The organism is Deltaproteobacteria bacterium HGW-Deltaproteobacteria-6 (assembly GCA_002840435.1).
In the GTDB taxonomy this organism is placed as follows: Bacteria; Desulfobacterota; Syntrophia; order Syntrophales; family Smithellaceae; genus UBA8904.
Window position 1 is genome coordinate 1 of the sequence record PHAT01000009.1, and the last position, 57,671, is coordinate 57,671.

The window sequence follows — 57,671 nt, forward strand, 5'->3', positions numbered from 1 at the left end:
CGGTGATTGATGCAGTGAAAAATATTGTAAGCTGATAGAAAGTTGTAAGGAAGACACAGAAAGAAATTTAAGAAGGGAGGACACGACCATGATCACAACGCACAAGTTTCATTACCGGGCGTATCAGAAATTCAGTGGAATTCTGATGCTGTCGGCCTGGGGTTTCATTCTGGTGATCGCTTCTTTCCTGTTCCTCTGGCTGGGGTACAAACTCGACTCGTATCTGGGCACCGCGCCAAACTTCATGTTCGGTTTGTTCTTTCTGGCGATCTTCCTCTGTGTCATGAGACTCTACAACGAAGCAAAGAAAAAAATGAAAGAGTTATAGCCGCTGCAGAAAAACATGATCTGTCTATATAACGCCCCCTCAGGTTCATTGGACTGAGGGGGTTTTTATTATTGGGGAAAATATTTTTATCAAACCGGATTCGGCAGTTAGCGGGCAGGTCCGGCGCCAGCTTCTTATGCCGGTTATAAACATGATTGACTAACGACTGGGGCGCTAGTAAGATAACGAATTATACACAGCTGTATCACAGCCTGCCAAAGGAGGATCTCATGGATTTGCTTATTGAATGTGCCATCAAGCTAGTCACCTATACGATTGCGGCAATGATTGTTGCCGGCATTCTCAGATTTTTTCTCGGAAAAACATTGACCGTCAAATTGTTCGTATGGCTTGCGCCCGGTTTGGTAATGGTTATTCTGGCGGGTTTCATCGGCGGCCGAATGGCCGGAAGCGATGCTTTATGGCCGAAGTTTATCGTCCTTTTCGGAATGCTGATTATGATTGCCAACTTCATTATCGTCGGCAAAAAGCTGATCGTGCAAATCCTGCAGATCGCCGGCGAGTTGAATGAATCGACGGGTGAAATGAATTCCGCGGCAACCCTTGTATCCAATGCCACCGGGGTACTGGCGGAAGGGACGTCCTCTCAGGCGGCGGCCATCGAACAGTCATCTTCGTCCCTGGAAGAAATGTCCGCCATGACGACCGGCAACGCGGAAAACGCCACTCAGGCAAAAAACCTCATGGCTGAAACCCGGGCTATCGTAACCAAAGTAAACGAACACATGAGCAACATGGCAGAAGCAATCCAGAAGGTGACTAAGACCAGCGAGGAGACCGGTAAAATCATCAAGACCATCGACGAAATCGCCTTTCAGACAAACCTCCTGGCTTTGAATGCGGCGGTGGAAGCCGCCCGTGCAGGGGAAGCAGGCGCGGGATTTGCCGTGGTCGCTGACGAAGTCAGGAATCTGGCCCAGCGTTCGGCGGATGCAGCTAAAAACACGCAGACCCTTATTGAAAACACCATTGCCGTGGTCAAGGAAAGCAGTGATCTGACCCGGCTGACGCAAAATGCCTTTGCGGAAAACGTGGAAATTGCCGGTAAGGTTGAGGAACTGGTCAAGGAAATCGCCGCCGCATCGGTCGAACAGGCCCAGGGAATCAGTCAAATCAACAAGGCAGTTGCCGCTCTTGACCGGGTAACCCAGGAGAATGCCTCTACGGCTGAAGAATCCGCCAGTGCCGCGGAGGAGATGAGCGCCCAGTCGGAGCAAATCAAGCGAATTGTTAAACGGCTGGTTGCTGTTGTCGAAGGAAAGGCCGACGGGGTAAAGAATATCTCATCATCTCCCGGAACCCGTATGCAGCGGGCGCGGAAAACCGGCGCGACTCAAGGGGCGTCCCGCAAGGCTCCCGTTAAAGCACTGCCGGCCGCTGCCGGAAAAGCGGCAGCCGGTCGCACTCAGACGCATCAAGTAAAACCGGAAGAGATCATTCCCTTTGGAAAAGATGAGTTCAGGGATTTCTAGTCCGGCTATGGGAGAAATAAATGATTTCGCGCATTGACCATGTATCCATTGCGGTAAAAGATCAGGAAAAGGCCGCGCATTTCTTTCAAGACATTCTGGGAGCCGTCGCGGGAACTTGTGCGGCCGATCCCGTAACCCGGTATTTCTGGCAGCTGTTTTCGCTGGGCGATTTGTCCCGTCTGGAAATTATTTCACCCACAGGCCCCGGAAGTTTTCTGGACGGTTTCCTGAAATCCAGAGAAGCAGGCGTCCATCACATCACCCTTCAGACACCGGATATCAAAAAGGCCATGGCCCATCTTGAAGCGCACGGCGTTCCCTTCTTCGGTTACAATGAATATCCGGAAGGCGTCTGGACGGAAATATTCATCCACCCCCGCGACGCCTTCGGCGTCCTCATTCAGATCGCCCAATTCGAATCCGACGACTGGCTTTCCGAACATGTGAAATTCCCCGCGGGAACCAGATGGCAGGTTGAGAAGACCCAAACCGGCGCAACTCTGACATTTGCTCATCCCGGCGGCGGCAAGGTTGCCCTGGAGATGGACCGTAAAGCGCTTCAGCAATTGAAGGAATCACTGGAAAACGCGCTGGCATAAGATCCGGTTTTTTTGAATTGCTGTAATAAGCGGATCTCACAAGGTGAGCCTTAATTTATTTTGCCCCTCTTCCCAAGAGTAGTCGTGGCTTACCGCCAGCTTCCCGACAATCATCATGGGGAGATCGTCATCGCCTGCACCCTCGAATGGATTAAAGGGTTCACCTCTGTAATAAATCACAATCTCAATTGCGCCGTCCTGTTCGGAATAACCGACCGTGACCGTCAAATCAACAGACTCCCCGGGTCTTTTAATCAGCTTATTGACGATCAACTCTTCCAGCACAAGCTGGATATTGAATATCTGTTTTTCAGAAAGGAACTGTTTGCGCCCGAATGTTTCAATTTCCGCATGAAGATTGTATAGATCAAAAGACCGGGACCGGATTTTATAGGTAAAGATTTTGACATGATGAATAAAGGCGCGCGTCTTGTCCTTTTGAGGATGGTTAAAGACCTGATCGGGTGTTCCTTCCTCAAAGATAATCCCTTCATCCATGTATAAAACACGTGTGGAGACATCTTTCGCGAATTTCATTTCATGGGTGACAATCATCATGGTCATCCCGTCTGCCGCCAGCTTGCGGATAACCGCCAGCACCTCGCTGATCATGGTCGGGTCAAGCGCGGAAGTCGGCTCGTCAAACAGCACGATCTCCGGCTTCATGGCCAGCGTTCTGGCAATGGCCACCCGCTGCTTCTGACCGCCCGACAACTCGTCGGGATAGGCATACGCTTTTTCCGCGAGCCCCACCATGGCCAATAGCTTCATGCCCTCATCAAAAGCATCCTGACGGTTCATCTTTAGCAAATCAACCGGCCCGAGCATGATGTTTTCAATCACCATCAAATGCGAAAAAAGATTAAAGGACTGGAAAACCATGCCCATCTTCTGACGAAGTTTGAAGACATTGGTTTTTTTATCAAGAAGGTTGACGTCGTCAATGATAATTTCGCCGCCTTCCGGCTCCTCCAGAAGGTTGAGACAGCGCAACAAGGTGCTCTTGCCGGTGCCGGACGGGCCGATGACGGCAATCACCTCACCTTTTTTAATTTCAACATTGACATCTTTCAGGACGGCCAGATCGCCAAAGTGTTTGGATAAATTTTTCACGCTGATCATCGGATCACCACGCCTTTCACCACCCTCTTCCGCCACTTCGGATCAATCCGCATTTCCACCCGTGACAACAGAAAAGCCATCACATAGGCGATGGTAAAATAAATCAGGGCGGTGGCGATAAGGGGAAAGAAAGCCTCATAAGTGCGGCTGCGGATAATATCGCTGATTTTGGTCAGATCCTGAATGGCAATGTAACCGACCACCGATGTCATCTTGAGCATGGAGATAAACTCGCCTTTGAACACCGGCAGGACGTGCTTTGCCGCCTGCGGCAGAGTGATTCTGGCAAAGACCTGAATCCTGTTAAAGCCAATGGCATAAGCGGCTTCATGCTGCCCCTTATCCACCGCGTCAATGCCTGTTCTCATCATCTCCGATACGTAAGCGGCAAAGTTTATGGAAAAACCGATAATGGCCACCACAATCGCATTAATATCCATACTGCCGAAAACGATGTAGTATAAAATCATCAGCAGCACGACAATGGGAGTTCCCTGAATCGCACGGATAAAGACTCTGGCCGGAATATTCGCCACCCTTGTTTTCGCCCGGCGCATCATGCAGACGATAAATCCAAGAACAGTGCCCAAAACAGCCGAGAGAATGGATATCAGGATAGTGACCCACAGGCCCTGCAAGACGAGCTTGTAGCGATCTTCAACCATGAAGGTCCGCTGGAAGCTCTTCCCCAGGCCCGCCCAGATACTTTTGCCTCCGGCGTTTTCCCGGGCATCGGCGCCTGCCGCCACCATAACAACGATGCCGCCCGTGTAATTGGGAACACTGAAAAGGACCGACCTGGCCCGTTCTTTGGTGACTGTGAAACCACCAACGGCCATATCACTTTTCCCGGACATCAGCGACGGAATGACTGCAGCAACATCCATATCAGCAATTTCGAGTGTCCGGCCGAGTTTCGAGGCAATGATCATGGCAATCTCAATATCATACCCCACGATTTTTCCATGCTTCACGTAGGCAAATGGCGCCAGGTTGCTGTTCGTGGCCAGATGGATCACCCCGTTTTTGCCGTCGAACCTGAGATCCGGAAGAACCTTCGCCGAGTCATCCTTGCCGAACCACCTGGCCTCTATCTTTTTCAGCGTTCCGTTGCCCTGCATCTCTTTCAACACGGCATTAACCTGCTTTTGCAGATCAACTTGATTCTTCGGAAAAACGAATGCATAGCTGTCCGAACTCAATGCCTTCGTTAAACTGATTACACCGGATGAGTGGTTGATAATATCCCGTGCGATCGGTTCATCCACCAGAAAGGCTGCGATCTTTCCGGTCTTGAGCGCTTCCGTTTCATCGGAAAAGCTGTTGAAATACTCGGGAACAGCTCCGGGGACATATTTTTTCAACATGCCATCGTAGACGGAGCCAGTGATAATTCCGACTTTCTTCCCGGCAAGCTGAGAAGGATCCGTAATGATTTGTGAGGCGGGAGCGGCGGCAAGTTCAGCAACCACAGCAACCGTGCCACCCGAGTAATTGGGAATACTGAAAAGAACCGACTGGGCACGTTCTTCCGTAATGGCGATAAAAGCGCCGGCCATATCGCTTTTGCCAGCCGAAAGCGACGGGATGATCGCCGCAAAGTCCATATCCATGATTTCCAGCTTGCGTCCAAGCTTCGAGGCGATGATCATCGCCACCTCGATGTCGTAACCAACCAGCGTCCCGTTCTTCATATAGACAAACGGCGCACAGTCGCTGTTCGTGGCAAACCGGATCACCCTTTTTTTGCCTTCAAGTGGGAGAGCCGGGAGAACTTTGAGTGTATCATCCGTGCCGAACCATTTAGTTTCAAGCTTCTTAAGCGTCCCGTCGTTTTTGATCTCTTGCAATGCGGCATTGACCTCTCGATGCAGCAGAGACTGGTTCTTCGAAAACGCAAACGCATACTCATTCAGACGCAGCCATTTGGGAATGTAGGTAATGCCGGATGTCTGACGGATCATGCCGCGCGCCACCACTTCATCCACAAGGAAGCCCGCAATTTTTCCCGCCTTGACTGCCGCGATCTGATCCGTAAACGTCGTAAAATACACGGGGGTGGCATCAGGAAGCTTATCTTTTAACACCGTCTCGTAAGTCGTGCCGGTTTGAACCCCGACTTTTCCCCCGGCAAGCTGCGACACATCCGTTATCTGCTGAACCGCCGCACTCCGGGAAAGCCTGTCCTTCCGGACAAGAAAGGCAACTTCCGAATCCATATAGGCATCGGAAAATAACATTTTCTTCCGGCGCTCCGGCGTGGCATTCAAGTCCGCTATCAGCAAGTCGACCTTTCCGGCCTGCGCGGCGATAACCAGTGCGGAAAATTCCATGGTCTGATACGTGACTTTTGCATTGAGAAAATAAGCGAGCCTTTTGACAAATTCAATATCGAATCCCGTCAGTTCACCACCGGCGTAAAAGTTCATCGGTTCGTTCAAACCGTCGGTAGCGATTTTCAGCGTCATCGCTGGATTTTCCGGCTCCGCTATCCGGGGCATTACGGCGTTTGCTTGCAGGATCCATCGATTATACATTTCCTGATACGTTCCATCCGCCTTGTATTGCCGGATAAAGGCGTTGACTTTCGTAATCAAGTCCTTCCGGTCCAGCGCGGCGCCGGCAACAATGCGTTCATCCGCAATCTTGTCATCCATCAGCGCCAGATCAGGATTTTTCATGGCCACATACTGAAGCGTATGCCGGTCAAAAGCAAAGGCATCGATCTTTCCCTGCTTGACCGCCAGATAACCGTCATTGACACCTGAATAATACTCGATTTTGCATTTGGGGAATTTTTGTTCAACAACCGTCATGGCGGCGGAGCCCTGCGGCACACCGATGGAATATCCGGGGGCGTTCATCTGAGCCGGACCGGGCAGGATACGGTTGCTTTCCGGATTGCTGGAGCAGCCCGGAAGCATTACAAGAAAAAAAACAAATAAGGTAAAAAGAGCGATGCTCCTCTTCTCATTTTTTTTACACCGGTGTTTCAATATTTTTACATCCCTTCCGAAGGGCTTTGTCTCTTCAATTCCGCAGCGGGCTTCTCCATACCGGAAAGCCGCAGAATGAGATTGCCTGATACAGTCCGGCGATAATCCGCCGCGGCCCGGACATCATCAATCGGCAAAACAAAGCGGACAATTTTCTCGGCGGCAGCGGAGAGCGTCTCTTGCGACAGTTTTTTACCGGTCAGAAAGTCTTCAATTCCGGCATCCGTCATAACGGCGGGACCGACACTGCCCCAGGCCAGACGGCACGCTTCAATCATTCCGGAAGGCGTGATCCTGAGAAGAGCGGCCATGCTGGCAACCGCGCAGGACATTGACTTGCGCTGTCCGACTTTTTCAAAATGATGAAAGTTGAATTCCGCAGGCTTTTTTACGCGAACGCCTGTGATGATTTCGCCCGGCGCAAGCCGTGTCTTTCCGGGACCGGCGATGAAGTCCGGGACAGACACGGATCGACTGCCTTTCTGTGAAGCAATCTCTACGTCCGCCCGCAGCACATACAAAGGCGGCAGAGTGTCCCCCGCCGGTGAGGCCGTACAGATATTGCCGCCAATGGTTCCCATTGTTCGGATCGGAGGAGACCCCAGCGTCCTGAGAGCCTGGACAAGAACAGGCAGGTGCGCCGCAATCAGAGGATGGCGCAGAATATTTTCATGCGTGGCACAAGCGCCTATCCAAATTTCACCATCATCTTCCCCGATACCGCTTAGTTCTGCAATCCTTTCCAGTCCGATCAGGACGGTTGCATCCGTCCTGGCGGCGCGCATTTTGACAAACAGGTCCGTGCCGCCCGCAAATATCAGGGCATCAGGGTTTGCATTGAGACAGGACCACAGATCGGCAAGAGTTTGAGGAAGGTAAACCTGTCTCATGGTTTTTCCTCCTCACGGCGCGTAGCCGCTGCGACGGCGTCCACGATCTTCTGGTATCCCGTGCAGCGGCAGAGATTTCCGGCAAGTCCCGCGCGGATCTCTTCCCGTAAGGGCCGTGGATTGTGTTTCAGGAGCGCCGCCGCCCCGATAATCATGCCCGGCGTACAAAACCCGCATTGCACCGCTCCATGGCGAATGAAAGATTCCTGAAGCGGATGCAAACGGTCCTTTTCAGACAGCCCTTCGATGGTCACAATATCCCGGCCTGAAAGTTGCGCCGCGATCATCAGGCAGGACAAACGGTGTTCGCCGTTCACAAGGATAGAACAGGTCCCGCATTCACCGGCGCCGCATCCTTCCTTGGTGCCTGTCAACCCGAGGTCTTCCCGCAGAAGATCCACCACGCGCCGATCCGCGGCGGTTTCCATGTCTATTGCCTTCCCGTTGAGCGTAAACCGGATATTCATGACCGGCCTCCTTCCCGACGGGACCGAGACAAAGCCTCAAGCACCCGTTCCTGTTTCAGGGGAGAACAGGTCAAACGGATGCCGCAGGCGTCGGCCAGAGCATTGGCAATGGCAGGTAGCGGGCCGTTGGAGCCGACTTCACCGACGCCCTTCATGCCATAGGGACCAGACGGCTCCCAGGTTTCCACAATCTGCGAGTTGATTTCCGGAATATCCATCGCGCCGGGAATATGATAGGTGGTGAAATTCGGCGTCAGCAGACGCCCCTGCTCCATCATGATTTCTTCATAGAGCGCGTAACCGATGCCCTGGGCAATCGCGCCCTGCACCTGCTGCGTAAAGGTCTGCGGGTTGAGGACGCGTCCCGCCTCGGTTGCGGCGGCATAAGCCTTGACATCGACGGCGCCGGTCAGTGTGTCCACTTCAATGCAAGCCAAATGGGCGGCATAGGAAAAAATAAGATGGGGAAAGCCGATGATAAATTCCTTCCCCGTATCCAGTTTGTCGCGGACAACAGGCATGAGAAACTGGCTGATGCAGACCCGGTCTTCCGCCGCCATCATCGAACCGATCATCTCCAGCGGAATTTCGCGGCCGGATTGCAGGTCGCGGACACGCCCCGACAAAAGCTCCAGATGCTCCAGAGTGTCGGCCAGAAGAACCAGCGCCGCGCGGCCGATAATTTTACGCCGGAGCGCTTCACTGGCTTTAATCAGGGCGTTGCCATAGGTATAAGTCGTGCGTCCTGCCGAGGACGATCCGGAAGGAAGCGTCCGGTCCGTGTCCGGCTGGACAAGCTCAATGCGCGTATTTTCCTGACACAAAATCTGTCCGGCAATCTGGACAAAGGCGGTGGCGTTGCCCTGCCCCATATCGGTTACTCCGTTATAGACCCGGATTCGTCCCTCCGTTGTCAGCTCAATTTTGGCAATGGCTGAATCGGGCAGGCCGCGTCCATAGCCCATCGCGTTAAACACGGCGGATACGCCCACGCCTCTTTTTTTAAAGGGTCCGGCGTTTTGCTTCCAGTCGTTGCGATTGAGCCAGAGCGGATTTTCTGCAAGCGCCGTAAGGCAGTCGAGAATGCCTGTGGACTGAGTCATGGTGACGCCGGAAGTGTTCCGGTCTCCACGGCGCAGCGCATTTTTCCTGCGCAGCGCCAGAGGGTTGATGTTCAGTTTTGCAGCCAGCAGATCCATCATCTGCTCGATGGCAAAACTGACCTGCGCGACACCGAAGCCGCGCATGGCGCCGGCAACAGGGTTGTTCGTATAAACGCACCAGCCTTCGATAAGCGTGTGAGGAATGCGGTATGGTCCCCCGGCATGTTCCATGCCCAGGGCCATGACCTCTCCGCCCAGATGCGCGTAGGCTCCCGTATTATAGTAGAGGCGGCAATGCAGCGCCTGAAGTGTTCCGTCGGATTTGGCCCCGAGCCGATAATGCATATGGACGGCATGGCGCTTGTAGCCGGCCGCAAAATTTTCTTCCCTGTTCCACCACATCTTGACCGGCCTGCCTTGCGCATGAAGGGCGGCCAGCATCAGAAAGCACTGCACCGTGGCGCCGTCCTTGCCTCCGAAAGCGCCGCCCAGATAGGGGCTGATGACACGCATCTTATCCATGGCCAATCCCAGCGCATGGCTGATTTCCCACTTGTCGCGAAAGGGCGCCTGCGTCGAGGCAATCAGGACAACACGACCGTCCGCCTCCTGCCAGGCAATGCCGTTTTCCGTTTCGAGGAAGGCATGAGCCTGCATGGGAACATCGAAAGTTTCTTCAATCAGAATATCGCAACCCGCAATCGCGCTTTCGCCGTCGCCGGCCTTGATTTCGGCTTTCAGCAGAACATTGCCGCCGGGATAATCCTCGTGAAGCACAGGCGCGCCCGGTTTCAGAGCTTCTTCAACGGTAAAAACCCCCGGCAGGGGTTCAATGTCAACTTCGATAAGATCGATGGCTTGTTTCAGAGTTTCCCGATTTTCCGCCAGAACCAGCGCAACGGCGTCACCCGAATAGCGGACCTTATCCGTGGCAAGGACCGGCTGATCCTTGTGGACAATTCCCTGACGATTGGCGCCGGTGACGTCACGGCCTGTCAACACAGCCACCACACCGGGAAGGTGCGCGGCGGCCGACGTGTCCAAATTGCGGATACGGCCATGGGCAACACCTGCGCGGCGCACACCGGCCCAGAGCAGATTGTCCCCGTAATAATCCACGGCGTATTTTTCGGCTCCGGTCACTTTGGCCGCCGCATCAGGCCGCGCAAAGGATTTGCCGATTTCCGGAATTTGTATGTCCAACGTGGCTATTTCCTTTCAAGAAACAACTGTTTAATGACTTCCAGGCACCTTTGTGCTATATGCCTTCACAATTAAATTCTTAGCACAGGATGACGAGTGTTTCAATGGAGAAAGGATTTTACCGTTTTATTGCCGACAGTTTTTCGAGTCCGCGGCCAATCGTTCTGGCAACGATTATCTTCCGTTCGGGATCGGCTCCCCGCGAAGCAGGAACCACCATGGCCATTTTCGAAAATAATGAAAGCGTGGGAACCATCGGGGGCGGCGCCCTGGAGGCACAGGTTTTGAAAGCTGCGGCAAAGGTTATCGCCTGCCGGCAATCCGTCTGTCTGAAATTCTCGTTCAACGATCAGCAAAACGTCAAAGGCGGCATGATCTGCGGCGGACAGGTAGAAGTCCTTGTCGATTTCCTGGAAGGCAATGATGCTTTATCGGCCGGCCTGTTCATGAAGATCGCCTGCGCTTGCGAGGCAGGAAAGCCCGCCTGGCTTATCTGGTCCGTTCACCCGGATCATAGTAACGAAACGTTTGTGAAGACCGGCCTGGGTGTCATGTCCGGAGATGATATCGATGCCGGTTCTCTGGATCTGACGGGGTTTGACCTCAACAGTTTGAAACAGGCGTGCCATCCGGACGAGGCAAGACTTGTAACGGGCAGCGGCGGCATCCGATATCTGATTCAACCCGTTTTTCCGCGGGAGCGGGTTATCATCGCGGGAGCCGGCCACATTGGCCGGAAACTGGCCGCTCTGTGCGACATAACCGGTTTCGCCACCGTCATCATTGACGACCGTCCGGATTTTGCCGGTCGCGACCGTTTTCCCGAATCAGAGATTGTGATTCCGGAGGCATCCTTTGAAAACTGCTTCGCCGGCCTGTCCATAGGCCTCAACGACCGGATTGTCATTGTTACACGGGGGCACGAGCACGACCGGACTGTTCTTTTTCAGGCCATGGAGAGCGGCGCAGGCTATATCGGCATGATCGGAAGCCGCAGAAAGCGCGACGCCATCTACGAAAGCCTCCGGCAAGACGGCGTAAGCGCGGAAGACCTGGCGCGCGTCCACTGCCCGATCGGCCTCGATATCGGCGCGCAAACGCCCGCGGAAATAGCCGTGAGCATCGTCGCTGAACTGATTGCGCTGCGCACCGGAACAGGATCAAAATGAGAGTCAAAAGTTACAAAAATGGTTTTTCCTGCATTACTCATTTTTCAAATCAGTGATCTTATGATACATTGCAATCAGTAATTGTTAAAAATCTTTCTTTAATCAACCGCCTCGCAACAAACTGTCGGGGCATGAAATGAACATTTTCATATCGCAGCAATCTGAGGCTAATTAACGTTCGTCCCGCGTGAGCGGGATTAAAAGCATGATCAGACGTTTCATTACAGAACTAAGGGGGTGTGTGATGCGAAAATGGATCGTTGGGATATTGGCAGTGCTGGTGGCGGCAGGCGGCATATTCTGGGTAACGGCTGACAAGGATATGCGCGGGTTGATCCTTAACATACCGACCAACAAGGATGTACTTTTCTGGTCAATCCAACAGCGCGATGCCGCTTTTCGCGCGATGGACCGGATGCCCATCCTTACCAAATCACGAGTCATTTCCGCTGACGGATACGTCTATCCCCTGCCGAAGGGAGCGCCGCTTGATATTGGCATCAATGTCGATGCCTATATGAAAAATCAGCGCACCGCCGGATTGGTGATCGTCCAGGACGGCAAAATCCGTCTCGAGAAATATGGACTCGGCTTCGACGGCGCCGGACGCTGGACCAGCTTCTCGGTTGCAAAATCAATCACCTCGACATTGGTGGGTGCGGCAATTAAGGACGGCTATATCAGGAGCATCGACGACAAGGTGTCTGCCTATATTCCCGACCTCAAAGGGTCGGTCTATGATGATGTCACGATCAGGCAACTGCTGACCATGACATCGGGCGTAAAGTGGAACGAGGACTATGGCGACCCCAAATCGGATGTCGCTTTGTTCAACGCGCACAAGGCCGAGCCGGGCGTCGATGTGACTGTCAGCTATATGCGCAAATTGAAACGTGAAGCGCCTCCGGGCACGAAATGGGTTTACAAGACCGGTGAGACCAATTTAATCGGTGTACTGGTCAGTCAGGCGACCAAAAAGAGTCTGTCCCAGTATCTGTCGGAGAAGGTCTGGCGGTCTTTCGGCATGGAGCGGAACGCGAGTTGGCTGTTAGGGTCCACCGGTCATGAAATCAGCGGCTGCTGTCTGCAGGCATCAACCCGGGACTTTGCCCGCTTTGGTTTGTTCATCCTGGGCGGCGGTATGGCGGAAGGCAAGCCGGTGCTGCCGGACAGCTGGATCGCTGCGGCAACGACGAAGCATACCGATACCAATCAGCCCGAATATGGCTATGGATATCAATGGTGGACCATGAAGGACGGCAGCTATACGGCAAGGGGGATTTTCGGTCAGGGCATATTTATCGATCCCGGGCGGAAACTGATCATTGCGTCAAACAGCAGCTGGCCGCAGGCCTCTGATCGTCAGGGTGGTGATCAGAGCAGAAAGCGCGATGGGTTTTACAAGCAAGTGCAACTGGCAATTGACAATGAGAAGAAGGCCATAAAACAGGTACGGTGAGTCCCGGAGGGGCAGCGTCCTATCACATTCCTGACCTGCGCATGCGACGCACTTGCAATCCCAGACTGAGATTTTCTTGACACGGAAACTGATCGGTTTTATGATCTCCTTCACAATAATCAACAGCAAATCTCAAAGGGATCGTGAATGATGAAACTCAAGGTATCTGTTTTTTCTTTGGTATTATTCATCGGCATAGGTCTGGCGGTATATAAAGGATTCAAAACATGGGAAGACAGCCGGAATCATAACGCTCCTGCTTCATCCATACAATCATTCGGTGAACCGGCCTCAAAAGGCGAAAAAGTGACCGTTAAGGACTTCTCAGCAAAAAGTGAAAAAGTATCGCTGGATGAGGCGCAATCAAGAATTGCGAAAGCAAACGCAGAGATGAAAGAACTGGCTGAAAAATTAAGCATCAGCGCAACGATAGAACATTTGCGAAAAGGAGAGCTGAACGAACTGGTGAATCATCTGCGGGGAGGAGACCAGGCAGAGCCTTGGCAAAAAGAAGTTCAGGAAGAACAGCAAAAACAGGTGGAAAAAGATAACACCCGTGCCGTGCAGGCGGAGATAGACCGTTTGAAGGCGGAGCAGGAAGTTCGTTTGCGAAAAGAAGCAATGGCCGGTCAGAAGGGGCAGAAAGAATAAGAGATATCATGGAAAAATCAGAGTGATCAGCCAGAGCGGGATCACCTTAATATGGATATAACAGAAAATCATGTCTGAAGAAAAATTCGCCGCACTGATCCTTGCCGCCGGACGCTCCACCCGCATGGGCGCTTTCAAGCCGCTGATGCCTCTGGGCGGTCAAACCGTTCTGGAGAGACTCATCACCCTGTACCGCTCAGCGGGAATATCCGATATGCTCGTCGTGCTGGGGCATCAGGCCGCCGATGTCCGGCCCGTCCTGGAAAAGCAGGGTATCCCCTGGACCATCAATGAACAGTATGATCAGGGCATGTTCTCCTCCATTCAAACCGGTGTAAAAAGTCTGAATCCGGACTGCCAAGCTTTTTTTCTCCACCCTGCGGACATCCCGCTGGTCCGGCCCGAAACGATCAGCCGCCTGATCGCCGTTCAAATGGAAAAGAAGGCGAGCATCTGTTATCCCTGTTATGAGGGCAGACGGGGACATCCGCCTCTCGTATCGACGGCGCTGATCCCGGCTGTTCTGACTTTCAATGAACCCGGGGGAATGCGGGCGCTCCTGTCTTGCTACAATGGCGAAGCTCTGAATATCAATTGCCACGATCCCGGTATATTGATGGATATCGACACCCCGGAACATTATGAAGAGGCAATCAACCATCTCGCAGTAAGCAGCGGTGAATGAATGCTCGTCTGGCGCAAGCGGGATTGAATATTTTTCCCCTGCAAAACAAGTTGCGGAGAGGCATCATTTGCCGCTTCAGACCCTTTGACTATGTTCAAGCTTTGTTCTATAAGGAATTTCCAAAATGCAGCACTTGTAAAGGAATAAGGTCATGGATACTGACAACATGCGCACATTGACTTTGGAAATCAGCGCCTCAGCGCATTACCTTCCCGTCGTCACCCAGTTTGTGGAATCGGCGGCAATGGTCTTCGGCCTGAAACAGGCGGAATATATCCGTTTAAGCCTGGCGACGGAGGAAATTTTTCTTTATCTCAGTCATTTCGTCTGCCCGGGAAAATCACTGGAAGTGCAGTGCTTCAACGGATTCTATTATGCCCGCGTTCATTTCCGTTTTTCCGCGCCGGAGCTGAATTTAAGCGGTCTCAATATCGCTTCAACCATCGCCCATGACCGAGAATCCGACCTGGAATCCATGGGTCTTTTGATCGCCTCCCGTTCCGTGGATTATTTCAATGTTGCCGTTGAAAAGAACAACCGGGTTTGCCTCACCATTACAAAAGAAAAGACCTACCCCGCTTATGAAGAGATACTTCCCGCACCGGAGCCTGCTGAAAATTTATCAACCGGGACGCCGGATGACGAGAGGCTGAAAGTCTTTGCCATCCTGACCTCGCAACATTATTCCCTGCCATACAGGCCGGCTTTTTTTAGGCATCCCGGCAAGCTTGTGGATATGGTTCACAGCGGGGAATATAACGCCCTTGTGGCCCTGAACCAAAAAAAGGAAATTGTCGGCGGCATCCTGCTTTTTTATCGTTCGGAAAAGATCGTCCAGTTTTACGGCCCATACTGCTTCTCCAAAGATCAGGAAAAAGCGATCGGCGAAGCGCTGTTTACCGCCTGCATCGCCGGTATCGCCCGCACCAAGGCGCTGGGGTTGCTCAGCCTGTGGGGGCTTCCCGAACCGCTCCGGAACAATTTTGAAGCCCTCGGTACGCTCCGCTATCATGAAGAAGGCAAAGCACCCGTTGAAGAGATTTCTTTTTACCGGCTGCTTCATGAAGATCCCGGTTTTGAGGTCTGGTCGGACGCCGATATGACTGATTATCTGCGCCGGGAATACCGGCGGCTGGCTCTGGCCAGAGAAATCCGAACCATCCGGGACATGGGCGAAACACGTTTGGGTCCATCGCTGTTTTCCGCGGAAGTGTATCGTGAGCAGTCCACCGTCACCCTTCGCCCCGTCATGGCCGGAGATGATTATCAAGACAATGTGCAAAGACACATCCGTTTTCTACGCAATGACCATTTTCTCAATCTTTATGTCGAACTGGATCTGGGCGTCCCCTGGCATGCCCGGCTGATTTACGTGCTTTTAAACAACCATTTTAAACCGGGAATCATTCTGCCTTTTGCCGGAAAATCAGATCTCATGATCTTTCAGTATGATAATGAAAACAAATCTTGATATCCTCGTCCCTGCCTATGTCAGGGAATTTGAGCCTTATATTCCCAGCAAGCCGGACTGCGAGCTGAAAAAGCTATATGGCTGCCCGAGCCTGTACCGGCTCAACAATAACGAAAATCCCCTGGGACCTCCGCCCGGCGCGCAGGAGATCATCCGGCGTTTTTCCCCGCCCCGGGGTGCCGTGTATCCCAGCGGCGATTCCTACTATCTGCGTCAGGAAATCGGCAGCATTAACGGCATCGACCCGGATCAGGTGGTGGTGGGCAACGGCGCCAATGAGGTCATCGCCTTTGTGGTAAAGGCCTTCTGCCAGCAGGGGGACAATATCATCACGACGGACAAAACCTTTGCCGTTTACGAGTGGGTGGCGACGTTTTCCGGAATCAGGGCAAAGCTTATCCCCCTGAAAAACGAACGGTTTGACGAACAGGGCATGCTCCAAAGCATTGACGAAAACACCAAAGTGATTTTTATCTGCAATCCGAATAATCCCTCGGGAACTTACTGGTCCAAAGACACCCTGATTGCATTTCTCGACGCTCTGGACGGTAAACAGATGGTAGTCGTTGACGAAGCTTACTTCGAGTTTGTGGAAAACGAGGATTATCCCGACGGCATCTCGCTCATCAAAGATTACCCCAACCTCATTGTGTTTCGGACTTTTTCCAAAATGTACGGCATCGCGGGACTGCGCATCGGCTACCTGGCCGCGGACCCTGCCGCAGCCGATATGATCCGCCGGACCTGTGTGGTCTATTCCGTAAACAGCATCGCCCAGGAGGCAGCCCTGGCCTGCCTGCGCGACGATACGGGCCATATCGCAAAGACGCGCGCGCTGGTTTGCGAAAGCCGTGCTTTTTTGCGCGAAGAACTGGCCAGGCTGAATTTGCCGGTCATCGCGGGCGAGGGCAATTATCTGATTGTGAAACTGCCGGGAAGCGACACGCTGGCTTACCGGAAACTCATGCGTGAAGGAATTATGATCCGTCCCATGACGGGCTTCCGCTATCCAAACCATATCCGGGTCACCCTCTCGAAGATGGAGGCGATGGAGGCCTTTGTCGCGGCGCTGAAAAAGACGCTGGAATCATAGGATGGTAAAATGACCGTCAAACCAGGCGAAAAAAGCCTTTTTACCTTTGAATTTCTGGCGCTGTGCCTGGTGATTGTGACGGCATTCTGCAACGTCAGCGTCTTTTACAGTTTCTATTATTATCTGAGCGTCATTGAAATTCCCGTCATCTGGCGCGGCTTTCTGGTCGGCCTGGAACCCATGGCCGCCTTCGGGCTTCGCCTGCTGGTGCTGCCCTGGCTGCATGTGCGCAACGCCTATGGCGTCGCCATGTTCGCCCTCGTGCTCCTGGTTGTGGTCTCCTGTTCCTACCTCTGGGTGGAAACCGTGACGGCCATGATTATTCTGCGCGTCATCCACGGCGGGGTCTTTGTCCTCCTCACTTCCGCCGTGATTTCCCTGATGGTAAATTTTATTCCCCCGGAAAAGAGCGGCCAGGGATTCAGCACGCTTTCCATCGCCATCATGATCCCTTATGCGTTGATTCCACCGCTCACGGAAGCCCTGCTGCCGCATGTCCGCAACGCAGCCGACATCTATGCCGGAGTTTCCATCTTTTCAGTGGCCGCAATCCTGCTGATGATTGCTTTGCGCAAACGCATCGTCAGGACACTCGGCGGCATGGATGCCGTCCTGATGCGCCGTTTGACCCTTGCCGGGATCCGGGATAATTTCAGACAGCATGCCGTGGTCATTTTGCTTCTGGCCACGCTTTTTATTTATCTGGCCCATGCCACGTTTTTCTATTTCATGAAGAATCTTTCCCTGCAAACGGGCATCGGCAACGTAGGCGTCTTTTTTATGATCTCTATGGCGACGATGATTGCCGTGCGTCTCCTCGGCACCGCCATGTTTGACCAATTTAATAAAACACGGCTCGTCATGATTGTTCTGGCTTTGCTTTTGCTGTGCCTGATCGCGCTGCCCAATGTCAGCACCCCTTCAGCCTATTACCTGCTGGCGGTCGTTTACGGAGGAAGCATGGGAGTTGCCCTGCCCGTTCTGAATGCCTTGATCTTTTCCGCCTCCTCGCCCGCCATGCGCGGCCTTAATACCAACATGACCCTCTTTGCCATGGACGCGGGCTACTTCATCACGCCGTATCTGGGCGGGATGCTCATCACGCTCGGCGCGGATTTTGGCAAACTGTTTTACATGGCGGCGGGCTTTACGCTTGTTTGTCTGATTTCCATAATAATACTTTTTCAAAAAAAAGGAGAGAAAAATGAAGATTAATGCCCCCTCACAGGAATTTGGTGAATATCAGGTTCGTCTAATGCAGGAATCTGACGCTCCGGGTGTTGTAGCGCTTTACAGGGCGATTTATGGAGACCATTATCCGATTAGGGAAATGTATGATCCTGATTACATCATCCGGCAGCAGGAAGAAGGCCTGATGTACCGGGTTGTCGTCGCGGATGCCTCAGGCAATATCCTGGGCCATCACGCCATGTACCGCCTGAAGGAAACTTATCATGGCCTTTACGAGGGCGGACAGGGCATGGTTTTAAAGGAACACCGCGGCAAGGGATTTGACAAGGTTATCCATGGCTATATTGCGCAGGCCCTGATGCGGGCGATCGGGGGAGAAGAAATATGGGGCGAATCGGTCACCAACCATGTGTTCATGCAAAAATCGACGCTCAGCGTTGGAGGCAAAGAGACAGGCATCGAGATTGAATTGATGCCGGCCGAATCCTATGAAACGGAAAAGTCGGCGTCCGGGCGCGTAAGCGCGGTTGTGGCCTGTGCCTGTCTTAAAGAAAAACCCCACACCGTCTTTCTGCCGGCCCCCTATGAAGAAATCCTGAGAAAAATTTATGATAACGCGAAGCGCAAGCGTCAGTTTGAAGCCGGCACGCAGCCATTGCCGAAAGAAACGGCAACCCGTTATGCCGATACTTTCATTGCCGGCGCGGGCGTATTGCGAATTTCCATCTTTGAAGCGGGAGAAGATGCAGGCGAAGTGATAGCCGGTCTGGTTAAGAAATATACGGAGGCCGGGGCCGTTGTATTGCAGGTGTTTTTACCAATGGATAAACCCTGGAGCGGAGCATTAACCGAAAAGCTGAACCACCTGGGCTTTTTCTTTGCCGCATTGGTGCCGCGCTGGTTTGACGCAGACGCATTGTTGTTGCAGAAGCTGGCTCAGCCGACCAATTACGACAATATCAATATTTATTCTGATTTTGCCAAAGATTTGCTGAAATTTATTATTAAGGACCGTGCCCGCGTAGAAGCGTTATCACCCCGTTAAGCAGGTTTTTTTATTGTAAGGACACAGCCATGGATATGGAAGCGGAAAGCGCGACTGGATTGGTCCGATTTTGGAAGAGGAGGGGTTGAAAGCGTTTCGCTATTTACAGAAATGAATGATGTATTCCGAGCATCATGCAGGAAGAAGCAAAGATCAACCTGTCGGATCGGGAGTAACCAGCCGGATCGACAAATCAACGCCGGTCTTCTTCCTGACAGCTTGCTCTCTATGTTCCAACGCGCCGTTTAATCATAAACTGGGGGCAAAGCTCAGATGATCCAGGACAATACTCCCGGCACACTGCGGGCCTTGTTCCGTAAATGGAGCAAAGCCACTTGTTTTCCGAATTATACAGGAAAGGACATTCCCGGGGTGTCTCGCCGGTATCGGCGGAGATCAACCGGTCTCCGGCCCAGGTGAGATGGCGGTGTTCGATCATATCCAGAATGTCGTGCCTCTTTTCGGCGCGCCACCGGTCATAATCCTCTTGCTGCGCATAAGCCGTAAAATCAACAAAACAACATTTGCCGCACTGCAGGCAGGAAAGCGGCTTTTCCATAAACCTGTCTCTCTTAACTTTATTTTTCAGTAACAACCGGGATGCTCAGTTCCCGAACCACGTTCAGCTCCATAGTCCCGGAGAAAATGCCACAAGCAATCTTTCCCCGTTACTGCGGGAGCGATTTGTCTTTTTATAAAATATCATTTTTGCCATGTCAATGTGATATTCAACAAAATCTCCCCTGCCCCTTCATTAACAATGATAGGAATTATGGAAATTTCAAACTTCCGGATTGTGCACAGGGGGACAAAAGAATGCGGCCTGGTATCAGTTGTTTACTGTTTCATCAATCCGGCAATATGCTTTACCTGAGCGGCCAGATTCGTCATATAGGAGACACGCTCCTGATAGATGCCGCCTTTGATGTCGTATTCAACATGGCCCATGTTCTCGATTGCTTTTTCAATATTGCCGCCGGCTTCGATCAGGTAGCTTTCAATCAGTTCACGGTAGCGGTATGTTTCGGCAAGCGCGCGTTTGAGAAATTCCTTCGCGTCTTCATGAGTCAGCATCCAGGCGTGCCCCAGGCAAATGATTTCCGGTTCGAGAGCGATCATCAGTTTCAGAGATTCGATATAATCAGAGTATGAAGACAGAAACTCGACCTGTATCGAACCGCCTGTTTCACCCTGAAGCACGCCGCACGCTTCACTGGGGAACAGGGTTTTGATCTCCGGAAAATAAAAAGACAGCGAATCCCTGGTATGACCGGGCGTTTCATAGACACGGCAGGTCAACCCGCCCAGGTCAAACTCCTCACCCTGCTTCAGGCGAATATCGATTTCAAACGGACGGAGCGTCAGGTCTTCGGCCGAGGTATTATACTTTAAAAGTTCAACATGATTGCCGCTGAGCTGATTCATCACGTCCAGCACGGATGACTTTTGCAGCAGTCCGGCAAGTCTTTCATGAGCGCCGATGGCCAGCCCGGGAATATGCCGCTTCAAATAGTGCGCAGCGCCAACGTGATCATAATGCGAGTGTGTCAAAAATAGATAGTGGAGTTGCTCCGGATTACCCAGGATATCCCTGATGGAAGTGAGATAGCGCGGCCCCAGAAGATTCACCCCCGCGTCAATCATCAGATTCTTCTTTTCACCCCGAACAATGTATGCCGGATACCACGCATTGGGAATCGCCGTAATCCGCTCGTGTATCCGACCTTTCGCCTGCTGCTGCATAATTCTCCTCCGCTTGCCGCCCTATCTGTTATATGCCGATGATCATTTGGGACAACGGAGGCATATCGCCGATATTTTTTCCATAACGGGAATACTTGATGAGTTTGTCCCCTGTCATGGCAAACGCCGCGGGAAGCTGCGTTTCCTTCCCTTCAAATTTGCCGTGCCGGAAACCGCGATTGACCGCCCTGATTGCCGCGACCAAACCGGCGGGATGCAGGTATTTGAAAATTCCGCCTGCCTCCACGCCATAGAGTTGAAATACTTTCCCCTCAGGATCACAAATGATGGTAAAGGGAAAATCGTCTCTGGTGATTAAAGCAGCAATCGTTTCCGGCGGACTTTGCAGCACGACAAATACGCGCCCGCCTTTTTTTCCGACCAGTTCGATATCCTGTTTTATTTTTGCCATTTCCATCTGGCAGACCGGGCATCCGTAATAGCGCAGAAAAATCAAAACGGCCGGATTATTGCCGACAGCATCATAGAATCCCATCTCGGCATCCCATGGCGTTTTTAATCTAAAGTCACGGGCTTTGTTTCCTATCGTCAGCCTTGACGCCATATCAAACACCCTCCTTTAATTTCATCGGATAACCGAGGATAGTACATTGGTCGTATAATTCGTGCAGCCAGACGCGTGCCCGCGAAACTGCTTTGATAAAATATCCGACATGCCGGGGTAAGGCAAAGAACCGCAAGCCCGGCCCTTATTTATCAGATCTGGTTGTATAAACGGTGTCGCAGATCGAATCTCCTGCCGCCCTGGTTTTTAAAATCGTAAGCGTGGTCCTGCCGTCCGTTGCTGCGGAAAAATATTCGCGATCAATCGCCATAACCGCTTCGCAGAGTTGCCTTGATGTGTTTTCCAATCCGAAAGGACAGGTTGTCCCCTGAATATGGAACTTTTCATCGGATACGGCAACGATATTGATGGTTGCCGGATCGAAGTTTTTTGTAAAGGCCGCAGCCACAGTGGACAAACGGCAATCGGGCAGTTTGCTTTTAACTTTAAGCCCCAGAGCGCGTCCCTGACGACCCAGGATATTGTCGATTGCGGGCAAACTTTCATCGCCGCATTTTTCATGGAAGGCCTTGATTAAAAGCCCCTGTGCTTCTGTCGCATTTTTAGGCAATGGTTCAATTGTTGTTCCGGACATGCTTTATCCCCTGCTGTCAGATTTGGATGCCGTCAGATTATTCATCATCAGGTATGGTGTATCGTTTTTCATTTTTTTCATTGAACTGTCAAAATCATTCTTATACTTCGCAATATTTTGCAAGCGAAATGGATGGGCGGAAAGCGGCAAAGCCCTCCCTGAATCAAAGGTAAAATGCGATCCCGTTTCTAAATATGCGATGAAAATAAATATCCTTCTATTCCCTGATCCTTCTCAATTCCATCACCACGGGATTCAGAGGGTCCGGACAGGCAATGCGGGTGACATCCTTATCTTCCTCCCAGGGGAATTCCCCGCCAAAACGCAAAACGCGCCACGCCGGAAAAGCGGCATAAAACGCCGAGGGGCAGAGAGCCTTGTCGCCGCCGGAAAATCCCAGCGTAAAGTCCCTGCTCAAATCAAATTCATCCCCCGCCTTGTGCCCCGCGACGCAGGTCCCTTTAACGGACAAAATCTTCAGAACCACTTTCATCGGATCAGCCATGATGCTTCCTCCTTCAGTTATATGTTTTGTCGCAAATAAATATATTCTTCAGTCTTTCAGATTCTGGACAAACATTACGGTTCTTGCGGAACCGACGGCAAGCCCCCCTTTATTATCTTGAAAACTGTATTCCGTTTCCGCAAACGGGAGCCCCTTGTGGTAATACATTTTGGTGATGGTTACCATGCCTGTAAAATCGGTGGGGTCAATCGGGCGGACAAAGGTCGTATTAATTTTGGCAATTAAAATATTGATCGTCGTCTTTACGGTTCTCAGACTATTGATGTCGATATTGAAATGAGAAAACGGGAGCAATTCACGCATGCCGCCTTCAATCGCCTGGATAAAGCCCAACTGATTAAAACAGATCACGGCGTCGACGGCATTAAAATGCGTAAACCTGTCGGCGTTGGGATCATTGTTCAAGCTTGGCGCCATGTAAAAAGAACCGGGGATGGAGAATAAACCCTCCGCGGCGAAATAGTTTTTCGGATCGGTATTATCAATAAGCGATTCCGGTTGATAATCTTTTGGATGGATGATCCATGCTTCCCGCAAATACCGGCATTCTTCCCGGTAAAACCAAATATCGTTGGTGAGCTCCTTTTTATTCAAATGAGGGTAGGAAATTTCCTGGGCGCTTATTCTGACTGTCATAAGTTCTCCTTTCAGATCATATTATCAGCCGACCGCACTTGGCTTGAACACTATTGATTTCCGGATAAACCGTATTATAGATTCAGCGCCTGCCGACAAGCTCAGACAGGTGTAAAATTCACTTTTTCAGCCGCGTCTTTTTGACACAACGCCTGACAAAGACGAACTGATCTATCGTTGAATGTGATTGGAATATCGCCTTTTGTCCGGTGAATTGTCAAGATTAAAGATTTGATCCCGTTTGTACCCTGACGCTTTCCCGGCAGGATTACCGTTTACATCCGTTTCTTGTCCGGATCATCCGGGATTGCGGCTTTTCATATGTTCGTGCTCCCGCCCCAGATGTCCGATATAATCTCCAAACGTCCAGGTCCGGGCCGTATCCGTTATCACGGCAAAGATCAGTTCCTGAGGATCGCGTAGAACCGCCTTGAAACTCCTCATCACCTGCAGAACCTGCTCACGTTCCATGGTGTTTACCATAACCACCCGGTATTGATTAAGGTCGGGAGGCAATGCCGTTGCTCCACTCTGCTGTTTTCCGGTGTTGTTCGGTTCAAAACCCGCCGTGACGCCATCCAATATTTTTCCTACTTGCGCGTCCAGCATGTCTTCCGTAACAGCAACCACGTCCAGACGTATTTCCCTGTTCAGCCCGTAAAATGAAGCTCTGCCTTTTTCCATGTCTTCTCCGGATAAACCGAGGGCAAAACAAACAATCCTCTCCTTCATACGCAACGCTCCTCCTGTCAGAGATAAACTCAGGATTTGATAATTTCCGCCAGAACCTTGCTGTCCGCGCCGAAGTAAACCTTCCTGCCGATCTTTGCGATGGGTCGGCGGATAAGGCGCGGCTCTTTCAGCATCAGATTAATCAGATCATGATCGGACAGTTTGGCCTGATCCAATCCCAGCGCTTTGAAAGAGGGAGAGCGGAAACTGAACATATCGGAGGCAGGCTTCCCCTGCAACAGCGCCTCGATTTCCGCACGGTTGAGCGGCGTTTTGAAAATATCTCTATCATTGATTTCCACCTTCTTTTGCGAAAGAAACTCCTTCGTTTTCCGGCAGGTGGTTCATTTAATCCAACAGAAAAAGTCAACGGTCATAACCCCTTTTCCTTTCATCACCCCTGATTGCGGCGCTGCTGATAGATCGCCATGGTGGCGCTGAATACATCTTTTTCCGGGATGAACTCTTTTCCTTTTTCCTTACGGAAGACTTTCACGGCGTCAACCGGACACGTGACCGCGCATACCCCGCAGCCGATGCAGCGATCCGGATTGATCCGGGCAACATCATCAACGGTAATAGCATCCATGGGGCAGCGTTCAACGCACATTTCACAACCGGTGCAATCATCTTCGGACACCCGGGCAAAAAAACTGCTGTTCACGATCTCTGAAGGTTTGGCATGGGCTTTACAGGCCCGCAGCGGCCCGCAACAGCAGGCGCAGCACATGCACAGAGCGTTGGGGTCCTGAGAGGCGGAAAGCTGGCAGACCAGGCCTGCCTCTTTCCCTTTTTGCAGGATCGACATGGCCTCGTCTTGCGATATGTACCGGGCAAGCCCGTTTTCCACAAAGTAATGCGTTCCGCTTCCGAAATGAAAGCAGACCTCGACAGGATGGACGCAGGGCGAGCCTACCAGCCCTTTGAGTTTCCGGCACATGCAATCGGAAATCGAAATGTATTTGGCGGAGCGAATTGTTTCTTCGACGTTTTCGTAAGGCATCACCTGCGCGTCGGAGTCAACGGCCTCCAAGATGGGAATCGTGCGCAGATCCCTTGTTGTCCCCTTCATCCAGGTGGACTGGTAAAGAATCGTCTCGAATTCCTGAAAGTCTTTCGCAAACTCGGGGGTCATGCGATTCATCTGAAATTCCGCAATCCCCACCAGAAAAGCCGTGGCCATGTATTTGTATTTGCCTTCTTTGCCCGCGCGGTAGAGTTGCCCCTTTTTGGACATCTCGAAGAGCTTTTGTTCCGTTTCTTCCGGCGTGCCGCCGATTCGCGCGGCGATTTCCGCGGCTGTTTCCGGCATGGGCTTGAGCTTCATGAATGTTTCCGCCTCATCCGGCGAGAAAATATGTTTCAGAATTTTCAATTCAATCCCCGATTCCGTATTCACGGGGAACCGCTGGGGAAAGGTATCCAGGAATTCAGCCAGACGCCGGTATGTGTCGCTCACAGTGTTCTCCTTAATTTATAATCAGACTTCATCACATTAACGATTCTTTTAATATACGCATCAACGCATCGAAAAAGCGTCACACATTAACGCTAACCTCGACTTCACCTAAGCTGCCTCGAACCTTAATCCTTGATCCTTGATCCTTGAACCGTTGAACCGTGAACCATGAACCGCTTGTGACCCGCAGGGTTACTTGTGCCCCGCAGGGGTATGAACCTCGGTCCTTTTTACTTTTCCTCCTTGACCTTCTTCAACATATCACCGGCGCCCTTCTGGAAAGCTTCCAGGTATGCCTGCTGCGTGGAAGATTCAAACAGAAGGCCCACATCCGATGGATAATTGACGGCGATGTTGATTGCTCTTTTGCAGCCGATCACTGGCTGGCCGTTTTTGACGATTTCCAGGGCCAGCTTCTGGGTTTCTTCCATCAACTTTGCCTTGGGATAGACATGCTCCACCAGACCGATCCGCAGCGCTTCGGCCGCGTCAATCCGCCGCCCGGTGTAGATCAGTTCTTTGGCCTTGCCCACGCCTACCAGTTTAGCAAGCCGCTGTGTTCCGCCGCCGTCGGGAATAATGCCCAGTTGAACTTCGGGGATAGAGAATAAAGCCGATTCGTCGGCCAGGCGGATATCGCACCCCAGAGCAAGCTCCAGGCCCGCGCCGAAGCAAAACCCATTGATTGCGCCGATCACCGGAACGGGAAGTTTTTCATAAGCGGTAAAGCAATCCCGGTAGATCTGAATATGCCCGAACCGGTCATGGCGCTTGAGTCCGCCGTCAAGATCTTCGCCCGCGGCAATCATCTTCAGATCGATGCCCGCGCAAAAAGACTGGTCCCCCGCTCCGGTCAGGATCACCGCATAGACGGACGGTTCATTCAGAATATGATTTGCGGCTTCATACAATCCTTGGAGAATACCGGCGTTGAAGGCATTTCTGGCCTTTGGCCGGTTGAGGGTGACCGTGGCGATTTTGTCGTTAATGTCCAGCAGAACATCATGATAGGTAAACATGGGAAACCTCCTTAAATTTTCTGGAAGCGACTATAACACGAAATTCCTGAAGTAAAAAGTGGCGGGTTTAGGCTTATACTGCGGCATCGGTCAAAAAGGCAGGGTGCGTATCCATCGGATACTTCTTTCCGCGATTTTTTCATAAACCTCCGGGCTGGTAAGACCGGATGATTTGGGCACGTTGAATGAATGATCGCCACCTTCGATAATCTCCAGTTCCGCCCGTGATCCCAACCGCTTGAGAACCATTTTCAAAAGATCCAGATCGCAGAGCGAATCGCGGGTGCCGGCAAAAAAGAGCATGGGGGTCTTGATCAGAGGCAGGTGCGCATCTCGCAGTTTGGTCTTGTCTCCCGCGGGATGAAGCGGATAGCCGAGAAAAATCATGCCATCAGAGGTCAAACTGCCTTTGGCCAGCATCTGGGAGGCCACCCTTCCGCCCATGGATTTTCCTGCCGTGAAGATTTTGCGCAGCGGATAACCTGATGTATCCTTCATAAAGCGAAGTACCTGCCGCCAGGTATCTTCCAGAACATCCTGCCTGTCCGGCGCTTTCCGTCCATGCTCTTTATAAGGGAAATTAAACCTTACAGCCAGATAACCCGCCAGGGCCAGCTGATCGCAGAAAGCAATCAGCAAAGGATTGTTCATATCATTGCCTGCGCCATGCGCCACGATGACCGCAGTCCGGGATTCAAATTGCGCGGGAACAGACAGGATCGCGGATACGGATTCCTTTTCCGAAACAGTAATGGTGACGCGTTTTGATTTCATTTAGTGAATCCTTCCAACCGCTTTCAGTGCCAATCCCGCAGAGTGGCTAATGTTGGCCTGTCATTTATGAATGAATGCGGAATAGTCAGGAGAAGATATTGTATTTTTCACCTTTCCTACAACCCTCTCATGAACTCCGGCCGCAGCATGTGGGGATCTTTTCGCGACAACAGGGCATTCAGTTGCTTGAGAATTTTATCTTTGTCTTTGGGCATTGTCCCGCGGATCGCAAAATAATTGGAAGCATGCATCGAGCTGAAAAAACAGTTGGTGAAAGTTGAATTCTCGACAAGCCCTTTCAGCTCGCGTAAAGAATCAAAAGGCGTGATCAACTCAAACTCGCCGCGCTCCCATTCCTTATAAAGCGCGGTTCCGGGAATCAGCGTGAGCGTCAGCGCTCCTGCAAAGTCCGGGTCCATTTCCGTAAGGATTCTGGCCGTCTCCGCCACATGTCTGGCGCTGCCTTTGACGCCGCCCAAGCCCAGGATAACCGTCATGGAGAGCAGGATGCCTGCTTCCTTCACTTTCTGAGCGGCTTCCACCATCTGATCGTGGGTAGCGTTTTTCTGAATCCTCCGCAGCACTTCGTCATCGCCGCTTTCCACACCCATATACAGAATGCCCAGCTTCTGCTCTTTGAGCACTTTTAATTCCGAAACGGAACGCCTCAAAACATCCTGCGGCGTGGCGTAGCTCGATATGCGCTGAATGTCGGGGAACTTCTGGTTAAGATACTGCAAAGCTTCAAGCAGTTTGGGATACGGATAGACCAGGGCGTCGCCATCCTGCAGAAAAACTTTTCTGCCGTCCCACTCCTGCAGGATATAGTAAACAACCCGGGGCTGCCCCGGCGTCACCATGCGGGAATTCACATACAGGGACATGGCATCGATTTCCTGTTTGACGTCCGCAAGATCGCGGATGCCCAGATTGGAAAAGGAAAAGTTGCAGAAGGTACATGAGTTGTTCGAGCATCCCGATGTTAAAGGGAGATAATAACTTGCATGCTCGCTGGGGGGCCTGATAATTTCCGGTCTGACAAATGCCATGGTTTCACCTTACCAATGATTAATTTTGCATTAACGTATGATTCAAGACATGTTTTGTCAAGACACTACGTTACCACCGCAGGGCGCAACCACCGACCGCGCCCCGCATAAATACGCCGTTCATTTACATGGACAATGGCAAGATGTCCCGGAAATGAGTGCTCTGCAAACAGCGGCTTCTATCTCGTGGCGACGGATATGGCCGTGCTGCATCCAACCTCGCAGGCACTGCGCTCGGTTACATTGCTATAGCCGGTTTGGCACTTTCTATAACACTTATTCTCGACAGTCTGTATGTTTGAATCGTCAAGATAACATTGCCCGCCGACATGCGCGTCGGCATCTGAAACACTGACAAAGTTGCCGACCTCATTTAACGATACCGACCGATCACAGCTTGGCCGGCTATTGTGAGAAATGACACCAAGTCCAACTGTCGCCACAAAAGCCCCGAGGGCAACAAACAAGAGAACCCTTACCACCTTTTTCATCATTTCACCTCGCATGTAAATATTCTTACCTCGTTGTTAATGATAAAATTCAGTTTGTCTCACTCTCTATGAATAACTATCGGATTTCATTTTTACCTGTCCCAATTATTTCTTACCCCATCGGTGATGATGCTTCACTATCGGATGCATCGGTAAAACTAAGGTAGTTGGTCATCGTATCTTCCCATGCCTGTTTCTTCGCCTCTTCGTAACTGGCCATCATTTCCTCGTCATGGCCTTCCAGAAACGCTTGAAGCTGGCCGGAAGACTGCAATTCTTCATACATCCCGGGCGCCTTATCCTTCAAGGCCTGCTCGATCATTGCAAGACGGTTTGGTTTTTCGCTGTCGTTTGTCAGATCTGTCATGGTCTTCATCCTCAGGTTAATTTTCGGATAGTATAGCCTTTTTTGAAAAGACGTCAAACAATGCTCATTTGACCGCCGTTCTCCTATGCGACAAGCCGTGTATGGACGCAGGCGAAATCTTATATTTCAAAGCCCGCCACTATCATTCTTTTTTCAACATCTCCCGGATTTCGTCTTTGAGCGCCAGCTTGTTCACTTTGCCGCTGGCCAGAAGCGGCAGCATTGGACGGATAAAGAATTTTTTCGGCACCTTGAAATTGGCCAGCGTGGCTTTGCATAAATCCCTGAGCTCGTCTTCGGTTGCGTTCTGCCCCGGCGTCGGCATGACAAAGGCCCATCCGACTTCCTGATAGATGTCGTCCGGCACCCCGATCACCGCGGCAAAGAGCACCGCGGCGTGCGTCTCGATAACCTCTTCCACTTCGCGCGGATAGACATTTTCGCCGCCGCTTTTAAACATTTCCGAGAGCCTTCCGGTAATGTGAACGTATCCGCCCTCGTCCTTGAAACCCAGGTCCGTCGTGTAATACCAGCCTTCCCGATCAATCACCCGGTCCGTCTCTTTTGGATTGTTATAGTATCCCTTCATCAGGAAAGGACCCCGCACGGCAATTTCGCCGATAACGCCCCCGGCAACTTCCTTACGGTCTTTGTCAACAATTTTCAGTTCAAAGGGTGCGGCGATTTTTCCGACGGTCTTAAGCAGTGTCTCGGCGCTGTCCGCAGGCCCGGTGTACGTGATGAAGCCGCAGACTTCCGTGCTGCCGTAGCCGGTGATCAGTTTGGCCCCCGACTTCTGACAGATCGGCACAAGCAGATCAAGCATGACTTTCGGCGCGGCCGCGCCCGCCCAGACAAAGGCTTTGACATTACTGAAATCACAGGTCCAGAATTCCGGCTGCTTGAATTCCAAAAGGAACATCACCGGCACCTGCCCGATATGGGTGATCTTTTCCTGCTCGATGATTTTCAGGGTCTGGGCCGGATCGAATTTGTCCATGCACACAATGCAGCCCCCCGACATGATGGCTCCAAACCCGATCTCGACATCCGCCGCCACATGATTAATGGGAAAGTGGAGAAGCCCCCGGGAGTTTTCATCGAAATAGAATTTTTCAATTTCCACTTTGATGTTCTCCACAATGCTGCGGTGGGTATGGACCACCCCTTTGGGTTTGCCGGTTGATCCAGACGTATACAACAGCAGCGCGTCATCCGTCTCATTGACTTCAGACGCCCTTTTGGCAAGCGCTGCGGCAAAGGCTGGCCGCGGTTTTGCGACATAATCAGCAAAGCGCTCCGCGCCGGCAAAAGGCTCACCGATCACCAGAATTTTTTCCAGAAACGGACAATCTTTTTGCAGAGCATTGACCGTCTGGGCAAGATCGCTTCCCATGTATTCGCGAAGCGTAATGAGCAGTTTGGGACGGCAGTCGTTTAGCTGGTAGCGCAGTTCATCCAGCGTATATTTCGGTGAAAGGCCAAGCCAGATCGCCCCGACCTTACCTGCGGCCATGTAGGTGGTCAGGAATTCGTTTCGCGCCATCGACAAAAGCGCTATCCGATCGCCCTTTTCAATACCGGCTTCCAGAAACGCCAGGGCCACCGCATCCATCTGCCCGGCAAATTCGCGCCAGGTTAATTTTTCATCACCAAAAACCAGCGCGTCAGCATCCGGCCTTGCTTTGGCCCACTTTTCCACATAGTGCCACGTTTGATTCAGCTTTTCCCAGGTCATGATGTCCCTCCTCCTTTAGTCAGGGTGTCCTATTAATCTCTGTGCAATTTGTCATTTGAATCATCGCCCTGCCGGGCTAAGATTCTCGGTACGGAAATGATATTTGACGAATGTGCTCCCCTTGCGGGATGTACTTCCGATCGAAGCAAAGCGCGAAATCTTATGTTAGTAACAATGCGCAAGATATCTCCCGCTGGTCGATATGACAAGCTTATACTGATAGACTCCTTTAGTCGATCAATTGCATATAGCCATCGCTTATCGCCTTCTTCCCTTCGGCATTGTACACGGTGAAGAACAGATCCGTCCCGCCCGCCACCTTGTTTTTACCGGTCAGGCAAACCCGAATGGACGATCCGGGTATCACCATTCCCGCAAACCGGCAGTAAACCGTCGTAAGCTTTTGCGGATCGCCGCCCGCCTCTTTATTCAGGATGTCATGGACGGAAACGGCAAGCGTCGCCGTGCCCTGATGGATAATGCCGGGCAGCCCCACCTGATGGGCAAACTGCACGGATGTATGAATGGGAAAATGAATGTTGGTGCATCCATCGTAGATAAAGGGGGCCAACGGATGAATGGGGATAACGGATTCCCAGAGGGCGGACTCATTGGCCGCAAGTGGAACGGTCGGAATCGATAAGCCGCCCTTCCCCTCGTCAGCACATTCGACCCCTCTCATCATCGCGCCGATATGTTCCGTAAAAACCGGGCTTTCCTTGTCATCTTTCGCGTCATAGCGGATCACAACATACGTCCCCGCCCGATGCGGTACAATGGCGGCAATGACGCCGTTGATTTTAAGGCGCATGCCGGGCGTCACCGGCCGGTGCAGACTTAAGTGTTCGCTGTAATGGACCTGGGTAAACAACACCTCTGCTGGGAACCCATCCGCCTGCAGATAATCCGTAATGTGTTCCACAATCGGCCAGGTCAGGGCCACGGGATACAGGGGCGGCGCGACAATCCCCTGCGGCCGCTCGTCATTGAAATAGAGCGGATTGGCATCGCCGATGGCCGCCGCGTAGTTCATGGTCCAGCGCGCATTAACCGTGCAGGTGTATTCTTTGAGGGACGCGCCGACATAATCAGAAGACAGTTTCATAGAGTCTCTCCCGGCAGGATTTTTCGCCCATCCTCCCCGACCAGAGTCATGTTACACTTGCTATGTCATTTCGAAGGAGCCCTAGCGACTGAGAAATCTTAGATTCCTTCCTAAGGCAGAAATGACATCACTGTATGCAAATGCTCCAGACGGTTCATCGGGAAGACAAGCGTTTGCGGAAAGTAAGATCTCATAATTCCCGGCATTCGTCAATGAACGCCTTCAAGCATGTTAGGCGCACTTTCCCGGCTTGAATCTTAATTTTGTCCGTGATAATAATGACATCAATGAATTTATAGAAGACCTGACTATTTACAGGCACCTTGGTTGATAGATGTTCACTATAAAAGTCAATCGTCAAAAGTAAGGAGACATTATGAATAAATCTTTTTGGGTTGGTGTATGCGCAGGCGTGATAATTTTTGCAATGCTATCCCTGGCAGGCCCGTTTTTTCATGAAAAGCCAGGCGTCCCGAACCATCAGCAACTTACGGCGCGCCACATATTCGCGGTGCCGGAATGTATGGCCCTGTCAATAGCCGACTACGTGTGGATGGGCGATCTTCAAACGGTAAGAAATGAGTGTCAGGCATGGTGCAGCACAAGATATACCCTTGGAGAGTTATCTGCTTGTCAGAGTGGATGCGCGCAGACCTATGTTATAGCAGACAAGTATGACAAGAAGCTCCAATGCAATCCTTATCCATGACATCAGGCGGCCGCAACAGGATGTAAAACGGATAACCCTAATTTATTATCAATGCCAAGGCGATCTACCTGCCAGTCTCCGGGATATGCTGAAATAGATTTTACTTTGTTCATAATTGGAATGATAATGTAAAGACGTGAATCAAATTCAATGCACAATTCGTTCGGAAAAATCGGATTGGAAGCAGGAAGTTAATAAGTTAACAGCGTCCCTCTGATCTTCTTTACATTCCTTTCTTTGCTACATTGTCAGTATTGCCATAAAGGTTTTCTATAATTACTTTAATTTCCCTATCGACTTTCTCAAGATTGAACCCCTTAAAATCGAATTGCGATAATTTGTTGTTTACATTAAAGTATCTTTTAATTTTATTCATGCTCTGAATGCATTGTTTCCATTTGGGCGAATTTTCAATAATTTCTAGTTGTGGAGGTCTACCCATTTTAAAAAATTTAAAAGTTGTATGAATATCGCTCCACCTTTCCATATTTTTGTCATAAGGCCGGCCCTTATCTTTTGCATATCTAACCCAGATATTATGTTTTCGTACTTGCGATCTAAAATCCCTAATTTTCTTATCATTCCAACCTGATTTATCGTGGATATAATAGCTTCCTGTAGGTTGTCCATACCTCATGCTTGAGTTATAATTATCAAAATCTAATTCTAGCGGCCTATATCTGCAATCAGTTATTTGGACGCCCCATTTTGCACACAATTCTATTTTTCTTATCATCTGTTCATAACTGATATTAAAATTATAAATCATAAAAATCGAAATATCATTCTGTTTATAACCAGCCATAACCAGTAAATCGATTTGTCGTTTAATGGCGTCTTGATCTGCTAGTCCATTGTCCCATGCTATTCTAACATTTTGAAACCTTGCTTTTTTGATTAACACTGCAAGTTCGGGATCTTTTTCTAGCAATCTACCATCAAATCCGCTTTGTGATTCATATAATACCGGCTTTTTATTAACTTTTAGATTTTCAAATAATTGAAGAATTTCTTTTATATGAGGATTAGCAAGTATATTATTGTCATAAAAAATTACTCTATTCTTGCCAATGGCGATTAGTTCTTTTTCTATTTCGGTTTTTGACTTATTAGTTCTTTCTGGTTCAAGAATCCATGTCCCACAAAAAGAGCAGCGTCTTATACACCCTCTCATCATATGGGTTGCATGATAATCAACCTTTGGTAATAGTGTGTAGTCAGGTAAATATTCTTCAGCTTTCCTATGAAGGCCTTTGTGTGTTCTTACTTTCAGCGCTCGTGCAAGCTTTTTGAATTTTTTTTGCTTATTATGTAATGTTGCGTATATTCCACCTAGCCGTATAATTGATGCCGGAAACATCTCTCTATAGTATCGAATATTATCCCAAACATATTTTGACCAATAGGTAAATACAGACGTTACTAGGATTTCATCTGGTTGCTTGCCTATTTCTTCTCGCCTTTTTTCCCCTCGTACGAGTTGTACATCGCAGCCTAGGTCTCTATATAAAGATCCTAGTTTTAATAAACCAATAGGAACGAAATTTTTATGGATATAATTAGCCCCTTTCTTACTTTTACAGGGATATGGAAAATCTGGTTCAACCAGCAATATTTTTTTCATGGGTTTCAGAAAGTATGCGGATTAGTGTGTAGAATTTTACGATTCACTTTCTACGGCCTGACATCTACTATAAGCATACGCAGAGCTTCATAGATCAACTCATCGTAAGTGGACGTAGCAAAGGGATGTTCGCCTACAGAGAATACCTCAACACTTTTTTCATATGACATTGTGCAACAGTGTTCGTAGATATTTTTTACTAATTCGCTATTTATGTTTTCTTTAAATATTAAGTTAAATAAAAATGCGAGTTTGTTTACTTCAACATCGCCATTTTGATAAATATTTAAGTAATACTTTGAGTTTTTTGCAATATAAATACCATTAGTTTTCTTGGGTATGTCAGCAGAGTACCGAAAACAATGGATCACCGGTAATAAGGCCGTTTTCCCTGTTCTTCCGTTAAACAGATCTTTTAATACATCCTTATTAAGGATTACTTTATTTTCACAAAGAAATTCATAGGATTTTTCAACAGCATCTTTCCAATACGAATGAATTCTTTCACTCTTAGTAAGATCCACAGAAGAAGATTCCGAAAATGTTCTGACTGACATAGCAACAAGCAAAAGGACCTTTTCTTTATCCTGCAAGGACTGATTTATGCTTTTAAAACAGTCGAATGCTTTTCCGTTAATGAAATCAATTAACTTGTCTTCATCAATAATGTTTAAATTTTTTTCAATTTCCCATATACCTTTCGAAGTGAGAACAAGGTTCTTATCTTCATCAATATACTGAATATAGTTTAACCCTATGAACCTCTCTAAATCAGAGAAAGTCAATACTGATGGAGGCACAGCCGAATCAATCAAAACACGCATCCTTCTAGTTTTCGATCCAATATCAAATAAAGCAAGATAAATAGAGCCGTGAATTTTTTTTTGCTGCGATCTAACACATACATCTTTTAATTTAGTGTATAATGTATTCAGTATTTCGATATCTTCGTCCATAAGCTTTTGCCTAATTTATAGATGCAACTTTCACATTTTCGGCTTTCTGCACTATTATGCCAACCAATAATTTCCCGGCTTCGCATAGCTGCCTAAACCTATCGCGAATTGGCTGAAGCGATCTTTCATCCATCATTGCTACTTCGTCAAATAATGCAATAATTTTTCTACCATCATTGACATTTAATAGTGCATTAAGAAAGGCTGCCTGATTTTGGCCAGTACCCATATCGAGTAATCTTATTGTTATACCTTCTTTAGTGACTATCAGGTTGTTCAACAAGTCAATCATGACAACATTATATTCAGTATTAATATGCCTAATCACCCCAACTCGTTTACCTAAATAGTTAAATACGTGCGTGAAGTATTTCTTTTTTTCCTTTACATCGGAACCCGTATTAATATTTTCTTTGTCAATCTTCTTGCTAATTAATTGAATTATGTAACCATCATAATTCTTTATATTCATTTCCATCGTCTGAATTTGTAATAACGTACTTTCTAGATATTTCAGATGAGAATGATAGGGATGCGGTTGCCTTTTTTCTAACTTCGAAAGTTCGTCATTGATAAAATCTAAGGCACCAGTTGCTTTGGACAGGTTATTCTTCTCGGTTCTAATTGTTGTTTCCAAATTATAAATACGATCCTTCAAATTTTCTTCACTTATTCCCTCTAACTCTTTTACGGCACGGCCTAATACTATAGAGCTATACATTTCAGGAATTTCTTTTTCGGGAATATTAAGTTTTAAGCATTCTGCTTCGTAATATTTCATTTTCTCTTCATACGCAAAGCATCGATTTCGTATTTGTTGTTCACGATATTCTTCCGTGTCATCTTCCGTTTTCTCGGACGTATCTGTCTTTTTAATAGCCTTCTTTAATTTTGGTATAATTTCGTTAACTACTAATTCTCTTTTCTCAATAATATCGGATAGCATGCTGATCGCGTGCTTAATATTTTCTATCCTACTAACTATCGCGTCATAATTTTCCGATTCTTTCCTTAATATTTCAATAAACATTGAAATAGTTAATTCTGTCCCTGGAATGACGATGTTCAGTTTAACATGACTTTCCAAAACCGCAATTAACTCTTTAAACACCTTTGCCTTATTAGCGTCTCCCTCCTTACTTACTTCCTCTAATAATTCATCTAACAGGTGCCTAAAATGGGACCCCTCTATCTTCAAAACTTGCTTTATATCAGGATTCCTAAACTCTTCTTCAATAATTAGGTCATTCCATAATAAAAGACTGTTCTTTTCTTGTCTATCCCTTCCAAAATAGTCTTTTAACATTGGTGTAACATTACAATAAAGCGTTTTTATATTTTCCTTTATATCATCTAGCTGCTTACTTAAAGCTACATATTCTTTATTGGCCTGCATTTTAATTTTTCTATTTTCTTTATGGCTTTTTTCTATTTCTTTAACGGTATCTTTTATCTCATCTCTATCTTTCTTATATTTCATATAAAACTTAAGTGCCATGTATAGCTTTGCACTTTTCAGCATTTCGCCTAATTTTTTTACTTTTGCATCAGTTTCTTTTTGAGCTTTTTCGAGATCGTCCTTTTCTTTTTTAACGTTTTTAATTCGCATGGGATCTTTAGCAGATTTTATATCTCGGATAACATCAACGCATCTACTTCTTAAAGAACCTATTTTCTGCTCAAATCTCAACTGAATATCCTTGATTTCATTAGTTAGCTCAACCAACCGCTTTGTAGGATCTTCCGGAATATCGTAAATCAAATTATATTTCTTAGCGAATGTATCTGCTATTAATCTTTCGCCATTTTTATCTCTTACAATAATATCTTTTGTTTTAAAATCTGGTTTCTCTGCTGTAAGTTCAATCTGATTATTTCCGTCGGTAATAGCTATTTTAAAACTGATATTATGATGTTCACTGTTCATTAAATTATCCATTTTTTCCTGTAAGGCCGGCTTGATTCTTCTATTTTTTGTGCCATAAAAGCTAAGTGCCAATATATGCAATAGCGTGCTCTTCCCAACTGAGTTTGGTCCTTCTATATAAACTAAATTGGGCAACTCGTTTGGAATCAGATCAGGTCTATATGTATCAATTCTTCCATCGTAATCTGTTTTCAAGGCATAATCATATTTAATCATCACTCTTTTCCTTTATTTCAGCATCAATAAGACATTTTATTATTTCATTATTGTCCAATCCATCAAAAATATATCTAATAATATCCTTTTCTTTTTTCCCATCAAAAAGCCCTATAACAAATTCCATCGACGGCTTGTTGTCTTCCATATGCACCCCTCACTTTATTATTCTTCAAATACACCTGCATAGGATAAAGGAAATTTTAATATCCTCAATTGTGATAAATTGTGGATATTCCCTATAGCAAACCCTTTTTGTAGCCCTTCTAATTCATCACTTGACATTCCAAAAACGTGAGATCTTGAAGTTGAATAATCTGACTTAAAAAATATTTTCGTGTTAATAACGCTGCTAAGTCCTGTCGGTATATCATTAGCGTTCTGAGACGAGAATATTACACCTATCTTTTGACTTCGTCCTTGACGACAAATAGTGTCTAAATCGCCCAATGCATCCTGTGCTGCATTAGAATTATAAAAATTGTGCACTTCATCAATTATTATCAGAACTGGTATTTTTTCTTCATTTTTTGAGTTCGCTTCCACTATCTTATGCAATAAATGTCGAAGCATTATGGAACCAAATTCCATGCCTTTACTACCTACATTTATAACAGACATTTTACCCCTAACTAATATATCTGATTCTGTCAGTATTTTAGCATCAGTGTTGTCAAAGAAACTGCTTGCATTGACAATCGATCTTTGTAGATTATTAAACGTTGCAGAATGAAGGGGTATTACTAATTGATCTTCCCGCGAATTCAATGATGGAAAGCGTCTATCTTCTTCTTCCCCGACATCAATGAAGTAATTGACAAAATCATTAAACGTACCGCTTGGCTCTTTGAGTCTTCTTTGCCAGTATCTAAAAATGTCTGGCAAATGTTGCGCCCCAACATCAGATACCCCTTGCAATAATCCTGTTAATGCTTCTGGTTCTATATCATGAACGCTCAATGTAATTTTTTCAAAACATTCCCCATCAATTCCCTGATAGTAATTAATGTTAGTATTTGCTGGATAATAAACGATGTTATTTTTAATGCCGTGAGCTTTTTGCCGCAAAACTTCCCACTCTTTAATAACCTGCGCATTGGAAGTTTGAGAAGCGCGATTCATCTTTAAAAAATCTACATCTTTAACATTAATAGCCAACACAGAACCTTCATATTTTTCAACAAAATATTGAGCTAAATATTTTGTGGCTACTGTTTTGCCACTTCCCGTTTTCCCACAAATGAGCATTTGATGGAAAAACATATCTAATGGCAAAGAAGTCGTTATGTATTTTCTATTTTCATCCATTAGCAACTGATTATTTCCTGCGTGCACCGTAGCCAGAAATACTTTAGGCCCATCATCACTTACACCCATTGCTTGATCAATTTCTTCCTGATTTGATTTTCGAGCAACAGATTGAGGTGGTATATAATCAATTTTTCCATCTGTCCTTTTGCTGATGTCTTTTACGCGATAAGCAAATATCAAATTTTGACATTTCTGATCTTGAATTAAACCAGAGAGGTCCATGTCTATAATCATTGGAGAAGGCGCGTATGGTTCTATTTGGCTGCTATCATCTACTCTTAGAATAAATTTTGAATCTTCCCTTTCAATAGTAAGATAAGAACCCTTTGGCAATAGACCATCTTCCTCTTTTCTTGATATTAGTTTAATGCGGCCTTTTTCTTCGCCGATCACTATCCAACCCATATTTTTATCCTCCAAATCTAAGTTGGTTCATTGTTGGCATAATGTTAAGTTTTTCAAAATATTTTTTTATATTAATTAGCTTTATGGCCATTCTAGCATAGGCTTCTGCTATTGCTATTGGTCTAATCTGTGAATTAGAAACTGAGCCTTGAACTAAAAAAAGGTAATAAATAATATCAAGTATAGTCTCAATAGATTTTCCATATCGTTCATATGTGTCAAAGTGCATTTCTATTCGCTGCGGACTGGTATTAAATGCTTTTAAATAACAAAATGCTTTGCAATTTTTCTTGTTGACTTGATCCTCATATTTAAAGAAACATGAGCGCTCGCCTGGTTTAAGGCATGTTTGAAGCCAATGCATATCAGAATTATATTTACCCCTAAGGCTTTTAATATTCTGCGTCACAATATCGCTTGAACTGTTTTTTACTATGTAAATTGGTATAACTTCTCGGTCTAAAAACCTAGAATTATTGTCAACTGCGATAGTATATAAATTTCCTCCGATTAACGGTCCATCAATAAATAAGACCGATTTAATTGGTGAATATTTTAGAAGAAAATTAAGCCGATCATTCATGTAATCTCTTTTAGATTCAATCTCAGGATCTACAGCGTGTTTAATGTATTCGGATTTTGCCACAATATTTTCAGCACGTGTATAAAAATTAAAAACGGCGAATAAAACTGGCAAATATTCGCTTTTCCCAGCTACGACCAAAGAGTGTGTTGTAAAATACGCGGTACCCTCCAACGCCATAAACTTCAAAATTGATTCATCGTATGCCGAAAATAAATATTCTGATACTTTATCGCATCCATTTTTTGCATTTAGTTTATTTGGTTTAATCTCTTCAATGTTAGCAATCAGTTGTCCTGTTGTAGTAAAATTTAATACATGCGGCGCATCCTCGTCACCATAATGAGGCAAAAACACATTCCTCTCACTTAGTTCTTGGATTGTTTTATCAAAATCTGGATGTAATATTAGTCGATTCAATTCTTCCATATACCATCCTTTTATTAAAAATAGTCTTTACCCGAAGAAAATGAGAGACGCCGTTCTATTTTTATTCTTTTAGATCTATATTGATTAATTGCCCAACATCTTACAACTTCAAAATGATATTGCAAGGAAAAATCAGGGAAAAAGTTTAGGTTTCACGATCCACGGCGCAGTTCGATCCAGATGTTGACGACAGATACGCTGATCAGGTTCAAAGTGGTAGCCGCATACCAGAAATAGGATTCCAGACGGTCAAGCATGGTTATCCAACCGGACCAAAGCACGAAGCAGATAATGGAAAAGGAGATCAGGGTGTCGATGGCTAAAAAGAGCCTGGGCTTTTTGAATAGCATTCCTGCCTGAGCAATGATGCAATATTGAAGGTCTCCGCGCAAGCCACGGAGAAGTGTTGGTTCCCGGGGCATAGTATTACTATCCGGTATTCGTTCGCTATCGAATTGAACGGGTGCCTCCCGATCAGTCAGGTGAAAATAGACGCGAGCCAGATTCATGATCATATCTATCAGAGCCCAGACAATGACCAGCCAGGCGAAGGCGCGAAGGGCAGCGGACGACGCGCTCACGCGCAAAGCAAGCAGGCCGAAGAGCAGTTTGAATGCACAAAAGGGTATGCCGATGGTCAGCGCCTGAAAGGCAGGCGACAAAAAGATACGATCGCCAATTTTTCCCACCTGCTTTTTTGTCTGCTCTTTCACAATATTGCTCCGGTAATGAATATTATTTTTTTGCCATAACTTTTCAGGCCACGCGTAATCCTGTGGGTCACCACCCAAGCTGGCAACATCCGGTCGGGTAGTGCTAATTTTTTTATGATACTTCAACCCATATACATCCCTTCATCCCGTTAGAGACAGGAAGCGTTTTAGCCTATTCTTTAAATATCGCTTTCCCATACCTGATTTCAAATATTTCTCACGGGCAAAAGCATCTTCACCACTCAAAGACGCCTCATAATATATAAGTTCAAAAGGTCCGCGTCCTTTTGTAGATGGGACATTGCCATTGTTATGCTCGCTAAAACGCTTCCGTAAATCTTCAGTGCATCCCGTATACATTTTTTTGTCTTTTATGCTGTTAATTACATAAACATAATGCATTTATGCCTCCATCTCTGAACGGGACGAATCCGCAAAGCTGAAGTGGCTGCCGTCGCCGATGATGATATGGTCCAGCACCTTGATGCCCATGAGTTTGCCGGCGGCGGCCAGCTCCTGCGTGAACTTTTTATCTTCCGGGCTGGGTGCGACATTGCCGCTGGGGTGGTTGTGGACGCAGATAATCGCCGCCGCGAATTTTTGCAGGGCGGCATGGATGATTTCCCGGACAATCGGCATGGCGTGGTTGACCGTGCCTGTGGCGGCATTGCTGATATCGATGACTCGATTGCTGCTGTTGAGATAGGCCACTTTGAAGACTTCCGTTTTCAGGTCGCGCATTTGCGGTGCGATAATAGCGACGACATCCTGCGCGGAAACAATCTTGTGTTTGGCGCTGAGCGCTTCGTCCTCACGGAAGCGCCGCCCGATTTCCAGCGCGGCATGAATTTGCGCGATTTTGGCGGGGCCCAGGCCTTTGAATTCTTTCCATTCGCGCATGTCGGTGTGGCTCATATTGCGGAAGGTGCCGAACTTATCAATAATCCGGCGCGCCAGATCAATGGCGCTCACGCCTTTTACGCCTGTGCGCAGCAGGATTGCCAGAAGCTCTGAATGACTCAGCGCACCCGCACCTTTTTTGAGCAGTTTTTCCCGTGGACGGTCGTCCTGCGGCCAGCTTTTGATTCCGGATTTCATTTTTTCAGACCTTTCACAACAGACCAGGAATTTGTCCTTCCCGCGAATAACCTGATGAGCTGATATTTTTGACGCCCCACTTTAATATACTCCCGCCTTAATAAAGGAGGGCTGGGGAGGATTTGAAGAGATAAAATCCCCCTGAATCCCCCTTTAGGAAAGGGGGACAAAAAGAAAATGCTTTGCCTTGCTCCTGAGCATTCGCCTTTCTCATCACGATCAACGATTCACCTATTTCTATTTTTTCTCCACGATCAGATTCAATATCACTTTAACCATTATATCTTTTTCTGACGGCTTACTCGCCGCGATCATCAGGGTTAATGCGACAAGTGCGTTATCATCAATGCGTTTACGCCCATCCTTGTCCAGCAAAATGCCGGTTTTTTGCAGGAAGCAAACGAATAAAGCCGCAGCAATGCGCTTGTTGCCATCGATAAAGCTGTGGTTTTTGGTTACAAAATAAAGCAGGTGGGCCGCCTTTGCCTCTATTGTCGGATAAACATCTTTACCGTCAAAGGTCTGGTAAATGGCACCCAGCGAACCTTGAAAACTTTTGTCCTTTTCCTGCCCGACCAGGGCAGAGTCTTTAAATTTTATTTTCATCTGATCGATGATTTTTCTGGCTTCGTCATAGGACAACTTATATTTTGTTTTTCTGGTGCCTTTCGGCGCAGCCAAACGCTGGTGGTCGAAGTCGTCAAGAATATTCAATGCCCGCGAGTATTCGGCAATAATCTGAACGATGCCTTTTGCTTCATCCGATACACCATCAAGCAGGGCCATGTTGCCAAGCAACCGGACGGTGTCCTGCAACTCATGGATTTTGTTCTGCTGCGTTTCCAGCCGCTTTTTATTGATCGTGTAACCGTCCACAAGGTGATGACGCAAGACATTGGTAGCCCAGATGCGAAACTGCGTGCCTCGTAGCGACTTAACCCTATAGCCCACTGAAATAATTACATCCAGATTATAGTGTGCTGTATCGTAACTTTTCTCGTCAGCGGCAGTTATCCGGAATTTCCGGATAACTGATTCCGAGCTAAGTTCTCCTTCAATAAAGATATTCTTGATATGCTCATTAATCGTGCGAACATCCTTATCAAAAAGAACTGACATCTGTTTCTGCGTCAGCCAGACGGTGTCTTGCTCCAAACGGACTTCCAGATGATTTTTGTATAAAATCACCTGCCCTTTTGGATCCTGCATTACGGCGCTTTTTTCAGGCGTCATTGCTTTTTCCTTTCTGAAACATTCCACTATCTACTGCGATCGCCTCCCGGGCACACATAACATTCAGGGCCATGCCCCGCGTGACCCTCACAATGGGAGCTTTACACAAGCCTCTTTGCGTCATTCCGGGTTTGCCCCGGAATCAAGAAAGCACATGATTATACTGGATTCCCGCCTTCGCGGGAATGACAACGTTGTTGCTTTTATAGAGTTATGCAAAACTCTCACAATTACTAAAAGGGTTCCTCCACGGTTTATGCACAGGGGAAATATTTTTTATTTCTTTTTAAACAAACCCTCTACATCTTCAAGAACTTTTTGCTGATCTTCCTTGAGCATTTTTTTGACGGCGCCTTTGCCTGCTTCTACAGCCATGCCTGCGGCATTATCCTGAACAAATTTGCCGAGCGATCCCAGCTGCGGCTCTGTAAGCTTCACATCCGGCTTCTTTGTGGTGCCGGTGACTTTGGCTTTTAAATCAATCTGACCATCTTTATTGAGCATTGGCTTCATGGCGATTCCGGCAAGATTTCCTGAATCCGTGTATTTCTTCACTTCGGGATTCCTGATGGCCGATTCAATTTTCCGGGCCAGCGCCGCTTTGACCGCCTCGTTGATTTCACTCTTCATCACCGCGCCCAGATTCAGATCAATGGCCTTCGTATCGGTATTCATCCAGCCGTCGAAGACCAGGCGAGCGTCTTTGAGTTCCAGCCGGCCGTTGCTGATTTCCGCTTTAGCGGCTTTGTAGCGCAGATCCAGACCATTATGGTTTGAACCTTTCCATTGCTGCTTCTCTTTGAGAAAAGAAAGGTTGTTTCCCAGATATTCACCCAGAACAGGAACCGCCGCAACTGCGTTGAAAATCTGAAGCCCGGTAACTTCCCCGTCCGGAACGGATATATGCAGCCTTACCTCCGGTTCCAGAAGCCGTGTTTTAGCATCAAACGGGATCACCCTTCCCGTCGCGTCAATGGTGACATCAAAACTCTGAACACTGCCGGTCTTCATCGCGCCGACTGTTTTGATGCCCATGCCCAGCTTCACTTTAATCTCATCTTTCTTTTCCAGATCTTTCGGGTCGATGCTGATGTCGTAAGCCAGGGCGGTTAGTTTATAAATCTTAAACTTCTGGTCAACTTCTGCATCCTGGTAATTAACCGTTCCATCCTTCAGGCCGATTTCCCCCACGGCAATCGCCACGGGAATGTCATCGGCGGAGACGGGCTTGGCGGGTTCCTTGTCTTTCTGTTCTTTGTCCTTGTCCGCCGGTTTTTTGGACTGAACAAGGTCGTCAATATTCATAACGCCCTTTTTGTTTTTGGATAGATTAATGACCGGACTGTATAAAACAAGTTCTTTAAGCTCGGCCCGACGCTTCAGGAGCGGCATGATTTTAATCTTAAAGCGCAAGGCTTCCATACCGGCAAAAGTATCGTCTGCCGCAACCGGCTTGCCTTGCAGACTTTCCAGCTCTTGCGGTGTTTTAAAATTGGAAATGGCCACTTTTTTAATCTCGATTCCGGACAGAACGGAAAAGATGCTGACATCAATGCTTTCAATGGTGACCTGCCGGTTGAGCGCCTGGGACATCTGAGAGGCAATAAACGTTTTATCCACCTTCATGTAAACAATCACACCGGCGGCGATCACTAAAACAACAACGACCGCGACAACCGCGCCGACAGCAATAAGTAGCTTTTTAAACATACCAGTTACCACCTTTCTTATGGTTGTTTCTCTGCGGCATACCGCAGACGGTGAATAAAATCTCGATTCCCGGGATCAGCGCATCAGGGCGCCGCCGGCGACAATGCGGTTGACCTGGTTGGTGCCTTCATAAATCTGGGTGAGCTTGGCGTCGCGCATCAGTTTTTCCACCATGTATTCCTTGGTATATCCGTATCCGCCGTGGATCTGAACGGCATCGGTGGTTAAAGACATGGCCGTATCGGAGGCAAATAACTTGGCCTGCGCCGCTTCCCGGGCAAAAGGCAGCCCCTGATCCGCGCGCGACGCGGCATACCAGGTCAACAGCCTTGAGGCGTCAACAGCCGCCGCCATATCGGCCAGCATAAAATTGATGGACTGGAAAGTGCCGATCGGCTTACCGAACTGCACCCGCTGTTTGGCGTAGGCCAAAGAAGCCTCAAAGGCGGCCCGAGCAATGCCCAGAGCCGTCGTGGCGATGTTGATGCGGCCTTCATTAAGGGTTTCCATGGCGATTTTGAATCCCTGCCCTTCCGCGCCCAGAACGTTGGCCGCGGGAATGACCACGTCGTCCAGATTGACTTCGGCCACGTCCAACGCTCTTTGTCCCATTTTATCCTCCACCTTGCCGATGGAAACACCCGGCGTCTCGCGCGGAACCACAAACGCGGTGATGCCCTTGGTGCCCTTCCCGGGATCGGTGGTGGCAAAAATCGTATAGAGGGCCGCAAAACTGGCATTGGTGATGAAACATTTCTGACCGTTCAGGACATATTCGTCACCCTTGCGGACGGCTTTGGTTTTGACGCCCGCGGCGTCGGAGCCCGCTTCACGCTCGGTCAGTCCGAAAGAGGCGGTTTTCCCCGATTCGCAAAGCGGTATCAGGAAACGTTTTTTCTGTTCGTCCGTGCCGCCGATCAGGATGGGACCGCAGGCCAGCGAATTAATGGTGATCATGCCGCCGATGCCCGCGCAGCCTGCATTGAGCTCTTCGGTAATCAGCGCCGCCTCCAGAAGCTTCATGCCGTGGCCGCCGTATGCTTGCGGCGTGGTCAGGTTCATAAGCCCCGCTGCGTGCGCTTTTTTTAAGATGGCGTCCGGAACAAACGCCTCCTTATCATACTGAAGCGCGATGGGAATAATCTCTTTTTTGGCAAATTTCCGGGCCAGATCCTGCAATGCTTTTTGTTCGTCGGTTAAACTGAAATCAATCATGGTTTCGATCCTTTCTGTTTATGATTATTTTTATTCTTGCTAAAGATTCAACACCCAGAGAGGCTTTTCGCCCTTCATAACGCGGATCATGTTCTCCATCGCCATGTTGACGATGCGGCCGCCGGACTCGCGGGTGGAGCCGGCCAGATGCGGTGTGAGAATGGCGTTTTCCAACCCAAAGAGCGGGTGATTTTGAGGCGGCGGTTCCTCGACAAAGACATCCACGGCGGCCATGGCAATTTCACCGGCCAGGAGCGCGTCGGCCAGAGCGGTTTCATCCACCAGCGCGCCGCGCCCCACGTTGATCAGAATTGCCGTGGGTTTCATCAGCTTCAGTTTTTGAACGTCGATGATATTGGCGGTCGTCTCCGTCAGCGGCAGGTGGATGCTGACCACGTCCGCCGTTTTCATGATTTCTTCCAGGGACGCGTAGACGGCCTGATATTTCTTTTCATCTTCCGCGCTGAGACGCGCAATATCATAATACAGCAGCCTGACGCCAAAAGGAACAAGCCTTGCGGCCACGGCGCGCGCGGTGCGCCCCATGCCCAGCAATCCGTAAGTTTTGCCGTGAAGTTCAAAGATGCCCGTTTTTTGCGCGTGCATGAAAAGCCATTCCCCCTGATGAGTTTTGGCATTGTAAAATGTCAGATTCTTCAGACAGGCCATAGCCAGCATGATGGTATGTTCGGCAACACCGATATCGTTGGCGCCGGGTGTGTTGGCCACGGGGATGCCAAACTCCGTGCAGGCCGCAACATCAATATGATTGTAACCTACGCTGGGCTGCTGAATCAGTTTGAGGTTTTTCGCCGCCTGAACAATCCGGCGGGTAATAGGCGTTGCGCCCGTATAGTCGCCCAGAACGATGTCGGCATCGGCCACCCATTCCGCCAGTTTGTGTTCCGGCATTCTATGGGCTTCCACAACGGTAAACGATAATCCCTCAGCTTTACTTTCAATCATGCTCTTCAAAGTGGCATCGGACATGGGCGCGGTGTTGATTATTTTCATGCGGCTTCTCCTCGGTTTACTTCTTGCTTGATGGATGATTCCCGTCCGGTGCGCTCCGTGTCGTCGATTCCCGGCATTCCTGTTTAACGGCCGGCGGGATGATCATTAACGCCCCATAGATTAAACCCGGAACAATCACCAGATCGTCCAGATACCCGAGAACGGGAATCCAGTCCGGAATCAGGTCAACCGGCGACAGCAAATAAGCCAGGGCGCCGCCGATCAGCCACCGCGCAGCCCGGGGTGTGTCCGGATGTGCGATCAACGCGCGGTAATAGGCTATTTCCTGTTTGACCTTTTCAATAAACTTGCTCATGAGAAACTTCCTCATCGCTCACGCGACGCACACCCTCATGTGACATTCAGGTAATCAGGTCATAAAGAGGGAAGAGTCTCGCTTCAGCGATAAACTCCCTCCTTTCTAAAGGAGGGTTGGGGTGGATTTGAAGAGATAAAAGCCCCCTAAATCACCCTCGCGCCACCTCGCGTGCCCTTCAGGGTATTAGGTGGTTAGAAAAGGGGGAAAACCGAGCATGAACATTATGTTTCCTGCATGAATCAATTCAGCATTGTATTTTGAAGCTTGGTTCGGACAAAATTAATGTGTGTGCGCAATACGTAGAACTGGTCGCCGTAGGAGGCGGGCACTTTCATTTGATTGACTTCGGATTCGATTTCATCGAGCCTCCGGATCAGTTCACCGATATCCCGGGGCCTGTCCTTGTTGCCCGCGTCCTGTTCAACCAGCAAGAGCAGCCGATACCACCGGTTAATGCGCAGGCTCATGCGCCAGCGGAAAAGCGCGGGAATGCTTTTCAATCCGGGAATCAGAATGATGATCAGCGGCACAAACACCACCAGGATCCGGTTGATCAGGCTGGCCAGCCAGAACGGCAGATAGCGGTAGAAGAAACTTTTGCCGGATTTGTAAAAGCGTTTGGCGTCGCCGCTGATTTTAAATTCGTTTTCCAGGGCCACGGGAAAGTCGCCGCGATTCTGAAAAAGCGCGGCGCGGCCGTGTATTTCCACTGCGGCAGCCAAAAGCAGATCGGTCAAGGCCGGATGCAGATTATCCCGGGCGATCAGTTCGACGGTGGGACAAACCAGCGTTATGTTCTGCGTCGGAATATTTTTCCCGAAATCCATCGCGCCTTTCGGCATCGTCAGTTTATTGAGGTAGCCGATCCGGCGAACGTAGGCGTCGGCCTGAGTAAAATTGACCAGACCAATGCCCGGTGCCTTAAGCAATGTGCGCATGGTTTGCGATGAGGCGGAATCCGCCATGAGGAAAATGGCATCTGCTTTTCCGGCAAGCAGCGCGGCTGCTGCTTCTTCTCCCTCCGCATCCAAAAACGCGGCGCCGCCGCCGGGCTCGATGCCGTTTACGGAAAGCAGGGCCAGGGCCAGCTTGCGCGTCCCGCTGCCCTCACGGCCTATGGCAATCCTCCTGCCTGCAAGCTGCGACAACACCTCTACAGGCTGTCCCAGACGATGAAAAATCAAAAGCGGTTGATAAGAAACGCTGCCCAGCGAAACCAGATTTTCAACATTTTGTCCTTTGGCCAGACCGGCCTGTACAAATCCGATATCCACCTTAAACGTGCGATCGGTCAGACGCTGAAGGTTTTCCACGGAACCGGCCGAGGGTAAAATGACCAGCTTTACGCCGTCGCGGGCGAGGATTTTGGCGTATTTTTCGGCAACGCTGTAATAGGCGCTGCCTTTCTCCCCGCTGGTGATTGTAATCGTCTTAGGCGGAGCGGAATGGAAGAACCAGAAACAGGCAAAGATAATGACCAGAATGACAACGATCATGGCCACGATGGATGCCGCGCGGCCCATACCGAAATAATCCATGAACACGGAAAGAATTTTATTGAATCCGGTTTTTCTGTCTGTACTCATGACATTTACCCCTCATCAAGAAAACGTTAATGGATATCTCTACGTGAAGGAAAAGCCTTGTATCCGATCAAATCCTACCGGTCGAGGGCTTCCCGGATTTTTTGCGCGACCTCCCGCTTGGACAGCATTTTTTCTATCGCGTCGCCCAGCGCAACGCTGGCCTGTTCTCCCAGCCGCTCTTCCGAAAAAGAAATATGTTCCAGCGACGTGGTGGCTTCCACATTGGCATGATGCAGTATTTTTTTATTGGCCATATCCGCGATATAAATGGTCAGTTTCATTTTTGTCTTGTAGATATTGGAAGGAAAATCCCTGCGGCAGTTGATATCCATCTCTTCAATGGCGCCGCCGATCAGAATTTTGCTGTTCGTCATCTGCGGCATGGTTTCTTCCTGCAGATCCCACTGCGGGCCGACTCCGGACACATTATATCCCGCCTTTCTCAAATACTGCCTTACCCCTTCCGCGACGGCCCTTGCCGGCTTTGTGTATTTAGGCAGAATCAACACATTCTCACCGCTCTTTTCAATGACGCGCCCGATCACCAGCGGATCGGCTATCTTCCGCACATCGTTGAATTCGGCCAGTCCGATGATGGACTGCAAAGCTTTTTGATCCGGTTTCAGGTAAGCCGGGATAACAGCCTTTTGGGCGTTATAATCCATATTAATGGAGTAAATCCTGGTATTGGCGCAGCCGGAAAGACCTAAAGCCATTATCAGGACAAGAAATATCAAACCATTCGATCGGACTTTTTTCATGATAACCTCCTTATGATAAAGTGCGAACACCGCAATGGGCATCGGCAACCGGAATGTCGCACGTGCCCTAAAGGGTATGAACAAACAAACCGCTGCGCAGCTTGGGTTCAAACCAGGTGGACTTGGGCGGCATAATCGCGCCGGCGTCGGCCACATTCATAATCTGCTCCATGGTGGTGGCATACAGCGAAAAGGCGACGGCAAAGCCGTCCTGATTCACCAGCTTTTCCAGCTCCGCCATGCCCCGGATGCCGCCGATGAATTTAATGCGGTCGTCGGTGCGCGGATCGGAAATGCCCAGAACAGGCGCCAGCAGGTGTTCCTGCAAAATGGCCGCGTCCAGGCTGGCCACCGGATCTTTGGCGTTGTAGACCCCTTCTTTGATCGTGATGCAATACCACGCGCCGCCCAGATACATGCCGAAATCATGCAGACGCCCGGGTGATTTTGCGGCAAAGTTTTTCGTCACGGTGAATTTGGCGCTGATCTTCTCCAGAAACTGTTCGGCGGTGAGGCCCTGCAGGTCTTTCACCGCGCGGTTGTAGTCCATGACCTTTAATTGATTGTGCGGGAAAAACACGGCAAGCACCCGGTCCGATTCCTGCACCTGACCGTCCTTGCGGCGCTTGCGCGCGACGGTGGCGGCTGCGGCGGCTCGGTGATGCCCGTCGGCGATATACAGCGCGTCAACCTCTGCAAATTCTTTACGGAGTTCTTCAATCTGCGCGGAATCCGCCACGACCCAGGCGGTATGGATCACGCCGTCTTCGGCGGTAAAATCATATTCCGGCTTGCCTTTCACAATCTTTTCCGTAAGCGCGTTGATGCCGGGACGCGCCATGTAGCTAATGAACACGGGGCCGGTCTGCGCGTTGACGTTGTCCACGTGGCGGATGCGGTCATCTTCCTTGTCCTGCCTGGTCAGCTCGTGCTTCTTGATCTTTCCTTCGTCATATTCCGCGGCGCTCATTACGCCGACGATGCCCGTCTGCACCTGAGCCCCCATCTGCTGACGATAGACATAATAACAGGGCGATTCATCCTGCTTCAGGATGCCGTCTTCCCTCAATTTACTGAAGTTTTTCTTTGCGGTCTCATAAATTATGGCATCGTCCGGACGCGTTCCGTCCGGTACATCGATTTCTGATTTTTCCACGTGCATAAAACTCAACGGATGGCCTGCCACCGCTTTTTGTCCTTCTTCCCGTGTCATCACATCGTACGGCAGCGCTGCTACCTGTGCCGCATACTTCACCTGCGGGCGAACCGCTTTAAAAGGTAATACCAAAGCCATGTTTCATCTCCTGTTTGAAAATAATGTTGCGCAAGGTGTAACACAATGGCATAATCCGGGCAATATCAAATTAATGATGTCTACGAACAATGTCAGAGGGTAAAATAATGGGGAACACACTTGTTTTTATTCATGGTCTGGAAAGTACATCGCAGGGAAACAAGGCGCAGTTTTTTCGAAAGTCCTTTCCGCAGATGATCATTGAAGATTACGCGGGCGATTTTGAAACCCGGATGATTAAGCTCAAAAAGATTCTCAGCGGCAAAGACCAACTGATTATTGTGGGGTCCAGTTTTGGCGGCCTGATGGCGGCCCGCTTCGCGCTCGATGAGGAACCGAGGGTGAAAAAATTGATCCTGATTGCTCCCGCGCTGATCTTGGAAGGTTTTGAAAACGCCGCTAAAGAAAAGCTGCAAATCCCGGTGATCATTTACCATGGCACGCGGGATAAGGTTGTCAATCCTGATGACGTCAAAAAGATCGCTGAAAAAACATTCGCCCGCCTGGAGCATCACCTGGTGGATGACGAGCATCCGTTAAATAAAGTCTTCCCGACAATTCCCTGGAAAGAACTTCTGGAAGAAAAATAACGGGTCTGTAAGTCCCACTAATCATGCTCTCATTTGTGTAAGCTCCCGCCTTAATAAAGGAGGGTTGGGGAGGATTTGAAGAGATAAAATCCCCCTTAAGAAAAGGGGGGCTAACTTGAGCTCTGGCTCAAATCCCTCTAAATTCCCCTCTCGCGTGCCCTCTCGTCACCTTCAGGTGATTAGGGTATCAGGTGGTAAAAAAGGGGACTCTGTCAGTCTTGGTAAAAATCCTCGACCAACTCCAGATATTCCGCCAGCAGTTTGCGGCTGACGACAAAAATATGGCCGATGTTTTTTTCAATCGTCCGGTTGAGCTGCTCGCTTAGAAAATGGACATTGCCTTTATCCACTAGCCCCCATGTCGCGCCGGCCACGCAGGACCCCGCCGGTGCAATGGGATCTCTCGACCCCTTGTAATCAAAAATGGCCACACCCGCCTTTTTCAGAATGTTCATATTCACCGGCTTGCCGTCAAACTTGGGATTGGCGGAGGGAAGACAATAAGTCCCTTCATAAATCTGGTTGCCGAGAAATATATTCTGTATCCACTGAATATGAGCGGTAACGGGAAATTTGGTCCCGTGCGTCAACCAGTAAAGGAACGGCGCCGCTTCTTCTATCGATTGCCTGATTTCGGCGCGGCCGTAAAAACCCAGAACAACCGTGTATTGAACACCGGGCTGAATTTCATTCATCCCCGCTTCAATCACCTGCGGCGGGATATTGACGGCGCCGAAAAGTTCTTTCATCAGATCGGGATCGTAATCGCGGCGGATCAGTTTTCGAATCGGGCCGTGCCCGCTGTCTTCATCATCAAACTTGGTCGGTGAGGCCATCAGGGCGATTTTTTTGATGTCCATCTTTTTACCGGAAGCCAGCCGCTCTTCGGCCCGTCTGGCCAGATAAGGCAAAATGAGCGTGCCGCCCATACAATAAGCCATGATATAGATTTCATTTTCGGGATGACGCTTTTTAATCATATCAATGTAAAGATCGGGAATGGTTTTCCCGTAAAAATCCAGCCCCAGCTCCGTTTCTTCCCAGCCCGGATCGCCGTGATCAACCAGATAAATGATGTAGCCTTTTTTGAGCAGAGCTTCGACAACGGATTTGCCGGACGTCAGATCGAACAGTTCCGGTTTGTTGATGAGCGGGGTTGCCATATAGATAATTTTGCCGTTTGGCTTGCTCCCCCGCGGAACCGGATAATAACGCAGGCTCACCCGGTGGACTTTTGACCCCTCCACATATTCATAAGCGGAACAACCGATCCGGCCTGCTGTTGCTCTTTCGGAATATTCTTTGATGTCAAAAGCGTTTTCCGTGTAGAGATTCTCCATGCGCCGATGGTTTTCAATAAGATAGTCCTCGAAAGACGTCATCAGGGTTTCATCAGGGTTGGTTTTGGCAAAGGGCAGATAACCATTGGCAAAAGGTTTTTCCGTAATCAAAACCAGCAGGCACTTTAAGAGTTCTTTCATTGCCTTGAGGCGCGTCAGCCCGATGTTGCTGTATTCATGCTCGAGTTGGGCAAACTCTTCCAGATAGTTTTTCAAGTACTCCTTGCCTTTTGCCGTTGTGCAGATCATCCGCGCCTTTTCACGGTTGAATTTGCCGTCTTTAATAAAGAAACCGGTTAAGGTGTAAAGCAGCCGGGAATAGCTTTTATATATCCAGCCGTTCATATCCGCGATCGCGTCCGGATTTCTGGAGGCGCCAACGGCCAGGCGGGCGCTGGCCCTGATGGGCCGCAATATCGTATCAAGGAGCGCGCTTTGCCAAGCGGCAGCTATGGCCCAGGGCCCGAACACATTAACATCCTTGCTGATGGAATCCAGAATTCTCTGATAACCGAATAAGCCTCTGACCTCAGCGCCAACCATTTTGCTTTTCCACGGCAGCGCCGTGTTCATGTTTTCCTCGTTATCGGCGGGCGATACGCCAATTACATTTAATAATTCGTCAGGTGTTAACTTTTCCACCCCGGTATCTTTTTCCTGTTTCATGCATCCCCCTGAATCATGCAGTCCGGATAATTTTTCCTTTCATTTTAACGCCAATTTTTTTCCCGGACAATCCCCAACGGCCTCCGCATGGAAGCATCCGAAATACATTGACAAATGTCTTAATCTATATTAAAAATTACAACAGTTTAATAACAAATAAGCACCGGTTTCGGATCTCGAGATTGATTATATAAATATAATGTACATCCCTTGATTTTCAAGCCGGTAGTTCATTTATTATCAATGTTTGTTGTTTTCTTATTAGTTTTTGTTATTCAAATTTTTTTCCGACATTATTGATCAAATGAGGTAACCATGGCTGACGAAGGTAAACAATTCTCTTTCAATGATACTTCGGTGTTTCCGTGGCTGAAGGCCGTCACAGATATGTGGCTCAATATGGCGAAAACAATGCCGCCTAATTCGGATACTACGCTTAAAACACAGACCGCCGTACAAAACCGTTTCACGCAGCAGTTGGAAACCAATTTGAATCTGCTCAAATCTTTTTCCCGGATAATGAGCGAGCCGGAATCCGTCTCAGCGGCCGCCAGCTCTGTCAGCGCGCTGCCGGAAATTCTCCTGAAAATGGCCAGATCCGGCTTTGATGCCGCCATGCAAATACAAAACCATTTAATGGAAAAGGCGGGTAAGATCGGCAAGCGCACGGAAGCTTATAATTTCGACAATCTGGATCAGGAAGTTTTCAGGGCCCTGACGGATGTCTATGAAAAAGAGCTGAGGCAATACCTGAAAATTCCGCCGCTGGGACTGACCCGTTATTACTCCGAACGTTTCAATGAAATGCTGGATAAGCACAATCTCTTTGAAACCACGCTGGCCGAGTTTCTTTCCATCCTGTACCTGCCGATGGAAAAATCTTTCAAGGTGCTTCAGGAAAAGCTCCAGCAGATGGCGGAGGAAGGCCATCTGCCCAAAGACGCGAAAGAAAGTTACGGGATGTGGCTGAAGATTCTGGAAGGCCACTACATGAATCTGTTCAAATCCGAAGAATATACCGACGTGCTGCACCGGACGCTCAACAAACTGGAAGATTTCATCATTGCCAGAAATGAAGCCATGAACGATTTACTCCAACTGATGCCTGTTGTAACGCACAAAGACATGGATGATCTGTACGAGGAATTCCACCTTCTCAAAAAAAGAGTTAAAGAGCTGGAAAAGCAGCTCGATATTTCACCCAATAACCTGAAGGTCGCAAAGTAGCCGTCCATCCCGCCGCGGGCGGATGGTGACCGAAGATTTTCGCGAGGAAATATTTTTATGAATTCAACAAAAATTCCTATCGACCTGATCATGGAGCGAATGGCCGAAGACGCGGAGAAAACGCAAAAGCGCGTTTCCAAGGCATCCGACGTGTTACTGGGCGAACTCAACTATGAACTTGGCTCGACGCCCTATGAAATTGTGTATGAAGAAGACCGGGTCAAGGTGAAGCATTACTCGCGCAATGAAAACGCGGACAACAAGTTAAAAGTCCCCCTGCTGGTGGTTTACGCTCTGATCAACCGGGAAACCATGCTGGATTTGCAGCCGGATCGAAGTGTCGTCAAAACCTTTCTGGAGGGTGGCATCGATTTATATATGGTGGACTGGGGATATCCCAAACGCAAGGATCGCTTCCTGACCATTGACGATCATGTCAACGGCTATATGAATAATGTCATTGATTTCATCCGAAATAAACACAATGTCCCCCAAATTAATCTGATGGGCATTTGCATGGGCGGAACATTTTGCGTCATGTACGCCGCCCAGCATCCGGAAAAGATTAAAAACTTAATCACCACCGTTACGCCGTCCAGTTTCGATACGGACAAAGGCCTTTTGCATGTCTGGATGAAAAACATCGACACGGACCGGATGATTCGAACATTCGGCAATATTCCCGGAGATCTGATGAATTTCGGGTTTCTCCTTTTGAATCCCGCGCGTCTGATGATCGATAAATATGTCGGTTTCATGGAAAACATGGACAATAAGGACTTTGTGGAAAATTTCGTGCGCATGGAGCGCTGGATTTTCGACAGTCCCGACGTTCCCGGAGAAACGTTTCGCCAGTTCGTGGACGACTGCTACAAAAACAATCTGCTGATCCAAAGCAAGCTGCTGCTGGGAGGCGAGCCGGTGGATTTAAAGAAATTGACCATGCCGCTGCTCAATTTTTTCGGCGAATACGACCATCTGGTGCCCCCTCAGGCCTGTAATCAGCTGACCGGCGCCGTTGGAAGCAAGGATACGGAAGATGTTTGTCTGGAAACCGGGCACATCGGCATCTATGTCAGCTCCAGATTTCAGAGACAGTTTGCCCCGAAAATTGTCCGGTGGCTTAAAGAACGTGATCAGACGGAAACAACTGCTCCGGAGAAAACTGAACAACAGGCAATTATCAAGAAAGCGCCACCGGTTAAAGTTGATGCTAAACTGAAAAGTCCGGCCGCGAAGAAAAAAGCCCCTGTCAAACAAACCGGCGTAAGGAAGAAAGAGTCAGGCAAACCAAAAAATATACATCCGTCAACACCGGGAAAGGGCAAGATATCACTTATTCAAAAAATCGCTGAAGCCATATAAAAAAGGGAGAGGGGATTATGTCAACTGAAGAAAAATATTTTCGCGCCTTGAGCAAGCTCAGCAGAGACATCAGCGCAACGGAGGACCATACCAAAATCGGGCACCTGATTGTGTCCGCGGCGGTAGATACCTTGAAAGCCAAGGCAGCCGTCATCTTTGTGATGGATGAAAATTCAGAAGGTTCTATTCACAACAAAGCAGTGGCGCAGGTCGGTCTTTCCGAAAAATATATCCACGCGGGGCCGGCACACGCCGTCAAAATCAGTCCGCAGCTGCTGGAAGACGGCTACATGTATTTTCGTGATGCGACGACGGACAAGCGGCTGACGAACCGGGAGGCCAAAAAAGCGGAAGGCATCGGATCGATTCTGTCCGTGCCGGTCATGGATAAAGGCAAGATGCTGGGCATTCTCAGTCTCTACACCAAAGATATCCGTAAATTCAGCAAAGATGAAATCGATTTTCTGTCCATTCTGGCCGAACAGGGCGGCTCGGAGATTGAAAATGCCCTCCTGATCCGGAGACTGCGCCATCAATCCCGTACCTTCCTGAAACTGGCCGCAAGCATTTCCGAAAGCCTGGATGTTAAAACCATCCTGCAGGCAATGACACATGATCTGGTCAAATCACTTCGTCTTAAAGCGGCAGCCGTTCAATTGCTGGATGAGGATAAACGAACCCTGAAACGGGTGGCCTGTTTCGGACTGAGCGAAAAATATCTGAATAAAGGGCCTATCGTGGCAGATAAAAACATGGCTGAAGCCCTGAAAGGCAAGACCATCATCATTAAGAACGTGCTTGAGGACAAGGGCATTCAGTATAAGAAAGAAAAAGAAGAAGAAGGCATTGTCTCCATGCTGTATGTTCCGATTAAATCCAAGGAGGATGTCATCGGCGTTCTCATCGTATACAGCGGACGGCAAAGAGAATTCGCCGAAGATGAAATCCTGCTGGTCACGGCTTTGGCCTACCAGGGCGGCCTGGCCATTAACAATGCCTGCATGTATATGGTGATACAGGATGACATAAAGGATTTGAAAGAAAATATATGGAGTCATAAATCCTGGTTTTAGTGCGGCGTCTCATTATAATCCTGTCATATCGGCCGACGGCAGATATCTTAATGATGTGCTGGATTTCTTAAACTTTCACGTCACCGGCCATTGTTCTAAATTAAAAGGAGGTAATTCTTCGATGATCGCTGGAAAAAGAATTGATCAGATTAAAGTAGGAGACACAGCGGAATTTGCCAAAACCGTGACTGAAACGGATATTTATTTATACGCGGGCATCACCGGCGATTTCAATCCGGCGCATGTCAACGAGGCCTATGCAAAAAACACCTTTTTCAAAACCCGCATCGCGCACGGCATGCTCACGGCGGGGTTCATCTCGGCCATTATTGCCAACCAGCTGCCCGGCCCCGGAACCATTTACATGAAACAGGAGTTGAGTTTTCTGGCGCCGGTGCGCATTGGCGATACCATTACGGCGCGGGTAGAAGTTATTGAATTAATCACCGAAAAAAACCGCGTCCGTTTGAAAACCACGTGCACCAACCAGGACGGTGTGGTTGTGCTGGAGGGCGAAGGGCTGGTCAGCCCTCCCAAAGCGCC

General features: G+C 48.8%; 55 protein-coding genes (1 of these 55 running past the window's edge). 17 read left to right on the forward strand and 38 right to left on the reverse strand.

Annotation, left to right across the window (positions count from 1 at the left end; genetic code table 11):
- Positions 1-88: 88 nt before the first annotated feature.
- The 3 genes from CVU71_16765 to CVU71_16775 all read left to right on the forward strand — a co-directional run bounded on the left by CVU71_16765 (position 89) and on the right by CVU71_16775 (position 2,420).
- Entirely contained in the window at positions 89-328 is a 240-nt protein-coding gene (locus CVU71_16765) for a hypothetical protein (GenBank protein ID PKN17185.1), read from the forward strand.
- A 230-nt stretch (positions 329-558) separates the two neighbouring features.
- Positions 559-1,821: a hypothetical protein gene (locus CVU71_16770; protein PKN17186.1), complete on the forward strand. Its 1,263-nt coding sequence runs from the start codon at positions 559-561 to the stop codon at positions 1,819-1,821.
- A 20-nt stretch (positions 1,822-1,841) separates the two neighbouring features.
- Positions 1,842-2,420, forward strand: a complete 579-nt coding sequence (locus CVU71_16775; GenBank protein PKN17187.1) for a hypothetical protein — start codon at positions 1,842-1,844, stop codon at positions 2,418-2,420.
- Between the two features lie 36 nt (positions 2,421-2,456).
- On the opposite strand, the gene CVU71_16780 is transcribed toward CVU71_16775, so the two are convergent.
- Genes CVU71_16780 through CVU71_16800 form a run of 5 tightly spaced genes read right to left on the reverse strand, consistent with a single transcriptional unit; the run spans position 2,457 to position 10,189 of the window.
- Complete coding sequence (locus tag CVU71_16780) at positions 2,457-3,542, reverse strand: amino acid ABC transporter ATP-binding protein (GenBank protein PKN17188.1); 1,086 nt, start codon at positions 3,540-3,542, stop codon at positions 2,457-2,459.
- Positions 3,539-6,538, reverse strand: coding sequence for a hypothetical protein (locus CVU71_16785; GenBank protein PKN17189.1), 3,000 nt, complete (start codon positions 6,536-6,538; stop codon positions 3,539-3,541). Before CVU71_16785 ends, CVU71_16780 begins: the two co-directional genes overlap by 4 nt.
- 5 nt (positions 6,539-6,543) lie before the next feature.
- Positions 6,544-7,428, reverse strand: a complete 885-nt coding sequence (locus tag CVU71_16790; protein PKN17190.1) for a molybdopterin dehydrogenase — start codon at positions 7,426-7,428, stop codon at positions 6,544-6,546.
- Entirely contained in the window at positions 7,425-7,895 is a 471-nt protein-coding gene (locus CVU71_16795; GenBank protein ID PKN17191.1) for a ferredoxin, read from the reverse strand. The genes CVU71_16790 and CVU71_16795 overlap by 4 nt, the downstream gene beginning before the upstream one ends.
- Entirely contained in the window at positions 7,892-10,189 is a 2,298-nt protein-coding gene (locus CVU71_16800) for a carbon monoxide dehydrogenase (GenBank protein PKN17297.1), read from the reverse strand. The genes CVU71_16795 and CVU71_16800 overlap by 4 nt, the downstream gene beginning before the upstream one ends.
- A 101-nt stretch (positions 10,190-10,290) precedes the next feature.
- Here CVU71_16800 and CVU71_16805 point away from each other — a divergent pair, with 101 nt between their 5' ends.
- The 8 genes from CVU71_16805 to CVU71_16840 all read left to right on the forward strand — a co-directional run bounded on the left by CVU71_16805 (position 10,291) and on the right by CVU71_16840 (position 18,965).
- Positions 10,291-11,370, forward strand: a complete 1,080-nt coding sequence (locus CVU71_16805) for a dehydrogenase (GenBank protein PKN17192.1) — start codon at positions 10,291-10,293, stop codon at positions 11,368-11,370.
- 244 nt (positions 11,371-11,614) lie between these two features.
- Positions 11,615-12,829 (forward strand): serine hydrolase, encoded by a 1,215-nt coding sequence (locus CVU71_16810; protein ID PKN17193.1) that lies wholly within the window; start codon positions 11,615-11,617, stop codon positions 12,827-12,829.
- A 147-nt stretch (positions 12,830-12,976) separates the two neighbouring features.
- Entirely contained in the window at positions 12,977-13,480 is a 504-nt protein-coding gene (locus CVU71_16815) for a hypothetical protein (GenBank protein ID PKN17194.1), read from the forward strand.
- Positions 13,481-13,550: 70 nt separating this feature from the next.
- On the forward strand, positions 13,551-14,165 hold the full coding sequence (locus tag CVU71_16820) for a nucleotidyltransferase family protein (protein PKN17195.1): 615 nt from the start codon (positions 13,551-13,553) through the stop codon (positions 14,163-14,165).
- 151 nt (positions 14,166-14,316) lie between these two features.
- Positions 14,317-15,636, forward strand: a complete 1,320-nt coding sequence (locus CVU71_16825) for a hypothetical protein (protein PKN17196.1) — start codon at positions 14,317-14,319, stop codon at positions 15,634-15,636.
- Positions 15,614-16,729 (forward strand): histidinol-phosphate transaminase, encoded by a 1,116-nt coding sequence (gene hisC, locus CVU71_16830; GenBank protein PKN17197.1) that lies wholly within the window; start codon positions 15,614-15,616, stop codon positions 16,727-16,729. The genes CVU71_16825 and hisC overlap by 23 nt, the downstream gene beginning before the upstream one ends.
- A gap of 9 nt (positions 16,730-16,738) precedes the next feature.
- Positions 16,739-17,944, forward strand: a complete 1,206-nt coding sequence (locus tag CVU71_16835; GenBank protein ID PKN17198.1) for a hypothetical protein — start codon at positions 16,739-16,741, stop codon at positions 17,942-17,944.
- Positions 17,934-18,965 carry a hypothetical protein gene (locus tag CVU71_16840; protein ID PKN17199.1) on the forward strand — a complete coding sequence of 344 codons (1,032 nt, stop codon included), beginning with the start codon at positions 17,934-17,936 and terminating at the stop codon, positions 18,963-18,965. Before CVU71_16835 ends, CVU71_16840 begins: the two co-directional genes overlap by 11 nt.
- 226 nt (positions 18,966-19,191) lie before the next feature.
- On the opposite strand, the gene CVU71_16845 is transcribed toward CVU71_16840, so the two are convergent.
- The 16 genes from CVU71_16845 to CVU71_16920 all read right to left on the reverse strand — a co-directional run bounded on the left by CVU71_16845 (position 19,192) and on the right by CVU71_16920 (position 31,764).
- Positions 19,192-19,524: a zinc/iron-chelating domain-containing protein gene (locus CVU71_16845; GenBank protein PKN17200.1), complete on the reverse strand. Its 333-nt coding sequence runs from the start codon at positions 19,522-19,524 to the stop codon at positions 19,192-19,194.
- A 278-nt stretch (positions 19,525-19,802) separates the two neighbouring features.
- A complete protein-coding gene (locus CVU71_16850) occupies positions 19,803-20,708 on the reverse strand; it encodes a hypothetical protein (protein PKN17201.1) in 906 nt (301 codons plus the stop codon).
- 28 nt (positions 20,709-20,736) lie between these two features.
- The gene (locus CVU71_16855) at positions 20,737-21,273 is read right to left on the reverse strand and encodes a hypothetical protein (protein PKN17202.1); all 537 of its coding nucleotides are present in this window, start codon (positions 21,271-21,273) and stop codon (positions 20,737-20,739) included.
- Between the two features lie 145 nt (positions 21,274-21,418).
- Complete coding sequence (locus CVU71_16860; GenBank protein ID PKN17203.1) at positions 21,419-21,868, reverse strand: hypothetical protein; 450 nt, start codon at positions 21,866-21,868, stop codon at positions 21,419-21,421.
- Between the two features lie 217 nt (positions 21,869-22,085).
- Positions 22,086-22,373, reverse strand: a complete 288-nt coding sequence (locus tag CVU71_16865; protein ID PKN17204.1) for a hypothetical protein — start codon at positions 22,371-22,373, stop codon at positions 22,086-22,088.
- A gap of 48 nt (positions 22,374-22,421) precedes the next feature.
- The gene (locus CVU71_16870) at positions 22,422-23,030 is read right to left on the reverse strand and encodes a hypothetical protein (protein ID PKN17205.1); all 609 of its coding nucleotides are present in this window, start codon (positions 23,028-23,030) and stop codon (positions 22,422-22,424) included.
- Positions 23,031-23,327: 297 nt separating this feature from the next.
- Positions 23,328-23,762, reverse strand: a complete 435-nt coding sequence (locus CVU71_16875; protein PKN17206.1) for a hypothetical protein — start codon at positions 23,760-23,762, stop codon at positions 23,328-23,330.
- A gap of 29 nt (positions 23,763-23,791) precedes the next feature.
- Positions 23,792-24,064, reverse strand: coding sequence for a hypothetical protein (locus tag CVU71_16880; GenBank protein ID PKN17207.1), 273 nt, complete (start codon positions 24,062-24,064; stop codon positions 23,792-23,794).
- A gap of 92 nt (positions 24,065-24,156) precedes the next feature.
- Positions 24,157-25,221, reverse strand: a complete 1,065-nt coding sequence (locus tag CVU71_16885; GenBank protein ID PKN17208.1) for a 4Fe-4S ferredoxin — start codon at positions 25,219-25,221, stop codon at positions 24,157-24,159.
- A gap of 230 nt (positions 25,222-25,451) precedes the next feature.
- The gene (locus tag CVU71_16890) at positions 25,452-26,240 is read right to left on the reverse strand and encodes a hypothetical protein (GenBank protein ID PKN17209.1); all 789 of its coding nucleotides are present in this window, start codon (positions 26,238-26,240) and stop codon (positions 25,452-25,454) included.
- Positions 26,241-26,330: 90 nt separating this feature from the next.
- Positions 26,331-27,014 carry a hypothetical protein gene (locus CVU71_16895; protein ID PKN17210.1) on the reverse strand — a complete coding sequence of 228 codons (684 nt, stop codon included), beginning with the start codon at positions 27,012-27,014 and terminating at the stop codon, positions 26,331-26,333.
- Positions 27,015-27,130: 116 nt separating this feature from the next.
- Positions 27,131-28,063, reverse strand: coding sequence for a radical SAM protein (locus CVU71_16900; protein ID PKN17211.1), 933 nt, complete (start codon positions 28,061-28,063; stop codon positions 27,131-27,133).
- A gap of 179 nt (positions 28,064-28,242) precedes the next feature.
- Positions 28,243-28,554, reverse strand: coding sequence for a hypothetical protein (locus CVU71_16905; protein PKN17212.1), 312 nt, complete (start codon positions 28,552-28,554; stop codon positions 28,243-28,245).
- A 112-nt stretch (positions 28,555-28,666) separates the two neighbouring features.
- A complete protein-coding gene (locus CVU71_16910; GenBank protein PKN17213.1) occupies positions 28,667-28,921 on the reverse strand; it encodes a hypothetical protein in 255 nt (84 codons plus the stop codon).
- A gap of 142 nt (positions 28,922-29,063) precedes the next feature.
- Positions 29,064-30,659, reverse strand: a complete 1,596-nt coding sequence (locus tag CVU71_16915) for a hypothetical protein (protein ID PKN17214.1) — start codon at positions 30,657-30,659, stop codon at positions 29,064-29,066.
- A 229-nt stretch (positions 30,660-30,888) separates the two neighbouring features.
- Positions 30,889-31,764: a hypothetical protein gene (locus tag CVU71_16920; GenBank protein ID PKN17215.1), complete on the reverse strand. Its 876-nt coding sequence runs from the start codon at positions 31,762-31,764 to the stop codon at positions 30,889-30,891.
- A gap of 376 nt (positions 31,765-32,140) precedes the next feature.
- Between CVU71_16920 and CVU71_16925 the strand changes: the two genes are divergently transcribed.
- The gene (locus tag CVU71_16925; protein PKN17216.1) at positions 32,141-32,473 is read left to right on the forward strand and encodes a hypothetical protein; all 333 of its coding nucleotides are present in this window, start codon (positions 32,141-32,143) and stop codon (positions 32,471-32,473) included.
- 223 nt (positions 32,474-32,696) lie between these two features.
- Here the strand turns inward: CVU71_16925 and CVU71_16930 are convergent, their stop codons facing one another.
- The 16 genes from CVU71_16930 to CVU71_17005 all read right to left on the reverse strand — a co-directional run bounded on the left by CVU71_16930 (position 32,697) and on the right by CVU71_17005 (position 50,867).
- Positions 32,697-34,085: a Fe-S oxidoreductase gene (locus tag CVU71_16930; GenBank protein PKN17217.1), complete on the reverse strand. Its 1,389-nt coding sequence runs from the start codon at positions 34,083-34,085 to the stop codon at positions 32,697-32,699.
- Between the two features lie 62 nt (positions 34,086-34,147).
- Positions 34,148-35,053: a hypothetical protein gene (locus CVU71_16935; GenBank protein ID PKN17218.1), complete on the reverse strand. Its 906-nt coding sequence runs from the start codon at positions 35,051-35,053 to the stop codon at positions 34,148-34,150.
- Positions 35,054-35,063: 10 nt separating this feature from the next.
- Positions 35,064-37,196: a hypothetical protein gene (locus tag CVU71_16940; protein PKN17219.1), complete on the reverse strand. Its 2,133-nt coding sequence runs from the start codon at positions 37,194-37,196 to the stop codon at positions 35,064-35,066.
- Positions 37,197-37,361: 165 nt separating this feature from the next.
- Positions 37,362-38,912: a DUF853 domain-containing protein gene (locus CVU71_16945; protein PKN17220.1), complete on the reverse strand. Its 1,551-nt coding sequence runs from the start codon at positions 38,910-38,912 to the stop codon at positions 37,362-37,364.
- Positions 38,913-38,916: 4 nt separating this feature from the next.
- Complete coding sequence (locus CVU71_16950; GenBank protein ID PKN17221.1) at positions 38,917-39,924, reverse strand: hypothetical protein; 1,008 nt, start codon at positions 39,922-39,924, stop codon at positions 38,917-38,919.
- A gap of 152 nt (positions 39,925-40,076) precedes the next feature.
- A complete protein-coding gene (locus CVU71_16955; GenBank protein ID PKN17298.1) occupies positions 40,077-40,640 on the reverse strand; it encodes a hypothetical protein in 564 nt (187 codons plus the stop codon).
- Positions 40,641-40,778: 138 nt separating this feature from the next.
- On the reverse strand, positions 40,779-41,039 hold the full coding sequence (locus CVU71_16960) for an excinuclease ABC subunit C (protein PKN17222.1): 261 nt from the start codon (positions 41,037-41,039) through the stop codon (positions 40,779-40,781).
- Positions 41,040-41,735, reverse strand: a complete 696-nt coding sequence (locus tag CVU71_16965) for a hypothetical protein (GenBank protein PKN17223.1) — start codon at positions 41,733-41,735, stop codon at positions 41,040-41,042.
- Positions 41,736-41,972: 237 nt separating this feature from the next.
- Positions 41,973-42,944, reverse strand: coding sequence for a cytochrome C biogenesis protein CycH (locus tag CVU71_16970; protein ID PKN17299.1), 972 nt, complete (start codon positions 42,942-42,944; stop codon positions 41,973-41,975).
- Between the two features lie 300 nt (positions 42,945-43,244).
- On the reverse strand, positions 43,245-44,678 hold the full coding sequence (locus tag CVU71_16975) for a hypothetical protein (protein ID PKN17224.1): 1,434 nt from the start codon (positions 44,676-44,678) through the stop codon (positions 43,245-43,247).
- Positions 44,679-44,753: 75 nt separating this feature from the next.
- Positions 44,754-45,893, reverse strand: coding sequence for an acyl-CoA dehydrogenase (locus CVU71_16980; protein PKN17225.1), 1,140 nt, complete (start codon positions 45,891-45,893; stop codon positions 44,754-44,756).
- A 39-nt stretch (positions 45,894-45,932) separates the two neighbouring features.
- Positions 45,933-46,907: a hydroxyacid dehydrogenase gene (locus tag CVU71_16985; GenBank protein ID PKN17226.1), complete on the reverse strand. Its 975-nt coding sequence runs from the start codon at positions 46,905-46,907 to the stop codon at positions 45,933-45,935.
- A 16-nt stretch (positions 46,908-46,923) separates the two neighbouring features.
- Positions 46,924-47,238 (reverse strand): hypothetical protein, encoded by a 315-nt coding sequence (locus CVU71_16990; protein PKN17227.1) that lies wholly within the window; start codon positions 47,236-47,238, stop codon positions 46,924-46,926.
- 227 nt (positions 47,239-47,465) lie between these two features.
- Entirely contained in the window at positions 47,466-48,764 is a 1,299-nt protein-coding gene (locus tag CVU71_16995; protein ID PKN17300.1) for a C4-dicarboxylate ABC transporter substrate-binding protein, read from the reverse strand.
- 122 nt (positions 48,765-48,886) lie between these two features.
- Positions 48,887-49,573 (reverse strand): hypothetical protein, encoded by a 687-nt coding sequence (locus CVU71_17000; protein ID PKN17228.1) that lies wholly within the window; start codon positions 49,571-49,573, stop codon positions 48,887-48,889.
- Positions 49,574-49,640: 67 nt separating this feature from the next.
- Positions 49,641-50,867 carry a DUF1015 domain-containing protein gene (locus tag CVU71_17005; protein ID PKN17229.1) on the reverse strand — a complete coding sequence of 409 codons (1,227 nt, stop codon included), beginning with the start codon at positions 50,865-50,867 and terminating at the stop codon, positions 49,641-49,643.
- An 89-nt stretch (positions 50,868-50,956) separates the two neighbouring features.
- Between CVU71_17005 and CVU71_17010 the strand changes: the two genes are divergently transcribed.
- Positions 50,957-51,457, forward strand: coding sequence for an alpha/beta hydrolase (locus CVU71_17010; GenBank protein PKN17230.1), 501 nt, complete (start codon positions 50,957-50,959; stop codon positions 51,455-51,457).
- A 212-nt stretch (positions 51,458-51,669) separates the two neighbouring features.
- On the opposite strand, the gene CVU71_17015 is transcribed toward CVU71_17010, so the two are convergent.
- Entirely contained in the window at positions 51,670-53,463 is a 1,794-nt protein-coding gene (locus CVU71_17015; protein ID PKN17231.1) for a hypothetical protein, read from the reverse strand.
- 315 nt (positions 53,464-53,778) lie between these two features.
- On the opposite strand from CVU71_17015, the gene CVU71_17020 reads away from it, so the two are divergent.
- From CVU71_17020 to CVU71_17035, 4 genes are all read left to right on the forward strand, one after another.
- Positions 53,779-54,690 carry a hypothetical protein gene (locus tag CVU71_17020; protein PKN17232.1) on the forward strand — a complete coding sequence of 304 codons (912 nt, stop codon included), beginning with the start codon at positions 53,779-53,781 and terminating at the stop codon, positions 54,688-54,690.
- Between the two features lie 57 nt (positions 54,691-54,747).
- On the forward strand, positions 54,748-56,055 hold the full coding sequence (locus CVU71_17025) for a class III poly(R)-hydroxyalkanoic acid synthase subunit PhaC (GenBank protein PKN17233.1): 1,308 nt from the start codon (positions 54,748-54,750) through the stop codon (positions 56,053-56,055).
- A 17-nt stretch (positions 56,056-56,072) separates the two neighbouring features.
- The gene (locus tag CVU71_17030) at positions 56,073-57,128 is read left to right on the forward strand and encodes a diguanylate cyclase (protein PKN17234.1); all 1,056 of its coding nucleotides are present in this window, start codon (positions 56,073-56,075) and stop codon (positions 57,126-57,128) included.
- Between the two features lie 121 nt (positions 57,129-57,249).
- Positions 57,250-57,671 carry the 5' portion of an enoyl-CoA hydratase gene (locus CVU71_17035; protein PKN17235.1) on the forward strand. The gene runs 10 nt beyond the window's last position, so only the first 422 of its 432 coding nucleotides appear in the window; the start codon lies at positions 57,250-57,252; the stop codon falls past the right edge of the window.

Excerpts from the sequence above, each read along its gene's own strand:
- CVU71_16875 (PKN17206.1), bottom strand. The coding sequence starts at position 23,762 with ATGAAGGAGAGGATTGTTTGTTTTGCCCTCGGTTTATCCGGAGAAGAC.
- CVU71_16965 (PKN17223.1), bottom strand. The coding sequence starts at position 41,735 with ATGAAATCCGGAATCAAAAGCTGGCCGCAGGACGACCGTCCACGGGAA.
- CVU71_16935 (PKN17218.1), bottom strand. The coding sequence starts at position 35,053 with ATGGACGAAGATATCGAAATACTGAATACATTATACACTAAATTAAAA.
- CVU71_16995 (PKN17300.1), bottom strand. The coding sequence starts at position 48,764 with ATGGATTATTTCGGTATGGGCCGCGCGGCATCCATCGTGGCCATGATC.
- CVU71_16860 (PKN17203.1), bottom strand. The coding sequence starts at position 21,868 with ATGTCCGGAACAACAATTGAACCATTGCCTAAAAATGCGACAGAAGCA.
- CVU71_17025 (PKN17233.1), top strand. The coding sequence starts at position 54,748 with ATGAATTCAACAAAAATTCCTATCGACCTGATCATGGAGCGAATGGCC.
- CVU71_16795 (PKN17191.1), bottom strand. The coding sequence starts at position 7,895 with ATGAATATCCGGTTTACGCTCAACGGGAAGGCAATAGACATGGAAACC.
- CVU71_16840 (PKN17199.1), top strand. The coding sequence starts at position 17,934 with ATGAAGATTAATGCCCCCTCACAGGAATTTGGTGAATATCAGGTTCGT.
- CVU71_16810 (PKN17193.1), top strand. The coding sequence starts at position 11,615 with ATGCGAAAATGGATCGTTGGGATATTGGCAGTGCTGGTGGCGGCAGGC.
- CVU71_16790 (PKN17190.1), bottom strand. The coding sequence starts at position 7,428 with ATGAGACAGGTTTACCTTCCTCAAACTCTTGCCGATCTGTGGTCCTGT.
- CVU71_16920 (PKN17215.1), bottom strand. The coding sequence starts at position 31,764 with ATGAAACTGTCTTCTGATTATGTCGGCGCGTCCCTCAAAGAATACACC.
- CVU71_16865 (PKN17204.1), bottom strand. The coding sequence starts at position 22,373 with ATGGCTGATCCGATGAAAGTGGTTCTGAAGATTTTGTCCGTTAAAGGG.
- CVU71_16940 (PKN17219.1), bottom strand. The coding sequence starts at position 37,196 with ATGATTAAATATGATTATGCCTTGAAAACAGATTACGATGGAAGAATT.
- CVU71_16980 (PKN17225.1), bottom strand. The coding sequence starts at position 45,893 with ATGATTGATTTCAGTTTAACCGACGAACAAAAAGCATTGCAGGATCTG.
- CVU71_16905 (PKN17212.1), bottom strand. The coding sequence starts at position 28,554 with ATGAAAAAGGTGGTAAGGGTTCTCTTGTTTGTTGCCCTCGGGGCTTTT.
- CVU71_16850 (PKN17201.1), bottom strand. The coding sequence starts at position 20,708 with ATGCAGCAGCAGGCGAAAGGTCGGATACACGAGCGGATTACGGCGATT.
- hisC (PKN17197.1), top strand. The coding sequence starts at position 15,614 with ATGATAATGAAAACAAATCTTGATATCCTCGTCCCTGCCTATGTCAGG.
- CVU71_17015 (PKN17231.1), bottom strand. The coding sequence starts at position 53,463 with ATGAAACAGGAAAAAGATACCGGGGTGGAAAAGTTAACACCTGACGAA.
- CVU71_16960 (PKN17222.1), bottom strand. The coding sequence starts at position 41,039 with ATGCATTATGTTTATGTAATTAACAGCATAAAAGACAAAAAAATGTAT.
- CVU71_16990 (PKN17227.1), bottom strand. The coding sequence starts at position 47,238 with ATGAGGAAGTTTCTCATGAGCAAGTTTATTGAAAAGGTCAAACAGGAA.
- CVU71_17010 (PKN17230.1), top strand. The coding sequence starts at position 50,957 with ATGTCAGAGGGTAAAATAATGGGGAACACACTTGTTTTTATTCATGGT.
- CVU71_16815 (PKN17194.1), top strand. The coding sequence starts at position 12,977 with ATGATGAAACTCAAGGTATCTGTTTTTTCTTTGGTATTATTCATCGGC.
- CVU71_16765 (PKN17185.1), top strand. The coding sequence starts at position 89 with ATGATCACAACGCACAAGTTTCATTACCGGGCGTATCAGAAATTCAGT.
- CVU71_17030 (PKN17234.1), top strand. The coding sequence starts at position 56,073 with ATGTCAACTGAAGAAAAATATTTTCGCGCCTTGAGCAAGCTCAGCAGA.
- CVU71_16945 (PKN17220.1), bottom strand. The coding sequence starts at position 38,912 with ATGGGTTGGATAGTGATCGGCGAAGAAAAAGGCCGCATTAAACTAATA.
- CVU71_16770 (PKN17186.1), top strand. The coding sequence starts at position 559 with ATGGATTTGCTTATTGAATGTGCCATCAAGCTAGTCACCTATACGATT.
- CVU71_16895 (PKN17210.1), bottom strand. The coding sequence starts at position 27,014 with ATGAAATCAAAACGCGTCACCATTACTGTTTCGGAAAAGGAATCCGTA.
- CVU71_17000 (PKN17228.1), bottom strand. The coding sequence starts at position 49,573 with ATGAAAAAAGTCCGATCGAATGGTTTGATATTTCTTGTCCTGATAATG.
- CVU71_17020 (PKN17232.1), top strand. The coding sequence starts at position 53,779 with ATGGCTGACGAAGGTAAACAATTCTCTTTCAATGATACTTCGGTGTTT.
- CVU71_16970 (PKN17299.1), bottom strand. The coding sequence starts at position 42,944 with ATGCAGGATCCAAAAGGGCAGGTGATTTTATACAAAAATCATCTGGAA.
- CVU71_16985 (PKN17226.1), bottom strand. The coding sequence starts at position 46,907 with ATGAAAATAATCAACACCGCGCCCATGTCCGATGCCACTTTGAAGAGC.
- CVU71_16825 (PKN17196.1), top strand. The coding sequence starts at position 14,317 with ATGGATACTGACAACATGCGCACATTGACTTTGGAAATCAGCGCCTCA.
- CVU71_16855 (PKN17202.1), bottom strand. The coding sequence starts at position 21,273 with ATGGCGTCAAGGCTGACGATAGGAAACAAAGCCCGTGACTTTAGATTA.
- CVU71_16870 (PKN17205.1), bottom strand. The coding sequence starts at position 23,030 with ATGACAGTCAGAATAAGCGCCCAGGAAATTTCCTACCCTCATTTGAAT.
- CVU71_16975 (PKN17224.1), bottom strand. The coding sequence starts at position 44,678 with ATGTTTAAAAAGCTACTTATTGCTGTCGGCGCGGTTGTCGCGGTCGTT.
- CVU71_16950 (PKN17221.1), bottom strand. The coding sequence starts at position 39,924 with ATGGAAGAATTGAATCGACTAATATTACATCCAGATTTTGATAAAACA.
- CVU71_16780 (PKN17188.1), bottom strand. The coding sequence starts at position 3,542 with ATGATCAGCGTGAAAAATTTATCCAAACACTTTGGCGATCTGGCCGTC.
- CVU71_17005 (PKN17229.1), bottom strand. The coding sequence starts at position 50,867 with ATGGCTTTGGTATTACCTTTTAAAGCGGTTCGCCCGCAGGTGAAGTAT.
- CVU71_16835 (PKN17198.1), top strand. The coding sequence starts at position 16,739 with ATGACCGTCAAACCAGGCGAAAAAAGCCTTTTTACCTTTGAATTTCTG.
- CVU71_16820 (PKN17195.1), top strand. The coding sequence starts at position 13,551 with ATGTCTGAAGAAAAATTCGCCGCACTGATCCTTGCCGCCGGACGCTCC.
- CVU71_16925 (PKN17216.1), top strand. The coding sequence starts at position 32,141 with ATGAATAAATCTTTTTGGGTTGGTGTATGCGCAGGCGTGATAATTTTT.
- CVU71_16910 (PKN17213.1), bottom strand. The coding sequence starts at position 28,921 with ATGACAGATCTGACAAACGACAGCGAAAAACCAAACCGTCTTGCAATG.
- CVU71_16915 (PKN17214.1), bottom strand. The coding sequence starts at position 30,659 with ATGACCTGGGAAAAGCTGAATCAAACGTGGCACTATGTGGAAAAGTGG.
- CVU71_16890 (PKN17209.1), bottom strand. The coding sequence starts at position 26,240 with ATGTTTACCTATCATGATGTTCTGCTGGACATTAACGACAAAATCGCC.
- CVU71_16900 (PKN17211.1), bottom strand. The coding sequence starts at position 28,063 with ATGGCATTTGTCAGACCGGAAATTATCAGGCCCCCCAGCGAGCATGCA.
- CVU71_16805 (PKN17192.1), top strand. The coding sequence starts at position 10,291 with ATGACGAGTGTTTCAATGGAGAAAGGATTTTACCGTTTTATTGCCGAC.
- CVU71_16845 (PKN17200.1), bottom strand. The coding sequence starts at position 19,524 with ATGGAAAAGCCGCTTTCCTGCCTGCAGTGCGGCAAATGTTGTTTTGTT.
- CVU71_16775 (PKN17187.1), top strand. The coding sequence starts at position 1,842 with ATGATTTCGCGCATTGACCATGTATCCATTGCGGTAAAAGATCAGGAA.